Annotated in this window: 52 protein-coding genes and 4 tRNA genes (2 of these 56 only partly in view); 24 read left to right on the top strand and 32 right to left on the bottom strand. The window is 47.5% G+C overall.

Going from position 1 to position 57,671, the window contains the following annotated elements; all coding sequences use genetic code 11:
* The 3 genes from JUB14_RS22040 to JUB14_RS22030 all read right to left on the bottom strand — a co-directional run.
* Positions 1-122 carry the beginning of a sensor histidine kinase gene (locus JUB14_RS22040; protein WP_207508988.1) on the bottom strand. 1,246 nt of this gene lie to the left of the window's left edge, so the window shows 122 of its 1,368 coding nt (coding positions 1-122); it begins with the start codon at positions 120-122; its stop codon lies off the left edge, out of view.
* On the bottom strand, positions 119-796 hold the full coding sequence (locus JUB14_RS22035) for a response regulator (RefSeq protein ID WP_207508987.1): 678 nt from the start codon (positions 794-796) through the stop codon (positions 119-121). The genes JUB14_RS22040 and JUB14_RS22035 overlap by 4 nt, the downstream gene beginning before the upstream one ends.
* A gap of 321 nt (positions 797-1,117) precedes the next feature.
* A complete protein-coding gene (locus JUB14_RS22030) occupies positions 1,118-1,675 on the bottom strand; it encodes a DinB family protein (RefSeq protein WP_207508986.1) in 558 nt (185 codons plus the stop codon).
* A 302-nt stretch (positions 1,676-1,977) separates the two neighbouring features.
* On the opposite strand from JUB14_RS22030, the gene JUB14_RS22025 reads away from it, so the two are divergent.
* Positions 1,978-2,532, top strand: a complete 555-nt coding sequence (locus tag JUB14_RS22025) for a DUF6580 family putative transport protein (RefSeq protein ID WP_207508985.1) — start codon at positions 1,978-1,980, stop codon at positions 2,530-2,532.
* 43 nt (positions 2,533-2,575) lie between these two features.
* Here JUB14_RS22025 and JUB14_RS22020 read toward each other — a convergent pair whose 3' ends face one another.
* From JUB14_RS22020 to JUB14_RS22010, 3 genes are all read right to left on the bottom strand, one after another.
* The gene (locus tag JUB14_RS22020; protein WP_310586184.1) at positions 2,576-3,016 is read right to left on the bottom strand and encodes a PPC domain-containing DNA-binding protein; all 441 of its coding nucleotides are present in this window, start codon (positions 3,014-3,016) and stop codon (positions 2,576-2,578) included.
* 53 nt (positions 3,017-3,069) lie between these two features.
* Complete coding sequence (locus JUB14_RS22015; protein WP_207508984.1) at positions 3,070-3,438, bottom strand: hypothetical protein; 369 nt, start codon at positions 3,436-3,438, stop codon at positions 3,070-3,072.
* A 61-nt stretch (positions 3,439-3,499) separates the two neighbouring features.
* Positions 3,500-4,402, bottom strand: coding sequence for a histone deacetylase family protein (locus JUB14_RS22010; RefSeq protein ID WP_207508983.1), 903 nt, complete (start codon positions 4,400-4,402; stop codon positions 3,500-3,502).
* Between the two features lie 95 nt (positions 4,403-4,497).
* Here JUB14_RS22010 and JUB14_RS22005 point away from each other — a divergent pair, with 95 nt between their 5' ends.
* The 4 genes from JUB14_RS22005 (at position 4,498) to JUB14_RS21990 (ending at position 8,853) form a co-directional block, all read left to right on the top strand.
* The gene (locus tag JUB14_RS22005) at positions 4,498-5,262 is read left to right on the top strand and encodes an SDR family oxidoreductase (protein WP_207508982.1); all 765 of its coding nucleotides are present in this window, start codon (positions 4,498-4,500) and stop codon (positions 5,260-5,262) included.
* A 42-nt stretch (positions 5,263-5,304) separates the two neighbouring features.
* On the top strand, positions 5,305-5,937 hold the full coding sequence (locus tag JUB14_RS22000; RefSeq protein ID WP_229368123.1) for a DUF4136 domain-containing protein: 633 nt from the start codon (positions 5,305-5,307) through the stop codon (positions 5,935-5,937).
* Between the two features lie 23 nt (positions 5,938-5,960).
* A complete protein-coding gene (locus JUB14_RS21995; RefSeq protein WP_207508981.1) occupies positions 5,961-6,620 on the top strand; it encodes a hypothetical protein in 660 nt (219 codons plus the stop codon).
* A gap of 82 nt (positions 6,621-6,702) precedes the next feature.
* Entirely contained in the window at positions 6,703-8,853 is a 2,151-nt protein-coding gene (locus JUB14_RS21990) for a hypothetical protein (protein ID WP_207508980.1), read from the top strand.
* An 82-nt stretch (positions 8,854-8,935) separates the two neighbouring features.
* On the opposite strand, the gene JUB14_RS21985 is transcribed toward JUB14_RS21990, so the two are convergent.
* The 4 genes from JUB14_RS21985 to JUB14_RS21970 all read right to left on the bottom strand — a co-directional run bounded on the left by JUB14_RS21985 (position 8,936) and on the right by JUB14_RS21970 (position 10,859).
* A complete protein-coding gene (locus tag JUB14_RS21985; RefSeq protein ID WP_207508979.1) occupies positions 8,936-9,178 on the bottom strand; it encodes a hypothetical protein in 243 nt (80 codons plus the stop codon).
* Between the two features lie 71 nt (positions 9,179-9,249).
* A complete protein-coding gene (locus JUB14_RS21980; protein ID WP_207508978.1) occupies positions 9,250-9,459 on the bottom strand; it encodes a hypothetical protein in 210 nt (69 codons plus the stop codon).
* A 709-nt stretch (positions 9,460-10,168) separates the two neighbouring features.
* Positions 10,169-10,453, bottom strand: a complete 285-nt coding sequence (locus tag JUB14_RS21975) for a hypothetical protein (protein ID WP_207508977.1) — start codon at positions 10,451-10,453, stop codon at positions 10,169-10,171.
* A gap of 22 nt (positions 10,454-10,475) precedes the next feature.
* Positions 10,476-10,859 carry a hypothetical protein gene (locus JUB14_RS21970; protein ID WP_207508976.1) on the bottom strand — a complete coding sequence of 128 codons (384 nt, stop codon included), beginning with the start codon at positions 10,857-10,859 and terminating at the stop codon, positions 10,476-10,478.
* Between the two features lie 234 nt (positions 10,860-11,093).
* On the opposite strand from JUB14_RS21970, the gene JUB14_RS21965 reads away from it, so the two are divergent.
* A complete protein-coding gene (locus tag JUB14_RS21965; protein ID WP_207508975.1) occupies positions 11,094-13,097 on the top strand; it encodes a glycoside hydrolase family protein in 2,004 nt (667 codons plus the stop codon).
* A gap of 102 nt (positions 13,098-13,199) precedes the next feature.
* On the opposite strand, the gene JUB14_RS21960 is transcribed toward JUB14_RS21965, so the two are convergent.
* On the bottom strand, positions 13,200-13,391 hold the full coding sequence (locus JUB14_RS21960) for a hypothetical protein (protein ID WP_207508974.1): 192 nt from the start codon (positions 13,389-13,391) through the stop codon (positions 13,200-13,202).
* Positions 13,392-13,646: 255 nt separating this feature from the next.
* On the opposite strand from JUB14_RS21960, the gene JUB14_RS21955 reads away from it, so the two are divergent.
* Positions 13,647-14,384, top strand: coding sequence for an SDR family oxidoreductase (locus JUB14_RS21955; protein WP_207508973.1), 738 nt, complete (start codon positions 13,647-13,649; stop codon positions 14,382-14,384).
* 15 nt (positions 14,385-14,399) lie between these two features.
* Here JUB14_RS21955 and JUB14_RS21950 read toward each other — a convergent pair whose 3' ends face one another.
* Both JUB14_RS21950 and JUB14_RS21945 read right to left on the bottom strand, forming a co-directional pair.
* Positions 14,400-14,630 carry a hypothetical protein gene (locus JUB14_RS21950; protein WP_207508972.1) on the bottom strand — a complete coding sequence of 77 codons (231 nt, stop codon included), beginning with the start codon at positions 14,628-14,630 and terminating at the stop codon, positions 14,400-14,402.
* Positions 14,631-14,818: 188 nt separating this feature from the next.
* Positions 14,819-14,890 (bottom strand) — tRNA-Glu (locus JUB14_RS21945).
* 344 nt (positions 14,891-15,234) lie between these two features.
* On the opposite strand from JUB14_RS21945, the gene JUB14_RS21940 reads away from it, so the two are divergent.
* Positions 15,235-15,669, top strand: coding sequence for a response regulator (locus tag JUB14_RS21940; protein WP_207508971.1), 435 nt, complete (start codon positions 15,235-15,237; stop codon positions 15,667-15,669).
* A gap of 73 nt (positions 15,670-15,742) precedes the next feature.
* Here the strand turns inward: JUB14_RS21940 and JUB14_RS21935 are convergent.
* Together JUB14_RS21935 and JUB14_RS21930 are read right to left on the bottom strand one after the other, a co-directional pair.
* Positions 15,743-15,814: transfer RNA gene (locus JUB14_RS21935), tRNA-Glu, on the bottom strand.
* Between the two features lie 325 nt (positions 15,815-16,139).
* Positions 16,140-16,211: transfer RNA gene (locus JUB14_RS21930), tRNA-Glu, on the bottom strand.
* A gap of 267 nt (positions 16,212-16,478) precedes the next feature.
* On the opposite strand from JUB14_RS21930, the gene JUB14_RS21925 reads away from it, so the two are divergent.
* The 4 genes from JUB14_RS21925 to JUB14_RS21910 all read left to right on the top strand — a co-directional run bounded on the left by JUB14_RS21925 (position 16,479) and on the right by JUB14_RS21910 (position 21,625).
* The gene (locus JUB14_RS21925) at positions 16,479-18,992 is read left to right on the top strand and encodes a M14 family zinc carboxypeptidase (protein ID WP_207508970.1); all 2,514 of its coding nucleotides are present in this window, start codon (positions 16,479-16,481) and stop codon (positions 18,990-18,992) included.
* Between the two features lie 191 nt (positions 18,993-19,183).
* Positions 19,184-19,708, top strand: coding sequence for a hypothetical protein (locus tag JUB14_RS21920; RefSeq protein WP_207508969.1), 525 nt, complete (start codon positions 19,184-19,186; stop codon positions 19,706-19,708).
* Positions 19,709-19,812: 104 nt separating this feature from the next.
* Positions 19,813-20,862, top strand: a complete 1,050-nt coding sequence (locus JUB14_RS21915) for a sensor histidine kinase (RefSeq protein ID WP_207508968.1) — start codon at positions 19,813-19,815, stop codon at positions 20,860-20,862.
* The gene (locus JUB14_RS21910; RefSeq protein ID WP_207508967.1) at positions 20,843-21,625 is read left to right on the top strand and encodes a LytR/AlgR family response regulator transcription factor; all 783 of its coding nucleotides are present in this window, start codon (positions 20,843-20,845) and stop codon (positions 21,623-21,625) included. The genes JUB14_RS21915 and JUB14_RS21910 overlap by 20 nt, the downstream gene beginning before the upstream one ends.
* A 9-nt stretch (positions 21,626-21,634) precedes the next feature.
* Here the strand turns inward: JUB14_RS21910 and JUB14_RS21905 are convergent, their stop codons facing one another.
* From JUB14_RS21905 to ligA, 13 genes are all read right to left on the bottom strand, one after another.
* The gene (locus JUB14_RS21905; RefSeq protein ID WP_207508966.1) at positions 21,635-23,320 is read right to left on the bottom strand and encodes a hypothetical protein; all 1,686 of its coding nucleotides are present in this window, start codon (positions 23,318-23,320) and stop codon (positions 21,635-21,637) included.
* Entirely contained in the window at positions 23,317-25,524 is a 2,208-nt protein-coding gene (locus JUB14_RS21900) for a DUF4175 family protein (RefSeq protein WP_207508965.1), read from the bottom strand. The genes JUB14_RS21905 and JUB14_RS21900 overlap by 4 nt, the downstream gene beginning before the upstream one ends.
* Positions 25,521-26,762: a BatA domain-containing protein gene (locus JUB14_RS21895; RefSeq protein WP_207508964.1), complete on the bottom strand. Its 1,242-nt coding sequence runs from the start codon at positions 26,760-26,762 to the stop codon at positions 25,521-25,523. Before JUB14_RS21895 ends, JUB14_RS21900 begins: the two co-directional genes overlap by 4 nt.
* Complete coding sequence (locus JUB14_RS21890; protein ID WP_207508963.1) at positions 26,762-27,628, bottom strand: DUF58 domain-containing protein; 867 nt, start codon at positions 27,626-27,628, stop codon at positions 26,762-26,764. The genes JUB14_RS21895 and JUB14_RS21890 overlap by 1 nt, the downstream gene beginning before the upstream one ends.
* Positions 27,629-27,641: 13 nt before the next feature.
* Positions 27,642-28,616: an AAA family ATPase gene (locus tag JUB14_RS21885; protein ID WP_207508962.1), complete on the bottom strand. Its 975-nt coding sequence runs from the start codon at positions 28,614-28,616 to the stop codon at positions 27,642-27,644.
* Positions 28,617-28,618: 2 nt separating this feature from the next.
* The gene (locus JUB14_RS21880; protein ID WP_207508961.1) at positions 28,619-29,236 is read right to left on the bottom strand and encodes a DUF4159 domain-containing protein; all 618 of its coding nucleotides are present in this window, start codon (positions 29,234-29,236) and stop codon (positions 28,619-28,621) included.
* 148 nt (positions 29,237-29,384) lie between these two features.
* Positions 29,385-30,722, bottom strand: a complete 1,338-nt coding sequence (locus JUB14_RS21875) for a TldD/PmbA family protein (protein ID WP_207508960.1) — start codon at positions 30,720-30,722, stop codon at positions 29,385-29,387.
* Positions 30,723-30,751: 29 nt separating this feature from the next.
* Positions 30,752-32,392: a TldD/PmbA family protein gene (locus JUB14_RS21870; protein ID WP_207508959.1), complete on the bottom strand. Its 1,641-nt coding sequence runs from the start codon at positions 32,390-32,392 to the stop codon at positions 30,752-30,754.
* A 238-nt stretch (positions 32,393-32,630) separates the two neighbouring features.
* The gene (locus tag JUB14_RS21865) at positions 32,631-33,947 is read right to left on the bottom strand and encodes a TldD/PmbA family protein (RefSeq protein ID WP_207508958.1); all 1,317 of its coding nucleotides are present in this window, start codon (positions 33,945-33,947) and stop codon (positions 32,631-32,633) included.
* 20 nt (positions 33,948-33,967) lie between these two features.
* The gene (locus tag JUB14_RS21860) at positions 33,968-35,626 is read right to left on the bottom strand and encodes a TldD/PmbA family protein (RefSeq protein ID WP_207508957.1); all 1,659 of its coding nucleotides are present in this window, start codon (positions 35,624-35,626) and stop codon (positions 33,968-33,970) included.
* A 286-nt stretch (positions 35,627-35,912) separates the two neighbouring features.
* On the bottom strand, positions 35,913-36,437 hold the full coding sequence (locus JUB14_RS21855; RefSeq protein WP_207508956.1) for an ABC transporter permease: 525 nt from the start codon (positions 36,435-36,437) through the stop codon (positions 35,913-35,915).
* Between the two features lie 85 nt (positions 36,438-36,522).
* Positions 36,523-37,413, bottom strand: a complete 891-nt coding sequence (gene dapA / locus JUB14_RS21850; RefSeq protein WP_207508955.1) for a 4-hydroxy-tetrahydrodipicolinate synthase — start codon at positions 37,411-37,413, stop codon at positions 36,523-36,525.
* A 73-nt stretch (positions 37,414-37,486) separates the two neighbouring features.
* On the bottom strand, positions 37,487-39,574 hold the full coding sequence (gene ligA / locus JUB14_RS21845; protein ID WP_207508954.1) for an NAD-dependent DNA ligase LigA: 2,088 nt from the start codon (positions 39,572-39,574) through the stop codon (positions 37,487-37,489).
* 127 nt (positions 39,575-39,701) lie between these two features.
* On the opposite strand from ligA, the gene rpe reads away from it, so the two are divergent.
* From rpe to JUB14_RS21800, 9 genes are all read left to right on the top strand, one after another.
* A complete protein-coding gene (gene rpe / locus JUB14_RS21840; protein WP_207508953.1) occupies positions 39,702-40,355 on the top strand; it encodes a ribulose-phosphate 3-epimerase in 654 nt (217 codons plus the stop codon).
* Between the two features lie 186 nt (positions 40,356-40,541).
* Positions 40,542-41,864: an apiosidase-like domain-containing protein gene (locus tag JUB14_RS21835; RefSeq protein ID WP_207508952.1), complete on the top strand. Its 1,323-nt coding sequence runs from the start codon at positions 40,542-40,544 to the stop codon at positions 41,862-41,864.
* Between the two features lie 100 nt (positions 41,865-41,964).
* On the top strand, positions 41,965-44,043 hold the full coding sequence (locus JUB14_RS21830; protein ID WP_207508951.1) for an OmpA family protein: 2,079 nt from the start codon (positions 41,965-41,967) through the stop codon (positions 44,041-44,043).
* Between the two features lie 89 nt (positions 44,044-44,132).
* Complete coding sequence (locus tag JUB14_RS21825; RefSeq protein ID WP_207508950.1) at positions 44,133-45,875, top strand: glycosyltransferase family 39 protein; 1,743 nt, start codon at positions 44,133-44,135, stop codon at positions 45,873-45,875.
* Positions 45,876-46,363: 488 nt separating this feature from the next.
* Complete coding sequence (locus JUB14_RS21820) at positions 46,364-48,058, top strand: hypothetical protein (protein WP_207508949.1); 1,695 nt, start codon at positions 46,364-46,366, stop codon at positions 48,056-48,058.
* Positions 48,059-48,066: 8 nt separating this feature from the next.
* Complete coding sequence (locus JUB14_RS21815) at positions 48,067-49,191, top strand: acyltransferase family protein (protein WP_207508948.1); 1,125 nt, start codon at positions 48,067-48,069, stop codon at positions 49,189-49,191.
* A gap of 71 nt (positions 49,192-49,262) precedes the next feature.
* A complete protein-coding gene (locus JUB14_RS21810; RefSeq protein WP_207508947.1) occupies positions 49,263-50,012 on the top strand; it encodes a glycosyltransferase family 2 protein in 750 nt (249 codons plus the stop codon).
* 20 nt (positions 50,013-50,032) lie between these two features.
* Positions 50,033-52,702 (top strand): hypothetical protein, encoded by a 2,670-nt coding sequence (locus tag JUB14_RS21805; protein WP_229368121.1) that lies wholly within the window; start codon positions 50,033-50,035, stop codon positions 52,700-52,702.
* A 5-nt stretch (positions 52,703-52,707) separates the two neighbouring features.
* Positions 52,708-53,769, top strand: a complete 1,062-nt coding sequence (locus JUB14_RS21800; protein WP_207508945.1) for a hypothetical protein — start codon at positions 52,708-52,710, stop codon at positions 53,767-53,769.
* A gap of 11 nt (positions 53,770-53,780) precedes the next feature.
* Here the strand turns inward: JUB14_RS21800 and JUB14_RS21795 are convergent, their stop codons facing one another.
* On the bottom strand, positions 53,781-54,500 hold the full coding sequence (locus JUB14_RS21795) for a hypothetical protein (RefSeq protein ID WP_207508944.1): 720 nt from the start codon (positions 54,498-54,500) through the stop codon (positions 53,781-53,783).
* Positions 54,501-54,630: 130 nt separating this feature from the next.
* Complete coding sequence (locus JUB14_RS21790) at positions 54,631-54,942, bottom strand: hypothetical protein (RefSeq protein WP_207508943.1); 312 nt, start codon at positions 54,940-54,942, stop codon at positions 54,631-54,633.
* Positions 54,943-55,179: 237 nt separating this feature from the next.
* Between JUB14_RS21790 and JUB14_RS21785 the strand changes: the two genes are divergently transcribed.
* The 3 genes from JUB14_RS21785 to JUB14_RS21775 all read left to right on the top strand — a co-directional run bounded on the left by JUB14_RS21785 (position 55,180) and on the right by JUB14_RS21775 (position 56,198).
* Entirely contained in the window at positions 55,180-55,413 is a 234-nt protein-coding gene (locus JUB14_RS21785; RefSeq protein WP_207508942.1) for a hypothetical protein, read from the top strand.
* Between the two features lie 83 nt (positions 55,414-55,496).
* Complete coding sequence (locus JUB14_RS21780; protein ID WP_207508941.1) at positions 55,497-55,805, top strand: hypothetical protein; 309 nt, start codon at positions 55,497-55,499, stop codon at positions 55,803-55,805.
* Positions 55,806-55,919: 114 nt separating this feature from the next.
* Positions 55,920-56,198: a hypothetical protein gene (locus JUB14_RS21775; protein WP_207508940.1), complete on the top strand. Its 279-nt coding sequence runs from the start codon at positions 55,920-55,922 to the stop codon at positions 56,196-56,198.
* Between the two features lie 103 nt (positions 56,199-56,301).
* Here JUB14_RS21775 and JUB14_RS21770 read toward each other — a convergent pair.
* Both JUB14_RS21770 and JUB14_RS21765 read right to left on the bottom strand, forming a co-directional pair.
* Positions 56,302-56,376 (bottom strand) — tRNA-Val (locus tag JUB14_RS21770).
* 21 nt (positions 56,377-56,397) lie between these two features.
* Positions 56,398-57,671, bottom strand: partial view of an MFS transporter gene (locus tag JUB14_RS21765; RefSeq protein ID WP_207508939.1) — the 3' portion only. 40 nt of this gene lie beyond the right edge of the window; only the last 1,274 of its 1,314 coding nucleotides appear in the window; its start codon lies off the right edge, out of view — the gene reads right to left on this strand; its stop codon occupies positions 56,398-56,400.

Raw genomic sequence — 57,671 nt, 5'->3', positions numbered from 1 at the left:
TAGGAGTAGAACTGCTCTTCACGGTACTGATCATACTGGATATAAATACCGATACGGGTAATGATCATGATCGAGGCTACCAGCAGGGTAAACAGTAGAGTCAGACGAGCCTTGATATTCATTCTGCCTTGAAAATATACCCCATACCTACGACGGTATGAATGAGCTTGGTAGGAAAATCTTTATCAACTTTTTTGCGGAGAAAATTGATGTAGACATCAATGACATTGGTACCCGTATCAAAATGGATATCCCACACTTTTTCGGCTATATCTACGCGTGATACTACCCTGTTCCGGTTTCGCATCAGATACTCAAGCAAGGCAAACTCCTTAGCGGTGAGGTCTATTTGTCTGCCGCCACGTCGGGCTATTCGTTCGTCCAGATTAAGCTCCAGATCAGCTATTTTCAAGATGTGTGACTGTCCGTCTGGTCCTGCCGAACGCTTAGAAAGTACTTTTATGCGGGCTATAAATTCTCTGAATTCAAATGGCTTTACCAGGTAATCATCTGCTCCGGAGTCAAAACCCTGTAGCTTATCCTCAACCGTCCCCAGAGCCGTAAGCATCAGAATGGGGGTAGCGATACCGCTCTGACGGAGTTGCACGGCCAGATCAAATCCATTGATAATGGGCAGGTTCACATCCATTACGATCACATCGTAGGTGTGGGATGAAGCCAGTGACTTTCCCATTCGCCCATCATAAGCTATCTCTACCTCCCAGGTTTGCTCTTCCAGACCTCTCTGAATAAAACTGGCCAGCTTAGGCTCATCTTCAATTACAAGTACTCTCATAAGTGCTTACAGGAAAGGTATCGGCCAAAGTTTAGATAAGGGTACCCGGATGTACAGGTATAGTGATCTGCAATGCAGCAGTACCAGGTACTCGGAAGGTACACAGGTACATTTGACTATACGCTCAACCACTGCAAATAGCAGTAAGTGGTTATACTTTAGCTGATTGTATAGTATACAAAAAAGCCACCCGATACTTCGAGTGGCTTTCCGACATATATCCACACCATTAAAAGAACAGCCTAGGACGGCTGCACTTATCTTGAATACAAAGTTGAAAAAAATTTATTTACAATAATACAACATGTAGTTAAATTTTGATTAAAAAACGTCAAAATCATCATCAAAATTACTATCTCCGCTAAAATTACCAAAGTCATCATCGGCGGGTACACTTAGGGTAAGCGCCTTCTTAAGCAACGATATCTGACCCGCATGATAGAGGTCGTGCTGGATAAGGCCATGAATCATAGTATAGTAGGTATAATCACGGCCGGGAACAATGTCTTCCAGAAACGAATCATTCTGCTTTTTCTCAATTTCACTGACTAATTCTTCCTGCGAAAGGCTTAGTTCCATCTGAAGGGTTTCCCACTCGATCTCATCCACGATCGGAAACGTCTTCCAGTTCTTTTCTTTGGTTTTGATATCAAAGGCCGCATCCCCCTGCAGCTTACGCACCACAAAGATTCGCCAGGTCGTCATATGAAAAACGATCTCGGCGATCGAATGGGTATTGTGGGTTAGTTTTGCCTCCGCCATCCGGGGCGATACTCCTCGTAGTACCTCCACAACCGACGGGCCGTGCCAGGCCTGCTCGCTTTCGTAGGTATCATTCAGCAGATCTATAATGCGTAGAATTTCTTCTTTTGTATCCATAGCTGTAAAAGTCACTCGGTAATAAATTTGTCAAATATACGTATAGCGTACACTTAATAAAAGTATATACACCTACCTTCTCCTTATTCCATTCAAAGACAGGACACTTATTTCATGATTTTAGTATGAACCCCTTATCACACCAACCTGTTACAAAGTTTTTCAAAACGGGAGTATACGAGACGCTGCAAGCGAAGTTTATTGAGGATTTTTTATGTAGTTTTTGTGCAGGTTAGGCCGGTGGTTTTGCAGCCTTGCCCGCTGTATCGTATATTTACACCACTAAATAGATATAACTGATCATGAAGTTAACAAATATACGTTTTGTAACACTGGCGGTCATTGTACTGGCTGCTGCACTTAGCCGACTACTACCCCACCCATTTAACTTTACTCCTATTGGAGCAATGGCTTTGTTTGGAGGCGCTTACTTTACCCGCAAAGCATGGGCTTTCGTAGTACCTCTCCTGGCTATGCTATTAAGCGACTTCATACTGGGCTTCCATAGCTCGATGTGGGCAGTATACGGAGCATTTATCCTTATCGTAGGCTTAGGTATGTTGATGCTTCGCAAAATAACAGTCGGTAGAATTCTGGCAGCCTCTACCCTTTCGTCCGTACTTTTCTTCCTGATCACAAACTTTGCCGTTTGGATGCATCCCGGCAGCCTCTACCCTAAAGATGCTATGGGACTGATAGCCTGCTATGTGGCAGGTCTGCAGTTTTATCAGCAGGATCTTTTTGGCAACCTGTTTCTTAATACAGTGATGGGTGATCTTTTCTTTACAACTCTTATGGTAGGTGGCTTTGAGTGGCTGAAATCCAAAGCTCCGGTACTGGATACAGTTGAAGCCTGATAAAAAACATATTCGGTCAAAAAAGAAGAGTGACCTGGATGGGTCACTCTTCTTTTTTGTAAACTTTCAATTCATTGTACCCACTCTTGGGACAGGGCTCACGCAGGTACTTCACATCCGGCAGCACTCCTAGTACCAGCTCTGCCGTAGTATAAATAAGATTCCCCTCCAGCAGATGCCCGCCGATGGTACGCCCGGTTGAGTCCGAAACAGAAGCATGAAGGTGTGAGCCATGCACAGCCAAAGTACCTACCAGTGAAACAATCTCGAAGTGTCCCGTATAGCGCTCCCCCTGCTCCTGGTTAGCCATGCGCAAGTGTACATGGGTAAGACTACCTACACCCGTCATGATAAAGCCTGCTTCGATATGATTGGCAGTGATGAAAGCGTCCAGCGATTTTTTCAGGTCATCACCGGGCTCGAGACGTATCGAATATACCTGCATGTTCTTACTAGCAACTGGTGTCTGAGCAAAGGCTTTCACAAAATAGGGGTTTAGCAATACCAGAAGGAAAACCCAATAAGAAGATCGCATAGTCAATGAGGAACAAAAATAGCTTTGGGCTTTATCTTTTTTCGGGGTACTCCTCCCCCTTTCTGGAGCTGCAGATTATGTTCAAAAAATTCGAGGGCTCGCTGGATACTTTTATTACGAATAGCTGTAAAATAGGGTTTGCGTCCTTTGTGATGTACTAATCGGGCATCAAGCTTATAGATGGTACCTTCGGGAAAACAGGTTATAGCTTTACGATCACACCTTACTTTCAGTTCGCACGGCACGCGCTGTCCCTCAATGGTTTTTAAAACGGGACGATGGGTGCGTGGATCAAGGTACATTTTGGCAAATACATCCAGAAATACTCTTTTGTCAAATTCTGGCAAATGATCGACCAGTGAAAGTTGCATGTATAGAGGGGTTATCCATGCAAAATTTAAGCAAAATTCTTAAAATACAAGCATCAGAGCATTAAAAATACATTTTTTGGGCAGCCCGGAAGGTATTACAGTGGCCTTCAACAATATGGGAAACACGGGGAGAATACCCTCCCCCCATGGATACTACAACGGGAATACTATACTTTCTACAAGTACTAAAAACAAACTCGTCACGCTGCCGGCACCCATCCACTGAGACTTTGAGATGCCCCAGCTTATCCGTAGCCAGGATATCTACCCCGGAAATATAAAAGGCATAGTCTGGTTGGTGCTGTTCAATAAGCCCTGGTAAAGTCTGTTTCAAAATGGACAGGTACTCCTCATCGCCGATACCGGTAGGTAGAGATATGTCCAGGTCCGATTCTTCTTTATGGAGCGGGTAGTTATCTTTCCCGTGCATGGAAAACGTAAATACCCTTGGCTCATGCCGGAAAATGGCCGCCGTACCGTTGCCCTGGTGTACATCCAGATCTATAATAAGAATTCGTCGGGCCAGCCCCTGTTTCAACAAGTAGTTGGACGCTATGGCCACATCATTTAATAAACAGAATCCCTCTCCCTTATTGGCAAAGGCATGGTGGGTACCTCCGGCTACATTCATAGCGACTCCGTACTGAGAGGCATACCTACAGCAGTCTACCGTCCCCTGCGCTATGATTATTTCACGCCTTACCAGCTGTTCTGACAGGGGAAAACCAATACGGCGAACCATCTTAGGATCCAGCCGCAGGTGTTTAAGATCTTCCCAGTAGGCTAGGTCATGAATATCAGTAATCCACTTTTCATCCAGTTCGCCGGGGCAAAAAAAGTTATCAGGAGTACAGGTTCCTTCGTAAATAAGCTGCTCATGAATCAGCTCGTACTTTATCATGGGAAAGCGGTGCCCTTCGGGTAAGGAATGACTGTAAATAGGGCAAAAAGCTACTTTAAGCATTGAAATGAGGGTAAATTAAGGACTTGGCACAACCTTTTTGCTGTACGAAAGGTCATGTATACACACTACTTTTCAAAAACTGATAAACTTAACCAATGTTAAAAGACAAAGAGAACAGTCCGGTAGTACTTATTACCGGAGGGGCCCAGGGTATAGGCCGCGTGGTCACTGAGCGTCTCCATCACGAAGGGTACCGGGTTTCTGTTCTGGAGTATGATCTGGAAGCCATTGAGGAATGGCGAAAAAGTATTCTTCCGGATGGCATTCACCTCTACCACGGTAACATAGCCAGCGAAAAAGATGTAAAAGCCTGGATAGCCAAAACAGTCTCAGAGGTAGGCAGTCCCAGTCACCTGATCAATAACGCAGCCATCTCGGCTAACAAACCTATCCAAAAGTTGAAGTTGAGCGAATGGAAGGCAGTTATAGATACTAACCTGACGGGTACCTTTCTTTGCTCTAAATACGCGTCACCTTACCTGCAGCGCCACTCGGGTAGTATTATTAATATGAGTTCAACCCGAGCCTTTATGTCCGAGGCGGATACTGAAGCCTATTCGGCTACCAAGGGTGGTATCTCTTCGCTGACCCATGCACTGGCAGTTAGTTTGGGGCCTGAGGTGAGGGTCAATGCTATTAGTCCCGGCTGGATCGAAGTATCCTCTATTCGTAAGAGCTCCGAAGCCAAGCAGGTACGCCTGACCGATGAGGATCATAATCAGCATCCGGCCGGACGTGTTGGTCGCCCGGAGGATATCGCTAACATGATCATATTCCTGTTGGATGACCGTAACAACTTCGTTACAGGTCAGAACTTCGTGGTAGACGGCGGAATGACCCGTAAAATGATTTACGTCTGATGTTCGTTAGTAATTATATAAACAATATTAACATTTATAGTCATGACCATTAAAACAACCTTACTAGCTATACTTCTGGGTGCTTCCCTGATGGCCTGTACCAAGGACCCCCTTAGTGATCTATCTGTTGAAGATTCGCAGGTATTTATAACAAATCGTAATAAGACTGTCAATTTCGACCAATACAAGACATTCAGTATTGTTGACTCTGTGATAGTACTCGGAAACCGCGGCTCAGGTACCTCCCTGTCTGACGTAGATATCCAGGTACTCAACCGGGTAATTGCAAATATGCAGCAGCTTGGTTACAAGTATGTCAATCCCAAAGAGAATCCTGACCTGGGTATCAATGTGGCTCAAATCCGCAACAGCTACCTGAATGTAGTGTCACAGCCGGTATCACCCTATCTGGGTAACTACTGGGGTGGATTCTACGGTGGAGGGTATGGTGGCTATGGGTACGGTTATCCAAGCTACTACTCGTACTATCAGGTCAACGAAAACTACTGGTACCTTGAAATGATAGACTTCAAGAATCCCGACCGTGCCAATCAGAAACTTAATGTTGTATGGAATGCTGAAATACGTGGCTCCGGGCTGTTCGACACCCAAGGGGTCAGCAGCGTCATTGACTCGGTGTTCAGTCAGTCGGATTACTTAGGTATCAGTAAATAATTATCATAAAACAGAATATTGAAATGAGAAGATATATGTCAATAGTAGCGCTGGTCCTGGTCACCTCTGCACAAGTATTAGCCCAGCAAGGTTCAAATTTGTACGATCTGCCGTCTCCTTACGAACGGTATACCCACTATCTGGCTACGGCCCGGGTTGGTGCGGCTATACCTATAGGAGCATTTGCCGATGAATATATAGATAAAGCTTCCGTGCAGAACTACTCCCTTTCGGTAGAATGGATACTTCGCAATAAATTTTCAGTTGGTGGTGAGGTCGGTCAGAATTACTTTCAGCAACGCCTTCCCCGGCAATTATATCAATTAGGAGAGCAGGAAGTATCAGCAGTTCAGACCCGGACCCTTACCCAATACCCGATACAGGGATTTGTCAACTACCATTTTTCTGGCCCAGGTGCTATGGTTCGTCCTTACGTTCAGTTGAGTGCCGGTGGTAGCTTTGTTGACTATACCCTGTACTGGGGCAACCTGTCTGACCAGCAGCAAAAGTTTTCCTTTACCTACGGAGTTGGTGCAGGTACCAGGGTCTTATTTAAGCGGGATGGCTCCATGGGAGTAGATCTGCGGGTTAAGTACAGTCAAACTCCCTTTTCTTATGACTATGTCACGAGTGGAATACCCGCATTGAATGCCTCCGTTGGTTTGTTCTATCGTTGGTGGTAGTAGATAGATTCCCTATCTTCGAGCTATTACCAGGTGGTAATTGAACTCATAAACTGATTCTAACATTTTGTCGATTTTAAGATTGTCCAGACCAACCCTACTTTGGATATTTACATTGGTAGCGATTGGCGTCATGGGTGCATCATGGGTGTGGTATCGCTATGGCCCCTCTGATGCCAGTCGCTATCAGTATGTTCCTCCTGAGCTACCCGTAGCCCGTACCATCACAACCAGTACTGCGGTTTGTGACCTTGAAGTAAGGCGGTATAAGCAGATCGGTACCGAGCTGCAGTTTGAGCTATTTTCCACTCAGGCGGGCTTAGCCCCGTTTACCGTAGAAATTACCCAACGCGGAAAAACGCTACGCTTCCCTTCCCTACCTAACCGGATGGGTGTATGGCTGACCTTACCCAGTGTAAATCTGGCGGACGGAGCGGCAACCATTAATATTAAGAGCGATGGTAAGCCTGGCTGTCAAACTTCCGCTTCATTCAACTACGATTCCAAATTAGCTGCGAGTGCCCTGAATCCCTCCCGGTGGATCCGACACGGCAGTAAGGATGGCTGGCTGGATGTACGCCCGGAGATTAGGGAGAATAAACTATACCTGAGAGACTTTGCAAACTATAACGATGGCCGTACCAGAGTCTACCTGATTGACAACATTATAGTTAATGATCTTGATAAAGGTATCGAAGTAAAGCCCGGCTACCTGTACTCTGTAGTTACCTGCTGGATTGACGCTCCCTACTCAGAATGGTGGAATGAACTCCGCTTCCGAAGCATCCGTCAGCAAAACGTATGGATAGCTCCCAATGCCATCTCAACTACTACTCCCGAGACGGTAGCTTTGACCAAGGTAGAAATTCCTTCCTGGTTTAGTCCTTCCCGTACGTACAATGTGCAGTTTGATACTAAGTTTCCGGAGTTTGATCCTATACCCGGGAAGTTTGCCATGCAGTACCGTCTTAATGCTGATGTGCCGAGTCAAAATTATCTGAAACGTGGTATAACCCATCTACCCCGCTGGGAAGAGACTACAGTCCCCTACGCAAAACAACACTGGACCGAAGGTCCTAGTTTTTTTCATGACAAGGACCAGGCCTGGTTTGGCAGCCTTACTAAACAACAGGTAGAGGAATATGCAGATCGTATCACGCCACTCAATGTTTATGCCTTTGACTTCGAGTTCTGGAATCAGGTATATACACCAGAGGTAAAGCAACGGCTGATCTGGTTTGCCCAAAGGCTCAAGGAGAAGAATCCTTCCATTAATATATTTGACTACTGGGGAGGATCAGCCTACCATAACCGAAACTTCTGGAGCAGCACGGGTATCAAACCAGGTGAGTTTGTTAAAGACTATAAGAGTCCTTCGGCTAATCATAGCAATTTTGATAAGCTCCCCAACGGTGAGTCACTGGCTGACTACATGAATATCACGCATGTAGATATATACCCTAAGGCATTCTTCTATACCAATGAGGACAAAAACACACCGACCAACTACTTAGTACTGTCAGCGCTTCATACCTCACGCATTAATAAGCTGATCTCATTTCAGAAAAACAATAAGGTGGTATGGTTTGGCTGGAATCGGTATATGCCGCTTTACAAAGATCCCTATAATCCGTGGCATGTACAGACCAGCGATCCCAACGGTGAGTTGGTACTTCAGGAGCTCATAACCATGCCAGCCAGTCAGGCACTTGGCTTCTCTCTGTTTTCACTGATCACAAATGATGGGTACTACCTATGGCACGATATGCAACCCTATGGAAGGGGTACTACCAATTACTCCATTGATCCCGATCGTAATATGGTGGAGTGGTATCCGGCAGATGGTCGTATGGGAGTAGAGACATTTAAAAGAAAGCCTAATACCCCCGAATCACCACGCTACTGGGACTATCCGACGGAGTACTTTGTACTAGGCAATTGGATGGCCAAGCAGGTTGAGGATGTACTCCTTGGTGGTACTATTCAAGACCTGCCTTACAAGTTAGATGGGCAGTGGCACCAGCCCCGCCCTGAGCAGGCGGCCCTGTCCGCAATGCAAAAAGATCCGTTTGTAACATCGGTGGTAAAGGGGAATAAAATAGCTGTACTCGCCATTGATAGCTTCCAGGAACCACACCATAACCGCCAGGTACAGATCAGACTACCTAACGGTAAAGAAACTACGATTCAGCTATACGGCAACTGGCCGTCTCTGTATCGCGGACAGTTATAACCGATCAAGAGGTTACCAACCAAAGAGGGCTCGTCCGATATATCGGATGAGCCTCTTTAGTTGGTAATGGTATATCAAAGGCTTATAAACCTGTCATATCCACAATCCCCTCATCTGTATTATCCTGGGCTGCTCTTTCTAACTGCGATACATCATAGGTTTCTGTGGTGGTTCCCTCGTAGCTTCCTGTTCTTTTTTCCGGATCTACGGCCAGGGGCTCACACGTAGCACGCCCTTCTGAAATTTCTAAAATTCGCAAAGTAGGACCACCGGTTTTTACCCGTACAAAATCTCCTACTTTGATATTATCCGTGTTTTGAGACATAGCTGTTGTTGATTAATAAAAGTATATGGTATGGACAGTTTAGTAATTGCTTCTCCTCAGAAAGTACAATTTTATTCTCCTCCAAAAGCACCAGTGCCTTCCTTCTTTATCAGCATAGGCCTAGCTTCAAATGGATGAGTAGAGTCCTGCACCGGTTTGGCATCTGCAGCTTTGGTGGCTGGGGCTTGCAGGAAACCAACCAGTAAATAAGCAATATAATGATATATAACCAGTACAAACAATAGTGCAAGAGGAATCTTCCACTTTTCACGAAGTATCATAGTTTCTAAGGGTTAGGATTTTAAAAAAATGTTGTTGACAACTCCCCCTTAGGTTTAAAAAACTATGCGAGTCAGGCAGGGCAGGCAGTCATAGCAGTTTGGTAGTAGTATTTGATTACAACTAATGATTATGGAGTCTACCCACATTACTTCACAAAGACGTGCATGTCATACAAGACTCATGAGTAGGTGAAGCTAGCTTTCAAAATCCACAGTTTATACCCCCCACTAGTAGAACGTACTCCCCACTTATATCTCCCACCAGTGCGGAACATTTTCTACAATCGTATTGTGCATATGCAATAATTTTTGCACATTTGTCTCGATTTAAAGTTTATTATGGTGTAAATAATGTATCTCACCCGTACTGGAATCAGTACGGGTGACTTTTGAATGTACCTTGATGTTGAAGCTGTTATAGCTAATAAAAGCCAGAAAAGGATATTGAATGTGAAATAGGTTTTCATACGGATTACAAAAACGCCCTCCTCAACAATTGAGGAGGGCGTTCTCATTTATCAGGTAGGTATAATTATTTTGTAATTAACTCTCGTATACCTATACATACTATCCACACCATTACATATACTCCACTTGCAGAAGGATCTGGTCAGACTATCAGGTCCTTTTGTATTTTGATAATTAAGGAACTCTTCTCCGCCTGCTCATCAGGCAGCATTTAAAAATCACCCACTATTGCTATTTGAAACTAGTTTTTCGTCTGGGCCGCCTGTATCAGTTCGGTATACTGCTTCCATAGGATCTCCCTATTCTCCTCTGATTCAATATCTTCCACTTTGGTAAGTCTTTCCAAAATGGCACCTAACAGAGGCGCCATCTGTACTGAAGCCTTTATCGAATGTAACCCCGACTGCAGGCACTCAAGTACCGTTTCCTGGTCCAGGGGCCTTACCTCATCTAGTATATGGCTGTTATTCAGGAAATCGTTCGGATTGGCAACCTCCTTCACTCGCTCTGCAAAAGTCTTACTCATATGCTATTCCAACCTGTTGGACCTAGTCCATTTTTATAAAAGAGTAACGCCGTCGGCGTATGGTGAACATAACGGGTAATAGCTTTCTTTCCTGTAAATGCTCGTATACATCAAGGATCTGCTTTACAATCATACGGCATTCAAGATCTGACATAGTCAGAATTGAGTGTACCATTTTGTCAAGCATCCTATCCTCAAAGGTACTAAATCTTGCCTCCTGTTGCGTAAGCTTACCAAGTATTAGCTCCCACTCCGGCCTGAGCGATTCCGGAAATATAGTCGGATGAATGCTTATTAATGTGGGGGCTCTACTTAGCAGCATGGCACGGGGTGCTTCCCGGAAACGAGAAATTCCGGTAGCCAAATCAGCAAATTCGGCTAGTTCTACTCTTTTACTATTTTTCATGGCTTATTAATAGGAGTATCACAACCTGGGCACTATAATTGGTATTCATTACCAGTATCCACCGTAGCTTCCTCCTTTTTGTTCATATAATAGACTCAGCCACTAGTTGAAAGGAATAAAAGTTTTTATAGACGGATGTCTGCTTTGATGAATGGTAAGTGCATAGGATAATATGAGAACCAAAATCGGACGAGTAATGCACCAGGGACGTTAGCTTTTACTCTAAAAATCTGCATGGGTACTAAACTTCTACTTTTGCTCACCAGTCTGCTTTTTGGGTACAGTACACTGGCCCAAACGGTAAGTACTCTACCTGATACCTTGTCAAACTGTGACTTGGTGATTAAAGCATATGAACAAAAGGCCCATAATCTTGAACTGGATATACATGCCTCCGAAGGAGGACTCATCCCTTTTGACGTGGAGCTAAGCCAGGGCGAAGTTAGCTGGACCTGGAAAAACCTGCACCACCAATCCCATCGGAGATTCAGTATCCCCAATATAAATACAGCCGGTACAGCTACCCTGAAGCTCATATCAGTAGGAAAACCTGGCTGCTATGCCAGTACCATGGTAGTACTGCAGTCGACCGCACACTTACCTCCTCCTCCCAACTGTACGCTGTACCTGCGCGGCTATCGGCAACCTGATCAAACACTTGAAATAGATTTAGAACAAGGAGTGTCAGCCAAAGCCCGATACGATATTGTACTGGCACAGGGAGATAATGAGTGGACCTGGAATAACGTCAGGTACAGGGGTAATAAACCTATCCGTCTTCCCAAACTGCCCGCCACCGCCGGACCAGCTACTCTACAGATTACTCCCAGAGATAATCCTGGCTGCCAGGTACAGCAGAGGGTAATGATTACGGGTCAAACTACTGAGCAGAAGAATACCGGTTTGAACAACCATACCGGCCGTCTTATCCTGATGAATACTACAGCTTGGGGATTTGACCGTCAGGACGAAACGGGTATCGCTGAGCCCTGGCGAAAGCGGGCGGAGATGTTTAACAGCCTGACCCACCAGGGACAGTCTTTCCAGGCGTTGGATGGACTTAGGCTATTGGTACGCTGGTACGATTATGAACCCAGAGAAGGGCAATTTAATGACAAGGCTCTGCTGGCTGCTCTGAACTGGTGCAAGGCTAATAACATGAAGTTTGCTATCTGCTTCTGGCCGTTCCGCCTGCAGAATGATAATTTCCTTTCTGAGTCTGAATGGACCCGTGGTATGCTGGGTACTCCCTTCTCGTTCGAACATAACCTTTGCCAGCCAGACCTGTACTCCCAGCCGGGTCGCGAAAAGCTACAGCGGGCCATCAGGCACATGAGTCAGGTGTTGGCTCCCTACGCCGATGACCTGGTATACATCAGCATGGCCTATGGTGATACCGAAGAGTATTTCGCACCCGGTATTACACAATCCAATCCGTGGCGCTGGACAGAGTTAACCGGCTATTCGGAGGCTAATAGAACGGCCTGGAAGGAATTTGCACGAGTTAAAGGGCTAGTTGACGTTGCCCCCCCGGTACCTGCAACATCAGATTTTCCCTGGAATACCCGTAACCTTTGGACCCAAACCAGCGAAGGCAGGGCCTGGTACCAGTTCATTACAAAAGGCTTGAGAGAGTTTCACTTCAACTTCAGGGATGCTGTAAAGTCCGGCAGCAACGGCAAGCTCAAAGTAGCAGGCTTCTATGCCGATGCCGGGGGAGAGCAGTCTGCCTGGTACATGAGCTATAACCTGAAGTCCATATTCGAAGGCTGTGATGTCATCTACAGCAGTGAAGGGGAAAGTGTTTCGCTGGACAGGAAGCTGATGGCTACCGATGTCAATTCCGGTACCTTTCCGGGGGCTATAAATAGTATTGAATTTGACCCCCACGATTTATCCGTACAAGGTGGACATGAAGCGGGTCAGCCTCTTAATCCTGATATACTTACTAATTACGGTGGTAGCTTCTTCCGCAGAGGTGGCAATATCCTGCACTTAGCCATGGCATTCAGCTACGGGGATATCGGTCGTAATCATATCCAAGACCTGGCCCCAGGCCTATACTACTTACGAAAAGAATTGATTGAAAAAGCTCCTGAACCACTTCCCTCGGAAGCCATCACTGTGCCGCTAGAGAAGCCCGAAGGTGATCAGTTTTATGATAAGTGGAGAAAAGCTGGTGGAAGCCTTAACAAACAGGTAAAAGTTATTCAGGATGATCTCCCATTCTGGAAGTAAAAAGACTTTGCGGGCAGGCGACACCTACCGACTAATCTTCGATTATATAATTGCCAGGAAGTAAAAGTAGTCAGGCTCTAGGCTTGCTTTGAGAGTACTTAATCAATTATCAGAGAAATGGGTACGGTTCAGACCGGGAAAGTCGATCACGACTATCAATGAGTTGATCTCCTCTTTAAGTGAGATAATCCGACGGTGCAGTTGCTCAATATCCTCCTGTGAGGTACCACTTTCCAGCGCTTTTCTGTACGCTAACTGTAATCCGTGCAGATCGTACCGCTTGTTGTCAAGCATTATCTGTCTTTCTGAAAAAGGCCCCATGTGGATGAATTGATTGAAGTGAACAGTGACAAATATCTCAAAAAGGTCGGCAAAAGAAAAAGCCCTTTCTCTGATTCCTACACAAATTTATTGAACGTAATCCGGCACAATCTGATAGCCAGTACATTGTACCTGCCCCTGCTGTATGACCCCGAAGCAGAAAATCAAACTAGCTCCAATCATTTCGGATAAGTTAGTGGTTTACCCCTAGAACAAACCTTATACATAATGAATCTGGCAGGAAATACTATTTTGATTACAGGAGGGGCTTCGGGTATTGGACTGGCACTAGCTGAACGATTATTAAAAGCAGGTAGTGAGGTCATCATATGTGGCCGCCGGGAGGATAAACTCAATGAGGCTCAGCAAAAGCATCCTGGTTTACACATCCGGGTGTGCGATGTCGCCCAGGAATCTGAACGTATAAGTCTTATAAGCTGGGTTTCGCAGGCATTCCCCAAACTGAATGTGGTCATTAACAATGCAGGTATTCAAAAACGTACACAACTGACCGATACGCAGGAAGAGTGGGCTAAGCACCAGCAGGAGATTGCGATCAATCTGGAAGCGCCTATTCATTTGTCCTTATTGTTTATTCCTCTACTGCGTAAGCAGCCTAATCCGGTAATCATTAACATTACCTCCGGCCTTGCTTTTGCACCGGCGGCCTTTGCTCCTATATACAGTGCTACCAAAGCTGCTCTTCACTCCTTCACCCTTTCCTTACGACATCAGTTACAGCCAACCGGTATTAAAGTAGTAGAGATAGCGCCACCGGCCGTTAATACGGACCTGGGAGGGCCGGGACTACATACCTTTGGAGCACCTCTGGATGATTTTGCCGATGCGGTGATCCAGCGCCTGCAGGCCGGTGAACTCGAGATCGGCTATGGAACTTCTGAAATGGTTCGCAAGGCTTCCCGGGCAGAATTAGATGAGGCTTTTAACAGAATAAATAACAGATAAAGCAGACAGACTCCGTTACTCGAGTCTTAAAAGAAAACCTACCTCCTCAAGTTGCATCAGAATCTCTACATGGCCATACCCCTTTATTTCGGCCCGGTCATACAGCCTTATCCGGCTGGAAAGAGTTTCGAGGTACTTCTCCATCTTTTTCTTCCGGTCGTAGGGAGATGAGTTTTTCAGATTTTCAAGAATCTCTTGTGGGGAGTCTCCCGTAATGATTTTACCTTTTGTGGTCAGGAATTTCATTAAGCTACCGTTTAGTCATGCCAGCATTTATTAACCGCTCCTGCCGACTTTTGTTTAGAGTAAATATGCTAACATTAGGTACTACGGTTACTTTTGAGAAGTAAATATGGGCAAAAGTAACTGAATCAGAGAGAGGTAAAGAAGGCAACAATAAAAACACAAAAGCCCCGCATTGCTGCGGGGCTTCGTGACCCATAGGGGAATCGAACCCCTGTTTCAACCGTGAAAGGGTCGTGTCCTAACCGCTAGACGAATGGGCCGACTGGTCTCCTACTTCGTTTGCCTTGAAGGGCACTCCTTAGTTGGTTTCGTTTCCTTTCCCAGAAACGAGGTGCAAATATGTCGGGTTATTTTTTAATATGCAACAGTTGCCCCCTCACTTTTTACACAATATGTATACTTAGTACTTTTATCAACATCTACTACTCTGATAGCCAAGGCTCATTTATCGTTAAAATAAGTACTAAATATTTTCATTTTTTATCTGAAAGACCATAACGTATTTAGCTTCTAGCAAAAATACACCTGAGCAGTAGATAACGGCCTGCTATTTGCTTATACATTGACTATTACACAACACAACTACCACCAATAAGTCTACCTAATGCTCAATAACGTACTGGTGATTGATGATGATGAGACCTCCATCTTTGTGACCAAGCATCGGATTATTAAATCTGGTTTTGCAAAGAATGTACTATCCTTCACCTACAGTCATCAGGCCATCAGCTATCTGGAGCAACTTCCTTCCCTCACTGATGCGGCACCGGACATGATTTTTCTGGATCTTAATATGCCCTTTATGAACGGCTGGAAATTTCTGGATCTGTTTACTCAGCACTTTTTGCCCCGCTTCCCGACTACAACTGTCTGTATCTTATCCTCTCTTATACCCAGCGAAGAAGTTAAATCAACTATTCCTCCCTACGTCATTGCTTTTATTAATAAGCCTCTTTCAACACCTGATCTGGAAGCCCTTATAAATCACGAAAATCTTGAATCGTACTTCAGAAGTACCAGTAGTAATCTACAAGGATAAATAGACCGGGCTCGAGTAGTTGCAAAGTACATAGCCTAAAAACACAAAAGCCCCGCATTGCTGCGGGGCTTCGTGACCCATAGGGGAATCGAACCCCTGTTTCAACCGTGAAAGGGTCGTGTCCTAACCGCTAGACGAATGGGCCGACTGGTCTCCTACTTCGTTTGCCTTGAAGGGCACTCCTTAGTTGGTTTCGTTCTCTTTTCCCGAAAACGAGGTGCAAATATGCAGGAGCTGTCATTATTATGCAAGTGAACCAGTAAATTTAATTTTTAGCTATATCAAATTCATTACAACCTAACAAGATAAGTACCTTAAAGTAGCATTAAATATAACACCAACTGGTACTGCCAACTTGGCTCCTCCTGCACAATCAGAAATTAATCTGTTTCGTTGAAATACTACGGCAATAGCCTGGTGTGAAGAACTTGCCCTAAAAACACAAAGCCCCGCATTGCTGCGGGGCTTTGTGACCCATAGGGGAATCGAACCCCTGTTTCAACCGTGAAAGGGTCGTGTCCTAACCGCTAGACGAATGGGCCGACTGGTCTCCTACTTCGTTTGCCTTGAAGGGCACTCCTTAGTTGGTTTCGTTTTCGTTTGCCTGAAAACGTGGTGCAAATATGTAGGGTTGATTTTTTAAATGCAAGCCCTATTCTAAAAAATAAATACAACTTTTACCCTTTAACCTCAATCTCAGATATTTGTCATCTAAACTTTTTTTGGGTGGTTATAAAAGCCACCTATCCCACTCTGACCTACTTTTTTGTATTTTTGAAAATTCAAATGTCACTTCATATAATTAACACATGAAACAACCCTTTCTTAGCTTTTTCCTATTATTAACCCTACTGGGTTCAGCCTTCACCGAGGCTGTTGCTCAGAACCCCACCCCGGAGGAATACCTGGGGTATAAGTTAGGCAGTAAGTTTACATTTCACCATCGGGTTGTTGACTACGTACGTACCCTGGCCGAAAAAAACCCAACCCAGGTTAAATTAGTACCCTATGGTACCTCCTATGAAGGTCGTCCCCTACTGGTAGCGTTAGTAGCCACTCCCGAAAATCTAGCCCGCATCGAAACCATCCGTACCGATAACCTCAAGAGCATAGGCCTCCTGGAAGGTAAGGCTACCGGACCGGTACCTGCCATAGCCTGGATGAGCTACAACGTACACGGTAATGAGGCCGTATCGTCCGAAGCGGTGATGCAGGTCATGTACGAACTGTTGAACAAGAGCAACCCTACTACGCAGGGAATACTTAAGAATACGGTTGTTATACTGGACCCCTGTATTAACCCGGATGGTCGTGAGCGGTATGCACAGTGGTACAACCGGGTAATGGCCGTAGGAGCCGATGCTACGCCCTTCTCCTGGGAACACAACGAGCCCTGGCCCGGCGGACGCTACAACCACTACTACTTTGACCTGAACCGCGACTGGGCCTGGCAGCAGCAGAAAGAATCGCAGGAGCGCGTAAAGCTGTACAACCAGTGGATGCCCCACCTGCACGCCGACTTCCATGAAATGGGATCGGGCAGCTCGTACTACTTTCCCCCGGCGGCACGTCCTTTCCATAAGGATATCACCCTGTGGCAGCGCGAGTTCAACAATACGCTGGGCGAATTCAGCCGTAAGTACTTTGACAAAAACAGCTGGCTGTACTTTACCCGTAATAACTACGACCTGTTTTACCCCAGCTACGGCGACACCTGGCCTACCTACAACGGTGCCATTGGTATGACCTACGAGCAGGGCGGCGGCGGCCGTGCCGGCTTAGCGCTGGCTCGTCCCAACGAAGCCGATACTCTGACGCTGACCGACCGTATCGCGCATCACTTTGCTACCAGTATGTCGACTCTCGAGGCCATCTCTTCCCGCGCCGATAAGACCGTTAGTGAATTTGTGAAGTACCACGAGATGGCTCGCACCAACCCGATCGGTGTTTATAAAACTTATGTGGTAAAGACAAAAGGTGACGAAGGCCGGGTGAACGCGCTGCGTGATCTGCTGGATAAGCAGGGAATCAGCTACGGAATGGTAGGAAAAGACTTATCTGTAAAAGGTACTAACCTGGCTACAGTATCGGACGAAAACGTAAAGCTAGAAAGTAAGGATCTTATGATCAGTGCTCACCAGCCTAAGTCGACCCTACTCAAGATCCTGTTTGAAGCACGTCCCGAACTGGAAGACTCTGTAACGTATGATATTACCAGTTGGGGACTTGCCTACGCCTATGGCCTGAGAGCCTACGGTCTGAAAGATCGCCTGACACCAGTGGCGTATACCGCTGACAAAACGACGAACTCGGTACCGGCTACTCCTCCCTACGCCTATCTGGCCCGCTGGAAGTCTTTCGCGGACCTACAGTTCCTTTCAGAACTCATGAAGCAGGATGTACGTTTGCGTACGTCCAATGTACCCTTTGAGATAAATGGTCAACAGTATGAAGCAGGTACCTTGGTTATAACGCGCAAGGGCAATGAAGCTCTGGGTGCAAACTTTGATCGTGTACTGGCCGAGACGGCCAATAAGTATCAGGTGAAGCTTATACCAGCCGCCACGGGTTTTGTGAGCCAGGGATCAGACTTTGGTTCCTATGATGTTCCTGCCATGCGGGCTCCCAAAGTAGTAGCCGTTGCGGGCGATGCCGTATCAGCTATGGCTTTTGGTGAAGTTTGGCATTTCTTTGAGCAACAGATCCACTATCCGCTTACAGTAGTAGAAGGTAGCGAACTGGCCCGCCTTCCTCTTAAGGATATAGATGTACTGATACTGCCTACCGGAAACTACGGTCGTATCCTGAACGACAAGCTACTCAGCGATCTGAAAGACTGGGTACGTCAGGGAGGAAAGCTGATTGCTATGGAAGGTGCTATCAACGCGTTTGTGGACAAGCCAGACTTTAATCTGAAACGCAAGAAGTCAGATGATAAAAAGGATGGGGAGAATCCGCTGCGACAATATGCTAATCGTGAGCGCGAAGCCGTGAGTGACGAAACTCCGGGTAGTATATTCCGGGTAAAACTGGACCCTACGCACCCGCTGTCGTTTGGCTACGGAGACAGCTACTACGGTTTAATACGTAATACCTATAACCTCGACTACCTCACCGACGGCTGGAACGTAGGCTACCTCAACGACAATTCCTATCTGGCAGGCTTTGTAGGACAGAATGCCCGCAAGCAGTTAAAGAATACGCTGATCCTGGGTGCTCAGGAAATGGGTCAGGGCCAGGTAATATTTATGACCGATAACCCACTCTTCCGTGGGTTCTGGTACAACGGTAAGCTGATGTTCGGTAACGCCGTATTCAGATAATAAAGATTAGTACTTACACTGTACCCCTGCCCGCTAGGAGCAGGGGTATTTTTTTGTTGTTACCACTACGTTTGGCAAGGCTGTTCCTACCCTTCAGTATTTTCATCCGACGATTCGCGCACGGCAGTATTTCAATTTAGACCTGTACCTATCAACTTTGTTGCATCACTAATTACAAACAACTATCAGCCATGATCAACAAAGAGAACACGGACCTATTACTGCTTCTGATTACATTGGTAGTCACTCCCATATTCTGCCTCAGGCTGTACCGTCATCCCCAATTCAACCAGAAGAAGAGCTTTATGATGTACCTGTCTTTCCTGGCCATGTACCCCCTGATCAATATGATCGGGCACATTGTAGCTATCAGTACCTTTACGTACTTGAGTATCCAGGATGGAACCTTTATCTATACCTTTCGCACGTATTCTCTCCTGCTCTATGGTGTCATATTCCTGCTGATCAATGGGTACACGCTCTCCGGCATCACCAACCTGAGTCGGGGCAACTGGCAGTACTATACTCCACTAATCAGAATGAATATCATACAAATCATACTGATACTCCCCTCCTTCATCCTGAACCCGCTGGCCCTGCTCCCTTCCATAACGTCCCTCCTGATTATCATTAGTCTGACAGTAGCTAAAAGAAAAAAAGGACTCTCTATAAAACCGGATCAAATATATAAGCAGGCCTCAATTGAATTAGCCTGATTCCTTGTATTTTCGATTAAGATAAAAGCTCCTAAAAAAGTACTTATCATACGGTTTGTATAGAAGAACCGCGGCCAGAAAGACTTAGGACAGAATCACTCCGAATGGAAAAACTAAATGATAACAGGATCCGGCTGATCGGAATGCTGATCCAGAACCTGATCTTCTTCCTGTTTTTTTACCTGCGGCAAATCGTTGAACGGGATCAGCCAGCCCTGAAGGTTATCGGCTGGCAACTCCTATTCGTTACTGTCATCTGGGAAAGTACCCGAATGGCTATCCGTCTTACCCGCAGCCGCTATCCGGGTATCAAACCCATTCGTCAGCGCATGCTGGCCCTGGCGGCCCTTCTGCTCGTGGTTGCTGTACTTGTGGGAAGCTGGCACGTATGGATGGAACGGTGGCTGGGATTCTGGCCGGAAGACAAACAGACTATTTACAACTACCTGTACAGTATTGGCATGACCCTCTTTTTCAGCCAGCTGATTGCTGGAGTGTACGAGGCCTTTTACTATCTGGAACAGTGGAAGAAATCAGTACTACTCTCCGAAGCACTGGAAAAGAGGGCTCTGCAAAGCCGACTGGAATCGCTTAAAAACCAGGTGAGTCCACACTTTCTGTTCAACAGCCTCAATTCGCTGACAGCGCTGGTGGAGGAGAACCCCAAGCAGGCCGTGCGTTTTATCGAAGAGCTGTCAGCTATCTATCGGTACCTTCTTCAGAGCAACGAGCAGGAGCTTACGACACTGGTTCGGGAGCTGGACTTCATTGATGCTTATATGTACCTGCTAAAGACTCGATTTGAAGAAGGGCTCTACCTGACTAAAGAGATAGATCCGGCACTTCATGATTACCTGATCCCGCCCCTTACCCTACAGATCCTGATCGAGAATGCCGTGAAGCATAATATGATATCGGAATCCAGGCCTCTGAACATAAAGCTATATACCGATGAAGCTAATAACCTCATCATTACGAATAATCTGCAGAAGCGAAAAACGGCCGTACAATCGAATAAAACGGGTCTGGTGAATATATCGGCTAAGTATGCCCTGCTGAATCAACCTGATATAGTCATCAATGAAACGGCTACGCACTTTCAGGTGATGATACCCCTAATAACAAACAACCGTCATGAACTTAGTCATCGTTGAGGACGAATCCATAGCCGCCCGTCGTCTACACAAGATGGTACAGGCCCTTGACTCTACCATAAAGGTAGTGGCAGTGCTGGATAGTATCGAGAAGAGTGTCAATTGGTTTCGTCAGCATCCTGCGCCTGACCTGATGCTACTGGACATCGAGCTGGTAGACGGACAAAGCTTTGAGATATTTAATCAGGTGGAGGTAAAGTGCCCGGTTATATTCACCACCGCCTACGACGAGTACGCGATTAAAGCTTTTAGTGTCAACAGCATTGAGTACCTGCTCAAACCCATTCAGGAAAAGGAGTTGGCAAGAGGCCTACAAAAGTTCAGGGAATTAAAGAGCCTCTATGCCGACAAGCAGCCCACTCAGGTGAACATAGAAGCTCTATTGCAGGAGCTGCAGGCCCACAACGCTCCTTCCAGAACCAACTACCGGGACCGGATACTGGTCAAGCAGGGGCAGCGCATGTTTCCTATTACAACCACTGAAGTAGCCTACTTTTTCACCAAGGAAAGGCTGGTGTACGCCTGTACCCGTGAGAATCGGCAGTACCTGGTGGACTTTACCATGGATGAACTGGAGAAATCGCTGGACAGCCGCTACTTCTACCGGGCCAACCGTCAGTTTATTATTGAATTTAAATCAGTGAACCGGCTCAATTCGTACTTTAACGGAAAGCTGAAGGTAGCTCTTACACCTACGCCGGAAGAAGAGGTAATCATTAGCCGTGATAAAGCCGCAGAATTTCGTAGCTGGCTGGGTGAATAAATGTTGGATCTAAGCCCTTTTCGGTTGCAAACGAGGCTCTACCCACAATGCTGTAAAGCAGACTATAAAAAGCAGCAGCCACAGCCAATCCGGCAGCCTGACAACCTTCTGGCGCTGCGGGGTACGTGTAAGTGCTGGCTTACTGTACCTGGAATGTGTGCGTAGGTAGCTGCTTATGAGTTTGATTTGATAAAGACTGCCAAAGCTTTCCCCATCTTCGACGTAGACCTCTGTTGAATCCTGACTACTCACCCACCCTGACTGGTCGGGAAGATAACGTGCCTCGGCAGTGAGAGGATTGATGGCTGAATAATGGAGATGAATAGTGTCGTTTCCTACTAATACAGAAGCAGGTTTTGAGGCAAAGTCATTGAACTGTAAACGACCTCTTATACCCCTGAACAGGGGAGCATCAACCTGAATATTTTCTTTTGTAGCAGGTTGTAGTTCGGCCAGTATAGCCTTCCAAACTTTACTATACGTAAGACTATCACCACTTAGCTGCAAGGGATAAGTTTCAGTTAATAAGCTCACACCTACCTTGCCTGATGTTCTCTGCACAGCTACCGGTACCTGAGTCACCTCATTTTGATTCAGAGCATCCGTAAAGGAGTAGGATAGCGCGGTTAATTCATTCCCTATATTAACGGTCAATTCATTACTGGTTTTCTTCACTTTCCATGAACTCCCTACTGCACGATTGATCCCCTTCAGCTCAATGATCGGGTCTGTCAGGTTTAGGAACAGGACGCTCTTCCCGTCTGCTACCGCCTTTTTCACCTGCGAATGTGTAGCGTGGGCAGCATCGGTAATGATCATATCGGCTTCCTCTTTACCGGGAGTATTGATGCTAAGGCTGCTATTTATGTCTTTGGAGAGGCTAGCCGACACCTGTACCTTATGTCCTTGTTTGCCCAACCAGTTGGCCAAGGTTTTGCTCTCAAAGTCGGGACTGTCCAGTATGAAGTGGATCGTGTTGTACTTAGCAGGTCTGGTGTAGTATCGAAGGGTATCCAGTACCTGACTTCCCAGGGTCAGTAGGGTTTCAGTTCTACCTTCCGAGAAGGCAGGGTATTCCAACTGAAAGCTATTATTCCCCTCCCGTACCTGTACACTATCAAGTATATGATCGGCATAGCGCAGCTTGAGGTACTGCTCTTTGGATGAATGGATATTCCCCCGAACCCGTTGTCTTTCGCCCTTCCTAACCACACCCTTCCAACGCAGGTCATGCAGTTGGTCCGGGGCTATGTAGGGTATCCAGAGGAGGCTACGATCACTCAATTGGCCAAGTATCTCTGTTGAGAATCCCTGCCCTACCAACGTTACCGAGTCAGCTCTATATCCAGAGTTATGATCCTCTTCATCCAGGAACTCTGCCGAGGTCCGGCTCTCAGCAACTTGCAGGCTATCTTTCAGATGCTGTACAAACGCAGCAGGTACTTCTTCTCCCACTAATAGTACCTGCCCCGATTCAGCAGGAATCCTCCATGATGGTTGCAGTACATACCCCACCAGTACCAGCCACAGGAGTATATTCAGCGCCAAACGTACCCACTTTCTGCCGCCTGAGATAGCAGTATGTCGCAGTAGTAGTACTATTTGTAGTACAGGCAAAAGGAACAGGAGGTCCACCAGCGCCCAGTGTAGGAGATCCGAAGAATTGAACTGTTCTATAAAGTTGAATCTGATCATTTGAGGTTATCCCAAAAGGCTTTTTGAAGCTTCTTGTCGCTGGTGTAAGGCTGATCAACGGGAGCTTTCGGGCCAGTAAGTGAATAAAGTTTTGATTGTAAGCTGCGCATCTCCTGATCCGAAAGAGGTTTCCCTCCCGCCAGTTTCTGCAGGCTAGCAAGTACCGACCAGCCACGTAACTCTCCATTCATTACTCCGGCCGATAGTATAGTACCTAATTGCAGTAGTTTCTGTTTTTGGGGCTGCGTAAGCAGATTCTTTCGTATGCCTTTATCCAGAAAACCTAGTACTTCACCTGCCAGCTGAGCCAGTAGCACCTGATCATACACCCGCTCATGTTTGAAATTCGGGTTTATCTTTTTGAATTCACCTGTCAATCGGGTTTCCTTCTCTTTGATGGGAGGCGGATCAAACCCACTTTTCTTTACAAAGGTACGGGCTTTATGCTGGGCCGACTTGAGATACTCCAGCGCTTTGTGTTCAAAGGGAAGAGCCTTCTCCGGTTCGTACAACCGCAGGTGCAATTCAGACTGCCACATTTGTTCCAGCGCCATTTTAAGCAGACTGCGCGTCGACTGCTCGTAGTACGTATTCAACTCTCCGTCATCGTGCGCGTGCACATACTGCTCCATCAGGGCCGCCAATGGATCCTGCTGCTCATCCGCCTGCTTGTCATGATGCTCATGGGCATGCGGCTCCGCGTGCGGCTCGCTATGGTCACCTTCTCCCGAATCATGGGCGTGCCTGAATCCTACCAACAGGTCTCCTTCGGCACCGGCGGGCAGGGCCGCTCCTCCACCGATGTTGTTCTCAAATTCTTCACCCAGGTACTGCCCGTAGCGCAGCCGGAGTACTTTCTGGTCGAAGCCTATTTCGTTGGAGGTACTGTTGAACTGCTGCTTCGTGAGCTTTTTCTTCCGGGCTAGCAGCTTTTCGGTATCAATGATGATCTGGCGCTGGCTCCGGAAGTACTCCGGCATGATGTTCACGGCCATAGTAGCCAACTCCGACTCTTCCAGTCGGGCGGTATCTTTGTACACGATGAAGTAGGTATCCGACTTGGCAAAGTTGGCTTCGGGCTCTTTATTATCAATAGCGGCCCAGTAGTAGTATAGCTCATCACCAGGTGCAAAGTCCAGGGTTTTCAGGTCGATGGTTTTGCTCAATCGGGCCTGCCTGAAGTTAGCAGGCGAAAGCGGAAACTTCACCTCCCGGAACTTTACATTCTCTCCCGATCCCCGCGCTACTGTAGCTACGATGAAGGCCTGCTTTACCCGAAAGTCATCCGAAACCTGAGCGGAGACAGTAACTGTTTTGGGGTCCTTCAGAAAGTGGTACGAGTACATTTCCTTAGATGTTGGCTCAATGCGGGGGCTCAGGTCCGGCTGCGCTTCCAACCGGTACCACTCTGACTGGTACACAAGCGAATCGGCTCCGGTCGGCAGTCGCCAGTACGCCTTGATGGAATACAAGCCAGAGCTAACCAGCCGGTCCCTGTATTCAAAATAGTTCTGTTTTTTAGTAAAAGGTACTTCTTCTCCCCGCCCGTTAGCCAGTCTGACTACGAGCTGTTCCCGACTTTTAAAGCGGAGTTGCCAGGTGAGGGAGGAGCCACTTAGGGCCGAAATGTTCAGGTCGGATGATTCTTTTGGAGGAAGACCTGTGTAAGCTGGCGGCTGTACCCGAACCGTAGCTGACCGGAACTGAGGGGCTTTTTCACCTTGCTTTACTGCTGGAGACTGTGCATCCTCCAGGTATGTGGTCGCTGCCGGAGATTGATCTTTGAGTAGAGGAGCCGCTATACGCAGCGCCACCGCCGCCACCAGCAGGATTATAAAAGGTCTCAAACCTGCAAAGAGTACATTGGGTAGCAGTATTTTCTGGGTCTTCTCTACCAGACGTTCCAGTTGAAGCTGCTCGGCAATGTTTAGCTCCGGCTTATCCAATAAGTGCAGGCTGTACTCCGTATCTCCTACCTTCTGGTGCAGGATCTGCACCGCCAGTGGCTTTTTGTTCTGGTAAATCTTACTCCAAAACCCTCCACCAGCCAGACCTGCCAGCGCAGCCGCTCCAATGGCAATCGGTGAATCTGTAAAGGCGGAAGCAGCCAGACCGAGCGACAGCACCATAAGGATGCAGATCAACAACGCCTGAGCGTAGAGTTGGTACTGAATGGATGCTATACCTCGCTGCAGCTCTTTCATGCGTTTTTCGTTATAGCTATCCAGCGTTCCAACCCCACCAACAGGATGAATAGCAGTAGTAAAGCTTTCTGTATGGGCTCACCGGTAGCGGCAGTCAGCCTTTCATCGCTTTCACTCCTTACAAAAAGGGTCTGTAGCTCCCGCTCACTCAGCGGATTGACCTGCTTCTGAAGACCATATTGACTCACTAGTAGCTCGCCCAGCCACTCAGGTAGCTGCCCATTGGCTACCAGTTCAGAAGTCTTTGGTTGAAGTGCTTCCCCCGTATAAACTACATGAGGAAGGGTATTTATAGGCATTTTCTCGATGTTATATTGCTTACCACCGTTAGAAATCACGTAAATAGACCCGGCAAGGGGTGTAACTGGAGCTCGGTCCGTGAATATCCAGTCATAGTTCTTGCCCGGCTGCAACTCTTTATCTAGTGTTATGGACAGGTTGTATACCTCCATAAGAGCCTCCAAAGCGGCCACCACTATTTGCTGCTGGACCTGATCTGTATAGTCCAGCCTTACAGCAAAGTTTCCCTTATGAACCGGTACGTCCCGAAAGCGTTGGGTAGCAGGTAAGGTAGGTCTGGCAGACAACCGGTTGTCTGCGCTTATAAATAGTTTCTGATCGTTGGACAACTCCACATACTCCTGCACTGGTCGGCGGGAAGTATCGGCTACGGCATGAAGCTGAAACTGGGTAGGTACCTGAATGAACGGGATGGTGGCCAGCTCCTGCTGGTTGAGCAGGTAAAGGTGCAGCTCGGCATTGTTACCTAGCCTTTCGGTCTGCCGGAGTTGGTTAATAGCTGATTGAATCTGTAGCGGATTTAGGTTTGTGGACCCGGGTTGGGCCCTGAGCTCCTGTACTTCATGTACGGGAGCATCTATCCAGTATACCTTCTCCCTTTTCCCCAAGGCCTCTTCCAGCTCGAAGCGGTAGTTATCAGTAACATAGCTATCAGGCTGTACAAGGTGCACACTTTGAGTAGTGGTTGTGCTATTCCAGGTATCCAGTACAGGACTGCTCAGCAAGAAGGTCAGTACAAGCAGGACCAGGCAACGCAGCAGGAGAAGCAGCAGGTTATCCAGCCGTAGACCTTGATGCTGTTGCTGGTTTTTCTCGTGGAGCCACTGGGTAGTTGCCCACGCGATGACCTTACCTTTCTTCTGGTGCCAGAAGTGGATCAGGATAGGAATGGCTACCGCCAGAGCTCCCCACAGCATGACCGGTTGTAAGAGCTCCATCAGAATTTACGTCGGGTCAAAAAATCTTTTAGTACCAGCGCCACCGGATCGGTAAGCCGGGCTCGGATCAGGTGAACGTGCGGCAGGCGAAGTGATTCATCCAACCTGCTCAGGTACTCACTGGCAGCTTGCTGGTATCTTTCCCTTACAGCCTCGGCCTGCAACTCTACCTCCCGTCCTGTTTCCAAGTCGCGGAACCGGTAGAACCCACTTAGCTGGAAGTCGAGCTCCTGATCACCCAGTAGCTGAAAAATAACGATCTCACGCCGTGGACTGGCTATATTCTGGATCAGCCGCAGCCATTCGTCTCCTACCTGCAGGAAGTCCGATACCAGGATGAGGAGTTCTTTCTGCTTTTGCTGAAAATCAGGAAAAGCAGGATTCGTATTGAGCCAGGGGCCCGATGCCTCAGCGTTCTGTAAAGCATAGAGGATTTTCTGGAAGGCTTGCTTGCCGGCAGGTACCAGTGCCTGCAGGTCTCCCTGGTGCAGGGTGTACAGGCTCATCTGATCGCTTTGGCGGTACCCTATGTAAGCCATAGAGGCCATGATGAGCTTCGCATAATGGAGTCGGCTTATGCCGTTCTCCTCATAGTTCATCGAACCTGATAAATCCAGCAGGAAACGGATGTGCAGATTACTCTCCGTAGCCGACTCCCGCACCAGGTGCTTGGCCGTACGGGCATAGAGCTTCCAGTCGATACGCTTGGGATCATCGCCGGGTTCGTAGTGGCGGTACTGCTCAAACTCTGTACCTGAGCCCGAACGTTTGCTGGCATGGATCCCCAACAACAGCTCGTCACTGACCAGTTTGCCGGCCAGTTGAAGGTTGTTGAGTTTGATAAGTTCCGTTGCCAGTAGTGCCATATTCGTTCAACTTTTACTTTAACAACTCCCTTACCACATCATCCGTAGTAATGCCTTCGGCCTCCGCTTTGAAATTCATCGCGATCCGGTGGCGCAGGATCGGATAGGCCAGGGTTTGGATATCTTCCGGTATCACCGAGAAGCGACCCCGTAGTACCGCCCGGGCTTTGGCGCAAAGTACCAGCGCCTGCCCCGCCCGTGGTCCGGCCCCCCAGTTACACCACTGCTTCACATAAGCCGAATCGGTTCCCTCAGGACGGGAAGCCCGGACTAGCCGGTTGATAGTTGTCAGCAAATCATCACTGATATGAACCTGCCGGACCAGCTGCTGAAGGTCCATAATCTCCTGATCGGTAAGAATGGTCTGAAGGTTGGGTACCTTGGTACCGGTGGTACTACGGAGTACATCCAGCTCCTCCTGCTCAGAGGGGTAGCTCAGTTTAATATACAAGAGAAAGCGGTCGAGTTGGGCTTCGGGTAGTGGGTAGGTACCGGCCTGTTCGATGGGATTTTGGGTGGCAATGATCAGGAAGGGCCGGGGCAACGGGTAGTCATTCCCTCCGTAGGTTACCTTGTACTCCTGCATGGCTTCCAGCAGGGCCGCCTGTGTTTTGGGCGGGGTGCGGTTGATCTCGTCGGCCAGTACTATATTGGCAAAGATGGGCCCCTTGTTGAACTTGAAAAACTTCTTTCCGGTGTCGTGATCTTCTTCCAGAATCTCGGTCCCAACTATGTCGCCGGGCATGAGGTCGGGCGTAAACTGAATCCTCTTAAAACTCATATCCAGGGCTTCCGACATGGTCCGAACCATCAAGGTCTTGGCCAGCCCGGGTACTCCTTCCAGCAGACAGTGTCCACCAGCCAGCAGCGAGATAAGTATTTGATTTATAGCCTCCTGCTGCCCTACTATCACCTTACCAATTTCCTTATTTAACAGCGGCAGCTTTTCTATCAGAGATTTATAATGTGTCAGTTCCTGTGTTTCCACGATTATACGGTTAGTGCATAGGTGACAATATTGACACCAAATTTAGTATTGTCTTCGGCCAGAAATCGCTTGTTGCGGAAGTCGTAGTCCCACTCACAGCCATAGTCTTTGTTGCTGTACAGGACTCCGATGCGGCCGTTGATGGTGATGGCTTTGAGGTAGTCATGTACTAGGTCATCCCCCCAGCCATTGAGCTCGAAGGAAGTAGTAGGCGGCCCTTCTTCAAACTTAAAAAAGCAGGTGTACAGGGGGTGGGTATTGGGAATTTTCTGCAGGGCTTTGGCGCCAAAGGTCCGGGCCATCTCCTGCTCAAACGATTTGGCAAAAAGGCCATCAATATCGTGGTTGCAATCGTCCACAAACACGAAACCCCCGTTATGTACGTAGCTGCGGAAGTGGTCCCGCTCCTGGCTGGAAAACTCCACCAGTTTATGTCCGCTCAGGTAGCAGAACGGACTCCTAAAGATATCATTACTGCTGAGCTGTACTACACGCTCCTTCTGGTCAACCGGGATGGTGGTATACTGTACCAGCGAATGCATCAGATTGGATGGCATCCGCTGGTCAGTGTCCCAGTTTCCGGAATTATATTGAATACGGGTAAAGAAAAACGGCTTCAAAACAGATTACTATTTATGAATAAGAACTACTCCATAGGGCAACGCTGGATGGGTATCCGCTCATATTCATTTACTGGTATTTATAGCAACTTTAACTAGTTAACTACCTGATATTCTTACAACAATACTTCTACCATTAAAGCACCAACTACACCGCATCTGACAGTGAGGTAAAGGTAAACTCCCGGATCTTCATGGGCGGGATCAGGTAGTTGGTCTCGGATTCGGTGCTTACCACCCGCTCCGGCTTACCCAGGGCTTCCAGGTTGTTGAGCATAATGATGGGGCTTTCGTTGAAGCGGAAGTTCTTCACCGGATGCTTGATCTTGCCGTTCTCAATGTAGAACGTACCATCACGAGTAAGGCCGGTCAGGAGCAGCGTCTGCGGATCTACCGAACGGATGTACCAGAGCTTAGTAACCAGTATACCCCGCTGGGTGGATTTGATCATATCTTCCAGAGACTGATTTCCGCCCGCCATAATCACGTTGTTCGGATTAGGTACGGCTTTCACCCCTTGCTTCTGCGCCCAGAAACGAGAATAAGCCAGGTTCTTTACTACCCCGTTCTCAATCCAATTTACCTTCTCCTGCGCACGGCCATCATCCGACCAGGGAGAAGCCGGTAATTCGGGATGGGTAGGGTCTGAATAGATGTTCACGCGTTCGTCAACAATCTTCTCCCCCAGCTTGGTCTTACCGCCCGTCTTGCTCAGGAAGGAGCGTCCTTCGTCGGCGCTACGGGCATCCATGCTATAGAAGATATTCTCCAGTAGTACCGCGGCCGCGGTAGGTTCCAGTATAACGGTGTATTTACCCGGCTCCAGTGCTCTGGCTCCGGCTGAGCCTCGCGACTTCGCGATGGCAATGCGGGTAGCGGCGGCGGTGTCCAGTTTGGAGAAGTCGCTGTATCCGCGGGCTACGTACCCTGAGCCGGTACCATCTTCGGTACGTACGGTCAAAGAGTAGTTGACATTGGTGCTGGGGTAGTACGCAAAAAGTCCCTTGGAGTTCATCATGGCTGAGTACCCCCGATTATCCTGCAGGAATCCCGCCGCGGTTAGCTTGGCATCCCGAGTTAACTGCAGGCTTTTGGCTACCGCTTCGGCGCGGGTAGCCGGAGTAATGTTAGCGGTTGAATCAAAGAAACCGTTTGACTTCAGGTACTGCTGTGGACCCAGTACTCCTACGTATTCAGGATTTTCGGGAGCCAGACGCGCCAGCTCTTCCGACCGGCGTACCACCTTCTCGATGGAAGCATCGTCAAATTCATCAATGCTGGCTACCCCTACTTTTTTGCCAAAGGCCGATTGTACCGACAGGTTCTGATTAATCAAAGATCCGCTGGTCGATACTTCGTTGCGGGCGTAGCGCAGGTTGCCCCGCTGCTCACCCAGTAGGTTCACCACACATTCGTCGGCTTTGGAGTAGCTGAGTGCTTTTTGCAGGAGGGCCTTAGCTTCCGATTCTGATAGTATTATGGACATGTCTTATGCTTAGCGTTGATGAGTAGTGGTTAGATCTTACGAGCGGTATTAATAACGTTAACACCGTTAAAACGGGCGGTAGAGCTACCGTGCGAGACGGCACTCACCTGCATAGGCTGACCTTTTCCATCGAAGAAGGAGCCTCCCAGACGGTAATCCCGCTCGTCACATACCTGCACACACGAATTCCAGAATTCCTGCGTATTGGACTGGTAGGATACATCTTTGAGCATACCGGCTATCTTGCCCTCCTTGATCTCGTAGTACAATTGGCCACCAAACTGAAAGTTGTACCGCTGCTGATCGATGGAAAATGAACCGTCGCCAATGATGTAGATGCCCTTCTCGACCCCCTTGATCATCTCTTCTACGGATAGTTGGTCTTTGCCCGGAGCCAGCGACACGTTGGCCATCCGTTGGAACTGCACCGAACCCCAGCTATCGGCGTAGCAACAGCCCTGCGACTCGTTCTCACCGATAATATGTACCTGATCACGGATGGCCTGGTAGTTGACCAGTGTACCATCCTTCACCAGATCCCAGCGCTTGGTCTTGACACCTTCGTCGTCCCAGCCTACGGCTCCCAGCGAACCTTCCTGCGTTTTATCAGCAAACAGATTGACCTGTTTGCTGCCGTAGTTAAAGTCTTTGGTTTTCCACTTATCCAGGGTAGCGAAAGAGGTACCGGCAAAGTTGGCCTCATAGCCCAGTACCCGGTCCAGCTCTAGCGGGTGGCCAACCGACTCGTGGATCGTGAGCCACAGGTGCGAGGGGTCGAGGATCAGATCGTACTTCCCGGCCTCAACTGACTTGGCAGTTAGCTTCTGCTTAGTCTGCTGGGCAGCGGCTATGACATCTTCCAGCATATCGTACCCTTTGTTGTAGCGGGTCGTGATACCGGTTACCTTATCTTTGGGGTTCGACTGCAGGTACTCATAACCCATCCCCATGGGAGCACTCAGTGACTGACGGGTCTCAAACTTACCCGACTTCTGATCAATGGACGTAACGTTGAATACCGGCCAGATGCGGTGAACATCCTGATCAATGTAGGAGCCATCTGATGAAGCGAAGTACTTCTGCTCGTTGACCATGAAGAGCACCGAGTTCACGAAGTTGGCTCCGTTTTTCATAGCGGCGGCATTCACCCCCAGCAGCAAGTCTACCTTCTCCTGAATGGGTACTTCAAAGGCATTGCGTTGGATGGGAGCTTTCCAGCTTACTTCGCCATAGCCTTTCTGAGGTGCCAGTTGTACCGGCTCTTTCATGAGCTTGGCGTTGGCCTTGGCAATAGCTACCGCTTCCTCAGCCGCACGAGCCGTCTGGGCTTCACTCTTGGCATCTACTACGGCGGCAAAGCCCCAGCAGCCATCGGCAATTACGCGTACCCCTACTCCGTACGACTCGGTGTTGACAATGTTCTGTACTTTGTCTTCGCGGGTCATCACGTACTGGTTCAGGTAGCGCCCGATGCGTACGTCGGTATAGCTGGCTCCTTTGGCTTTGGCGGCATTCAGGGCAGCGTCGGCCAGGCGTTTCTTCATGGCTACGTCCACACCAGAGGTAAGTAGTTCCTCCGGAGCAACGGGGCGACCGGATACGGGAATGTTGGGTAGCATAAAAGCTCCGGCTCCCATACCGGTAAGTTGGATAAAATCTCTGCGATTCAAGGGTAGTTCCTCCTGGTTAAGTGTATAATGAAGTACAAAGCAACTTTAACTTAGTTTAGGCAAGTATCTGTATATAAACTGGTTATACCTTTACCTCCAACTAACAAGTTTAAGCAAAGAGTTTGAAAGCTGCTATGACAAAAGGATATGTGGAATTTTAGAGTTGTGAACGGTTATGGCTTTTAAGGTCGTGAGACAGCAAGAACATAGAACCGGCTGTCTCACTATCCTTCCTTGACTATACCGCGTCAGAAAGTGAGGTAAAGGTAAAGTCACGGATCTTCAGGGGAGGTACCATACTACCGTTCACACGTATGGGTTTGCCCATAGCTTCGAGGTTGTTCAGCATGATGACCGGACTTTCGTTGAAGCGGAAGTTCTTGACCGGATACTTTATTTTACCATTCTCGATGTAGAACGTACCATCGCGGGTAAGTCCGGTGTATAGTAGCGTCTGAGGGTCAACGGCCCGGATGTACCACAGGCGCGTCACCAGTATCCCCTTCTCAGTATTCCGGATCATATCAGCGAGTGACTCCGTGCCGCCGGCCATGATAATGCCTGAAGGTGAGGGAACGGCCTTTACGTCTTTTTCCTGTGCCCAGAAGCGGGAGTAGAACATGTTTTTGACTACCCCGTTTTCAACCCACATTACTTTTTCCTGCGGACGTCCGTCACCCGCGAATGGTGCGTCCGGATTGTCGACGCTGGTGGGGTCGGAGTAAATATTCACCCGCTCATCAAAGAGCTTTTCACCCAGTCGGGTACCTCCTCCTCTTTTACTGAGGAAGCTCCGACCTTCGTCCGCATTGCGGGCATCCATACTCCGCATCATATTCTGCAGAAGATCAATGGAAGCTGCCGGCTCGAGTATGACTGTGTACTTACCGGGTTCCAGCGCGCGGGCGGTACTTGAGGCCAGCGCTTTCTGCATGGCGACTTCGGTGGCAGACCGGGTATTGAGCTGAGCCGCGTCGTTGACATCCCGTTTAGCATAGCCTGAGCCTAGTCCATCGTTGGTTCTAACGGTGATAGAAAAATCAACGGAGGTAGCTTTGTTGTATCCAAACAGGCCTTTGCTGTTCCCAATGGCCGAAAATCCGGTTGTATCCTCCATATAGCCCGCTGCAGTGAGGTTTTTCTTGCTGCAGGGGTCGATGCTGTCAAAAGCGGCCTGCGCTCTGAATGCGGGATCAATCTTAGCCGTGCTCTCAAAGTAGGTAGGCGTATCGATGTACTTCTGCGGACCGAGCATGGGTATGTACTCCGGGTTCTCCGGAGCCAGACGGGCTATCTCTTCGGCTCTTCTAACGGTCTTCTCCAGTGAGGCATCATCGAACTCGTTGATGGTGGCCGTCCCCGAACGCTTCCCATATACCGCGGTGACGGAAAGCGACAGGTTATTGGTTTCGCCACTGGTCGATACGGAGTTGCGCGCATAACGGATATTGCCGGTACGGCTCCCGTTCAGGTTCACGCTCATTTCGTCGGCTTTAGAGAAAGCCAGTACTTTATCTATTATTTTCTTAGCTTCTTCTTTGGATAAGGTAGCCATGATAGTAACTAGTCGAGGAGTTAAATTTTTCTTCCGGTGTTGATGACGTTTACGCCGTTAAAACGGGTCGTAGAGCTACCGTGCGACACCGCACTAACCTGCGAGGGTTGTCCCTTTCCGTCAAAGAATGAGCCGAAGGTACGGTAGTCGTCCTTATCGCAAAGCTGCGCACAGGAGTTCCAGAATTCCTGGGTGTTGGATTGGTAAGCTACGTCATCCAGCATGCCTACGATTTCACCGTTTTTGATCTCGTAAAATAGCTGTCCGCCAAACTGGAAGTTGTACCGCTGCTGATCAATGGAATACGAGCCTCGTCCGATGATATAGATACCCTTGTCTACGCCTTTGATCATTTCCGCTACATTCCGCTTTTCGGTACCGGGTCGTAGCGATACGTTCGGCATGCGCTGAAACTGGATGGAGCTCCAGTCATCGGCGTAGCAGCAGCCGTGCGATTCCTTCTCACCAATGATAGCCGCCTGATCACGGATTGCCTGGTAGTTGACCAGTATACCGTCCTTAATCAGATCCCACTCCTTGGTAGGTACTCCCTCGTCGTCGTAGCCTACGGCGCCAAGAGTATGCTCCTGTGTTTTATCGGCGACAATATTGACAAGCTTGCTGCCGTAGTTGAAGTCCTTGGTCTTCCACTTGTCCAATGTAGCAAAGCTGGTACCAGCGTAGTTGGCCTCGTAGCCTAGTACCCGGTCCAGTTCCAGCGGGTGACCTACTGACTCGTGGATCGTTAGTCCAAGGTGATTGGGATCCAGTACCAGGTCGTACTTGCCGGGTTGTACTGATTTGGCCGTGAGCTTCTCCCGCGCTTGCTTGGCCGCCAGTATCGCATCTTCCACCATATCATATGACTTCCGGTAGCCTACCAGTCCGTTGGGGCCGGGTATCTTTTCGGAAGCCAGTCCATCCAGATACTCGTAACCCATACCCATGGGTGAACTCAAAGCGTCACGGGTTTTGAACTTACCGGCCTGCTTGTCTATGGCCGTTACGGTAAAGGTTGGCCAGATGCGGTGTACATCCTGGTCGATGTAGGAGCCGTCGGTAGAAGCAAAGTACTTCTGCTCGTTGATAAAGAATAAATTAGAGGTTACGAAGCCAGCGCCGTTCTTCATGGCTTCGCTGTTTACCTTCATCAGCAGGTCTATCTTCTCCTGCACGGGTATCTGGAAGGCATTTTTAGTCAATGGTGTTTTCCAGCTTACTTCCCCTACTCCTTTTTGCGGAGCCAGCTGTACCGGTTCCTTCTGGATTTTGGAATTGGCTTTGGCAATGGCTACTGCAGTCTCGGTACATTTGGCAATACCTTCGGGAGTCACGTCGCTGGTAGCCGAAAAGCCCCAGGTATCATTGGCAATCACCCGGATGCCCACACCGTAGGATTCGGCATTGACAATATTTTGTACTTTGTTCTCTCTCGTAAACAGGTACTGCTGCAAGTAGCGCCCGATGCGCACGTCGGCATAGGTGGCTCCTTTTGATTTGGCCGTATTCAGGGCAATGTCCGCCATCTTTTTCTTGACGGCTACATCAGCTCCCGGTTCCAGCAGCCTCTCGGCCACTACCGACTGGCCCAACACGGGTACACCTGCCTCCAGTGCAGAGGGTACCATGAAGGCCCCAAATCCCAGACCCGACAGTTGTATAAAATCTCTTCTATTCATGTACTAATGATACTTTTGGTAGTTAGTTTGGCTTAAGGAAGTTGATATGAAATACGAGTACTTAGCTTTCACATTTGAATGAGCTGTAGTACAAAGTCAAAATAGTAGAAAAAGCACGTACTACTGCTCTTCAACGTGCTTTTCTATCGCAGAACAAGCTGTGAAGCTACTGATTATTCTTAAAGTAGCAAAAGTTATTATACTAATTCTTAGGATACGAAAAAGGGCCCACCCTAGTGCGCCCTTTGTTCCAAATATATTTTAATTAAAGTGTCAGAATAGCTGATTATTCATAAGCCAACTCCGAAAAGCGCTGGATCCGGCACTTGAAACGGGGACGCTCTCCCTTAGGTACGATCACGATCAGGGTATTGGTTACGCTCTCTCCGTTACGCAGCAGGTATCCTGCCGGTACGTTCACATTGCGGTACACGGTCTTGCCTTCGGCGTTCTTCTCGGGCTGACGATACGGTACCGTAAAGGGGCGAGCTTTCAGGTTAGCTCCTTTGGAGGTAAGCCGTTTGCCGGTAGCATTCAAACACTCAAAACGTGCAATAGCCGAAGGATCTCCCTCGAACAGCGTCGACAGATCATTACGCTGGAGGTAGATCAGCTGGCAACCGCTGTTGTTACGGGCAAAGATACTTACCTCGTAGCGGGAGTAGTCACTCTCATCGCGCTCGTTGGTGATGGCATAGGAGTACTCGATTCCGTTATCAACGGTAGCTTTGTCTTCGGCCACGTCCAGAAATGCCTGTCCGAAGGAAGCGGTACTTACTAAAAGGCATAGCAAGGGTAGTAGTGCTTTCATAAGCAATCGTGTTTATGGTTAGAAAAAGTAATAATTTCAAATGACCAGATCATTGACCTGGACCAAACACACCCAGACTATTCAACTACAGGAAACCTTCCCGCTTCATAGCCTTTTCGAGCGCCACCCCCAGATCATCCGTCGCCTTCACCAGGGGCAGGCGCACTTCTGAACTACATATGCCTCTGATCTCCAGACACTTCTTAATCCCTACCGGATTGGCCTCTATGTAAAGTAAATGATCAAAGTCCAGGAAGGAGTACTGTAGGGCCGCTGCCTCCGGGAACCGACCTTCCAGCGCATGCCAGGTCAGGTCTCTGAACTCACGCGGGAACGCATTGGCGATTACGGATATTACACCGTGCCAGCCCACACTGATCATTGGTGTCACAAGGTTATCATCACCGGAGAGCAACAGGAAATCTTTGGGTGCCTTCCAGGCTATATCCATATACTGCTCCATCGATGAGCAGGCATCCTTAAGACCGATAATATTAGGATGTTTGGCCAGCTCAAGTACCGTATCAGTCTTCATGTTTACGACTGTACGACCTGGTACATTGTACAGTAGCACCGGTACGGGTGAAGCGTCGGCAATGGCTTTAAAGTGAGCAATGATACCTGCCTGCGAAGGCTTGTTGTAGTACGGGCATACCGACAGGATCGCATCTATACCATCAAAATCGGTGTTTTTAATGGTCTCCAGTACAGTCTGGGTGTTATTGCCACCGCAGCCGTATATGATAGGTAACCCTTTTGAATTATTTTTTTTGGTAAATTCAAGCAGCGCCTTCTTTTCGTCCGTATTTGTAGTAGCCGTTTCACCGGTGGTTCCCTGTACTACCAGGTAGTCTACTCCTTCTTCCGATACAAAATCTATAAGCTTTTTTAATCCGTCGAAATCTATGGTATGATCACTATTGAATGGAGTAACCAGAGCTACTCCTACTCCTTTGAAACGTTCGTCCAACGCCATGTCAGATTGTAATTAAATTGGTATAAGGTTCAAAATGGAATGCAAAGGTAAAGACCTTGCCGAATATTCTCTTTTAGATTTCCAACATTCGCAGGAATTCTTCTTCAGACAGAATGGTGACTCCCAGTTTACGGGCTTTCTCCAGCTTGGAGGGCCCCATATTGTCCCCGGCCAAAAGGAAATTTAGTTTACCTGAAACACCGCTTAGCACTTTACCACCGTTAGCTTCTATCTTCTGTTTCAGATCATCCCGCTCAAAGTGCTGGAAAACTCCCGAAATGACAAAAGTTTTTCCTTCCAGTAAATTACTCTCCACCTCCACGGGTTGGTCGTCCGTCTGCATGGTCAGCCCCGCCATTCGAAGCCTTTTAATAAACTCCCGGTTGTCTTCAACCGCAAAGTATTCCACCACGGTACTGGCTATGCGGTCTCCGATTTCGGGTACTGACAGCAGTTGCTCATAAGTGGCATTTTCAAGAGCCTCCATAGTCCGGAAGTAGTTGGCCAGCTTTTCGGCCACGGTAGCCCCTACATACCGGATTCCCAGGGCAAACACCAGGTTCTTGAATGGCGCTGACCTGGAGCTGTCTATTCCTTTCAGGATATTTTCAACCGTCTTTTCCCGGAAGCTTATCTTTTTGGTCTTGCCGGTTTCTTCGTTTTCAATGACTTTCTCCAACCCTAGCAAACTATCGTATCTCAAGTCGTAGAGGTCGGCGGGAGTATGTAACAGATCTTTATCAAACAGAAGCTCAATTTTACCCTCGCCCAGGCTCTCGATATTCATAGCCTTACGGTGGATGAAGTGCTCGATCTTGCCTTTCAGTTGCGGTGGGCATATCTTATCATTGGGACAGTAGTGAGCCGCCTCACCTTCCCTCCGGATAAGCTCCGTGCCACACTCCGGGCAATGCGTAGGGAAATGAATAGGCTCAGTACTGAACAGCCCCCGCTTGGTGGTATCTACTCCGGTAATCTTTGGGATGATCTCCCCACTCTTTTCTACAAACACGGTATCTCCAATGTGCAGGTCCAGTCGCTCAAGTTCGTTGGCGTTGTGTAGAGTCGCCCGCTTGACGTAGGTGCCTGACAGGTGTACGCCCCGTACCTTGTCATAGGGTTTGTCACGCTCGGCCTCCGAAGAAAGGTTAGCTACCGGTGTAACAGCGCCCGTACGACCTACCTGAAAGGCCACACTCCGTAGTACGGCCGGTTTGTTCTCAGCTTTGTACTTGAAGGCAATGGCCCAGCGGGGGCTTTTGGCGGTGCTCCCCAGTTCGCGGTGCTGGGCGTACGAATTCAGCTTTATTACTATACCGTCCGTAGCGAGCGGTAGCTGAAAGCGCTTTTCCTCCCACTCATGGATATAGTGAAGTACTTCTTCAATGCTCTGGCACTTCTGCCAACCCGGTGATACATTAAAGCCCCACGCTTTCAGCCCCAGCAGACTATCTTCGTGGGTTTCGAATATACCCTCGTCGCTCAGGAAGGAGTAGATATAACAATCGAGAGCCCGGCGGGCTGTTTCGCTGGAATCCTGTAATTTGAAAGAACCCGAGGCGGCATTGCGCGGATTGGCAAAAAGCTGCTCACCGGAGGATTCCAGATCAGCATTCAGCTTCTCAAACGAGCTGTACGGCATAAAGCCTTCGCCACGTATCTCAAACAAGGGAGGTACCTGATCCGACTTGATGCGCAGCGGCAGGGAGCGGATGGTCTTTATATTATGCGTAATATCGTCGCCACGGGTACCATCACCTCGCGTGACACCCCGCTGCAGTACCCCATTTTCGTAGGTAAAGCTCAGCGATATACCATCGAACTTCAATTCACAAATATATTCATACGACTCGCCGTTGAGGCCGCGACGTACCCGATCATCAAAGTTGCGCAATTCCTGCTCACTGTAAGTATTGTCGAGTGACTGCATCGGAAAGCGGTGGTACACCGTAGGGAATACCTTACTGATGGTACCTCCCACGCGCTGGGTAGGTGAGTCATCCCGCTTCAGTTCGGGGTGCGCTTTTTCCAGAAGGATCAGGTTATGGAGCAACTCATCAAACTCCTGGTCGGATATCTCGGAGACACTATCCTGATAGTACCGGTGATTGTAATAATTCAGCTTTTCGACTAATTCGCTAATTTGCTGGTCAGGAGTCATAGTAGTAAAGGCTATTGAATATCAAATGCTTACCGTACCCGAGTAAGGCTTATAGACTAAAAAAGTGCCTTATTCGTTCGATAATTGACTAATTTCGTCCAAAAATACAGATATTATTCATCTACCCATGTCATTAATATCCCCTTCCATACTGGCCGCCGACTTCGGCAATCTGCAGCGAGATATTGAGATGATTAACCGGAGCGAGGCTGAATATATCCATGTAGATATCATGGATGGTGTGTTCGTTCCAAATATCTCATTCGGTATTCCCGTATGTGAGGCAGCCAACCAACATGCTCAGAAACCACTGGATGTACACCTGATGATCGTGGAGCCGGACCGCTACCTGGAAGCATTCCGCAAAGCCGGAGCTCACATCATTACCGTCCACTATGAAGCCTGCACTCACCTGCACCGTACCATCCAGCACATCAGAGAACTGGGTGCCCTTCCGGGCGTAGCTCTTAATCCGCATACGCCCGTAGAGCTGCTTTCGGACATCCTGCCGGACCTGTCGCTGGTGTTGATCATGTCGGTCAATCCGGGATTTGGGGGGCAGAAATTCATTGAAAATACGTACCGCAAGATCGAGAAACTGGACCGGATGCGAAAAGAAATGGGTCTGGACTTCATGATCGAAGTAGACGGTGGTGTAAATACCCAAAATGCTCCTAAATTAACTCAGGCCGGTACGGATGTACTGGTAGCCGGTAGTTTTGTATTCAGTGCCAATGATCCGCTGGCTACAATTGCCGAACTGAAACGGGCAGCACAATAGCCTGATCGGCTCTGTGCTCCCTGTTACATACCCTTACTCTTAATTTCTAAAAGCTATGAAAATGAATTATTTTGCTTACCCCTACCTTCCAGTACTAGTGGACGGTAAAAATCAACGCCTGCACTCGTTCCTAATCTATTTACATTACCCCCTACTACCTAACCTGAACAAGTCCATAGATACCCTATGAAAGAGAAAACAAGATCTCTGATAGCCGGGCTTTTGTTAGTGTTTGTTGTATGTAGTAGTGTAGTAGGAGTAAACACAGAAGCTCCCCCGTCTTACCAGTTTCCTCTGAAAGTGGCTGCCAGCCAGACGTACCTGATCGATAAGACCAATCGGACTTTCCTGCTGATGGGTGATATATGTCTGCCAATACTCAGCAAACTTACCTTTGACGAAACCATCACTTACCTGGATACTCGTAAGAGCCAATCCTTTAATACTGTCCTACTCAACCTACTGCCCGATCAGACAGACGGTACCATCAAAAATAGAAAAACCCCTTTCCTGGCCGGTAATCATTCAAAACCTAATCCGGCTTACTTTGACTACGTTAATAAGATTGTACAGGCCGCTCACAACCGGAATATCCTGGTAGGGCTGGTAGTAAACTGGCCGGAAGGGGACTCACAATCTACCACCAATGAGCAGGCAGCCTACCAGAAGCTTGGGGAGTACCTGGGCAAGCGCTTTGCCACCTCCACCAATGTCTTCTGGATTGTGGATGAGAGCAGTCAGAACCGGAGCAACCGTGAATTTGCACTGGCTGTCAAGAAAGCGGCACCCAAGCACCTCATTGCGGCAATGATACCCGCCTATACAGATGGTACCGGTGTAGTAACCGCTGATCAAAATTGGCTTGATTTTGGCATACTAAATTCGTATTTCGCAGGACAGACTGCGTCAGAAGCCAGCCCCCAGGTACCTTATAGCTATTTAGCTGCCCGGCACGAAAGTCTCAAACCAAACAGGAAGCCTTTCGTAATGGCCGAACTCAAAGTCGATACTTCGGCTGTATCACCAACGGTACTTTCGCGTCAGCAGGCTTACTGGTCGCTGCTGGAAGGTGGCATGGGGTACTGTTACCGGAGCCAGGTTAGTGAGTTTCCTAAGAACTGGAAAAATAAGTTGAAAGAGGAAGGTATCCTGAACATGACCAGAATCTCAACGATTGTAAAAGGCTTTCCCTGGTACCTGATGAAGGCCGATACGAGTCTTTCCTTTTTGGTCAATGGTCAAACAGTATGGGGAGACTCGAGTTACATTACATGCAACTACCTGCCCAATCGTCGTATGGCGGTCATGTACATCCCAGCCGCAAGGGAACTGGAAGTAGACCTGACCAAACTGGAAGGTGACTATTTCAGAGAAGTATGGTACAGCCCCCGTACCGGAAAAAGATGGTTGGGTGGGCGGTATCCTTCCGGTACTAATCAAAAGGTAACCCCACCCGCCGATCAACCCGAATGGGACTGGATACTGATCATCGGAAATTCACCTAATTAGATCCTGTAGGTATAGGCAGTTTGTACAGTACCTGATTATGATTTCGTTTTAAATTTAAATACAAGTTCAGAATACAGCTTTTTGTAACGTTTCAATGGGAATGAATGGACATATACAGCGATTTACAAAGCTTCTTATTCTGTTAGTAGCGCTTCAGTGCCAGGTGGCGGTAGCTCAGCAAGTCATGTGGGCGAGTAAAGTACTTGGGTATTCGTCAGAGTACCGGCCGGGTTCGTACGGGCAGGAGTACCGAGCCTCTCAGATATTAGGCGCCCCTAATAAGTTACCTGATGTAGGCGATAGCCCCTGTGCCTGGACTCCCTCCCTACCCAATGGCGCCGCCGAAGAATGGATTAAAGTAGGATTTGCAAAAGCCATTCCGCTGCGACAGATAGCTATCGCCGAAAACTTTAATCAGGGAGCCATCAGTAAGGTATATGCCTTTGATGCCTCCGGTAAGGAAGTACTTGTATACGAATATGTACCCGCCCCTCAAACTAAGGAAGGTGGTCGTAATGCTTCGTCTGCCCAGGTCAAAGAGGTAGGCGGGATGTTCAACATCTTTCCCAAAGACAGCCTATTCTCGGCTATTGCCATCAAGGTTGTACTGCAGCCCAACCGGGTAAGCGGCTATAATCAGATTGATGCCATTGGTATCTCCGATGATATTACTCCCATTAAAGCCTCCATAAGCGTTTCACCCGAGGCTCCTAAGGACCTGGTCAAGGAGAACCTCGGAAAAACCATCAATAGCAAAGGACAGGAGGTAGCGCCGGTGATCTCTCCCGATGGGAAGACGCTCTATTTTACCCGAAGTAAATTTCCAGCTAATATGGGGTCGGCTGATAAGCAGGATGTGTGGGTGTCTACACTAGATAATGCGAATAACTGGGGCGAGGCTGTAAATATCAGCGCTCCTATCAATAACGCTGGCGACAATGCTATAACTGGTATATCGCCGGATGGAAAAATACTTTACCTCATCAATGTGTACCGCCCCGATGGTACTATGGTAACAGGACTATCCAAATCTTTCCGAACCCGCGATGGCTGGAGCTTTCCGAGAGAATGTCGTATACTGAATCACTACAACGATCATAAAAAGAACTTCACTGAATTTGCCTTTTCGCCTAAGGGGAACGTCATGCTGCTATCCGTGCAGCGGCGCGATACAGAAGGCAACAAGGATCTGTACGTCTCATTCCTCCGGCCCGATGATACCTGGACGGAGCCTAAGAACATGGGTAATGTGCTAAACACGGCCGATTACGAGGGTTCTCCGTTTATTGCGTCTGATAACAAGTCGCTGTACTTCACCTCGGCCGGACATAGTGGCTATGGGAACGGCGATATTTTTGTTTCGCGTCGGTTGGATGATACCTGGACCAACTGGTCCGAACCCGAGAACCTGGGTCCATCAATCAATACTCCCCAGTGGGACGGGTACTTTACCATTCCGGCGGCGGGTGATTACGCCTATTTTAGTTCGATGGAAAACTCTCTTGGGGAAGAAGATATTTTTCGCATCAGGCTTTATCCCGAAATCAAACCCGAGCCGGTTGCCATTATTTCAGGAAATGTAATGGATGCAGAAACCAACGCTCTGGTAAGTTCTCAACTGGTCACAGATATAAAAAGCACCAACGAAGAGATCAGTAAAATCACTTTCGAACCCGAAACGGGAGAATTTAAACTAATACTACCCCTTAAGGAAACTTACCGGATCACGGCCAGTCGGGAAGGCTTTTTTCCGGTAACGGAAGAAATCGACCTTTCCCGCGAAACCAACTTCCGGAATATCCGAAAGAACCTTGCATTGATTCCGATTAAGGAAGGACAGCGTATCCGTCTGAACCAGATCATGTTTGCTCAAAGTAGTGCCGATGTAGTCAACTCATCTTACCCCGAGCTGGACCGGATCGTTTCGATGATGAATAAATATCCAACTATGGAAATCCTGCTGGAAGGACATACTGACAATCAGGGTGATTGGCAGAAGAACGTAAAGCTATCGGAAGACAGGGTTATTGAGGTGAAAAAGTACCTAATCAAGAAAGGAATCGTACATGATCGTATCCAGACCAAGGCCTGGGGTCCAGCCAAGCCTATCGCCAGTAACCTGATCGAACAAACCCGTCAGTGGAATCGTCGGGTGGAGTTCACCATTCTGAAAATATAGTGTTGATGGGAAAATAAACGGAAGTTTTACCGATTGACTGCTACCTTTACCTCACGAGTGTATCCATTTTTAAGAAGAAACCATACTTGATGAAAAGTTACCTTGCCTTGTGCCTGATCGTGGCCTTGGGTCTGCTACTACGCGTGTATAATCTGGGGGACTATGCCCCTTATGTTGATGAAAAGTTTACGTTACTGAATGCCCAGGGAGTCTCTGTTGGCGGAGCCAATCAACCCGAAATACTCAACAATACCTACTTTACCCCCCAAGACTTCTGGAAACCCAAAAAGCTTGAAGACTTCTTTGGTGCCGTAGCCCGCTCCGACTTTGGCACCCACATCGTATACAATCTGCTTCTCCATCAGTGGATCAAAATCTTTGGACTATCTGACTTTTATGTTCGGCTGCTGAGCGCTCTTATCAATACGCTGACCATTGTTCTGCTCTTTAGCATGGTCAGGCATTTCCTGCGATCTAATACTATTGCCCTGTTTTCAGCCCTATTACTGGCCGTGGAGCCTCTCAATGTTGCTCAGAGCCATATGGCCCGCAGCTATACGCTTTCGTTCTTCCTGGTAGTAGCAGCCTCGTATATTTTTTTGCTACTACTCAAGGAGCAAAGGAATAACCGCAAGATCCTGTACCTGGTAGCATACACGCTTCTGGCATCCATGTCGCTGCTCAACCACTACCTCAACTTCCTGATCCTGGTTTCACACGCGGTGATCTGCTTGCTGTATGAGCGGCGTGCCCGCAACTGGGTATTGATGAGTATCGCCGGAGTGGTAAGTGGTGGAGTACTGCTATGGTGGCTGAACTTTGGAGGCGGACAATACTCCCTCAAATTCCTGAAGGACAAAAACGAACTACACTACAAGATAGCCCACATGCCCCAGGATCAGAACCCTCTGCGCGGCATAGTGGACCCCATCAACTTCAAGAGCGTATCGACCAAGGTAGTAGATATCTTTTACGATATGAATACACTTTCCAATGGTCTGTATAATTCAGTCATGGGTATCCGAAATTTCTTTATTACACTATTGCTTTTTGGCCTGATCCTATTCATAGCTAACCGGATCAAGAACGCACGGCTCATTCATGCGCTTGCAGCCATTGTCCCAACGGTGGTACTATTTTTCCTATACACCAGCTCCAAGTTGGATCTATTTCTGGTCCTGTTTTCGTACTACATCCTGCTTCTTTTTATCCGGTGGTTATATGATCGTTACCATAGTCTCGAGAGCAGTACCCTGAAGCTGGTGATGCTGGCCGTACTGATGTACCTTTTACCTATGGGCTATATCATATTTGATGCACTTAAATCAGGGCATACCACAAGCCTTTCACAGCGGTACATAGGTATGAGTATTCCGTTTGTTATTATTATCTATGCCATCGGACTTAGAGAAGCTTTTCGAAAAGGTATGCTGGTACAGTTGCTTACCGTAAGTTTCCTGTTTCTTCAGGGATACCATCTGTTACGTACCAATGTGAATATAGTTCGTGACACCTCTCCCAAGTATACGTACTTCGGCAAGCCTCGCATAGCTAATCCGTACCATACGACCGCTGACCGAATCGTTAAAGAATATAGTGAAGGAGATACAGTACTTATACCATCGCAGAATAGTAGCCTGTATTCCGGTGTTGTGGGGGAAGAGCGAACCAAGGGTATTACTGATGCACAATATATTAATCTCTACTTGCCTAAAGACGCCAGGATCATACAGCGTATTGATCTGAATGAACCGGATAAGGTATATATCAAACATGTGGATGGTACCCGCACCCTGATCTTTGATTTTGAAGGGCTAACGTACCGATACTGATCCGGCTACCAACCTATATATGCTACCGGTCGGTAACAGGGTGGGTAGTTCGTAAGGTATTTCAATAAATTCTTATTTCCTTTGCGTAGATTCCTTAAAAAGTCTAATTTGATGAAAAGGGGAAGACGCTGAAAGATTTTAGCAACAACTTCCCCTCTTTTGGAGTTGAGCTATACGGAATCCTTATTCCAACTACTACCACAATAGTAAACTACCAAATGATGTCCACAGTAGCGAATACACTACCATACTCACTGAAAGTAATCAAGCTGAACGTACTGCCCACACCTGCCTTCGCATACAACCAGCAAGTCGTAAACTATCTGCGTTAATCTGCCTAAATCCATCCATAAGTTTAAGCTATGATACAAGCAGACGCTTTCCGGGTTCACGGGATTACAACTTGTTATAGTACAACAATGAACCTACTACTCAAGACAGGTTATTTTTCACTACCGCCTCTATTCTAACGATCACTGATATAAAGTATGCCTCGAAAGGCTTTACATATTTTTATTTTTATAGCCATCCTGGTCCCCATTTTCATTTACTTCTGGGTATTTGACTTTTATGCCATCAATATACCCAAGTGGGATGATCATACTCTTAAAGAATTTTTATTAAACTATACCCAGGCTACTACCTGGAGCGAACGTTGGGCGGCCCTGGCCAAGCAGCATAACGAACACCGTATACTACTGACCCGATTGGTAGCCCTGATCGACTACCAGATTTTTGGCGCACTCAACTACGTGCACCTGATGCTGGTAGGGAACATTATGCTGCTGGGCGTAATCCTGCTATGCTGGCTGATCCTCCGGGCCAATAAAAAGCCTTTTTACACGCTACTGCCTATCCCATTTATATGGCTGACGCTGGCCTCATGGGAGAATATGTACTGGGGGATGGCTTCTATTCAGAACTTCGGGGTAGTAGTACTGGTACTCTGGGCCTTATACCTGAGTATATTACCACAGTTTGGGTATTTTATACTCTCCCTGTTTATAGTCGCGATAGCGGTAGTTACCAGCGGAAATGGTCTGTTGATACTTCCCATTGGAGCAGTGATCCTATTCCTGGCCAAGAAAGGCAGCCGCTTTGGTATCTGGCTGGTGATGAGCGGCCTTTATATTTACCTGTATTTCAGCACCTATTCTACTCCGGATTCCAATACCACCCACCGGGCAGGCCTGCTGGATCTGTTCAAGGGGTACATGGCGTTTCTGGGATCTTTTGCGGAGGCGTTTCCGGTACAGGATCACCTGCAGGTCTGTATCATTATGGGGGTGGTGCTGTTTCTGGTAGCCGTTTCCATTATCTCTACCAATCTTTTCCGGATAGTATTGAGTCATTACGAGTACCAGGCTGCCCGCACAACCGATCTTTTTTGTCTGGGAACGCTCCTGTTTATCTTGGGTACTGCCGCCATTGTAGTATACTCACGGGCTGACCTGGGGGTAGGCCCCCTCATCACGAGCCGGTACAAGATCTATTCGTTCCTGCTACTGATCATCGGATACCTATACGTAGTTATTCCCATCCGGGGTAGTTTTCTTTCGCCTTACGTATCCGGTATTGTTTTCTTTACGGTATTGTATAATATATTCAGCTACCATTATCACCTGGTAGATGCATTTAACCTGAGAAAGCAACTCACTACGATGCAATTCAATAATACATACGTTACCAAAAATCTGAAGCCGGACAAAGACACCTCCTTTGTAGCAAATCTGGTGGCAGATACGCCGATGTTTTATGAAAAGTGGCTCCGTCTGCTACCCGTAGCGACACGTCAGTCATTCGCCGGTACTACGCGTGGCATTGTAGAATTGTACAATCAAACCTCCGTTCAGACTCTGGACAATGCTGTCCAGGTACGGAATGAAAAGTATTCGAGCCAGCTGCTGCAGGATAGCGGCGTGTATATCCTTCTCAGCTCCAAAGACCGGTATTACCTTTTCCCTGCCTATAGAACCCGCAATGCCAACCGAAAACAGCTATTCCTGAAGCAGCAGTACTTTGCTCCCGGCTTTGGTGTTGATATTCCCTATTATGAAATAGTCCCCGACCGATATGCCGTGGGGCTGGTGCGTAAGCATGGTGATCAGATAGGTATATACTTTGGCAAAGATTCCATAACAACAAAAGCAGTTGAACAAGAAATTATCCGAAAGAATTGGTAAGTCCTGATATGCGTACAGTTTCAAATGGTTATCTTATTCAATTAGACGGACTTCGATTCGTAGCAGTAGCCCTTGTATTGGTAGATCACTGGCTGGCTGCCATCAACAAGATTCCCCTAGGCCCCTTAGGAGTTACGCTCTTTTTTGTACTGAGTGGTTTTCTGATCACCCGCATCCTGATGGTGAGTAAGGAAAAAACAGCGGGCAAGGAAGGTGGTCTGGGAGCCTACCTGAAGAAGTTCTACATACGGCGTACACTCCGGATCTTCCCGGTTTATTACCTGTCGATCTTTGTCCTGTATGTGCTTAATGTTCCTCCGGTTCGGGAAACACTCTGGTGGTGCGTTCTGTATGCAACCAACATTTACATAGCCGTCAACCAGCGGTGGCTGGGAGTGATTGACCATTTCTGGTCGTTGGCAGTGGAAGAGCAGTTTTATATTTTCTTCCCGTTTGTAATCTTCTTCATGCCCCGCAAGTGGCTGGTCCCCTTCCTTGGGCTTATGACGGTTTTAAGCGTGGCACTCCGAGCCTACTTCTACTACCGCGGGTACGAATGGGTCGTTAATTATGTTTCCATGCCTACCTGTCTGGACTCATTTGCCATGGGTGGCTTTATGGCCTGGCTGCAGCTGACGCACTTTGAAAAGTTCAAAAAGCTGTTTAGCAAAACAATCTGGATCTGGTTGGGTTTGGCTTCATGGATATTGGTAGTAACCTGGTCCAAAACCAACGTTGATATCAACGATCCGCGTACGGTTCATAATGTAGCTAATGATGTATGGGAGCGCTTTTTCGGATCAATCTTTTGCTTTTTCCTGATTGGGAAAGCGGTGCTTGGTTTTGAAGGGGGAATGAAGTGGTTTCTGGAAAATCCGGTAAGCAACTACCTCGGTAAAATAAGCTATGGCTTGTATGTGTACCATAACTTTGTGTACAACCACTTCCATAGTTCCCCCAATCACCCTACGGTCAGGTTACTGAATAAAATATATCAGTACCTGCCGGCGCTAACCGGCAATATGGTATTCGAACTTGTATTATTCTTTATATTGACCACCTTAGTAGCGTCACTATCCTGGTTTATTATAGAAAAGCCTATAAATAACCTTAAGGATCGTTATGCATACTAAAATATGGATATAATAGGTGCTGATACGCGCTATTTACTTAATTTTGAACAACTCAAACAAACTTCACATTAATGGCTTATTTACTGAGCATTGTAATGCCCGCCTACAACGAACAGGATTGTATCGAAAAAGTGGTGCAAAATTGGACTGACTTCCTCAGAAAGAAATTTCCCAATGATAAAACTACCCTGATCGTAATCAATGATGGCTCCAAAGACAAAACTGGAGAGCTGCTTGATAAGATAAAGGTTAATAATCCAAATCTAACCGTCGTACACCAGAAGAACGGAGGTCATGGCAATGCCGTTGTAAATGGATACCGCAAATCCCTTGAACTAGATTCAGAATTTGTATTCCAGACCGATAGCGATGATCAGTTTGTAACGGAGGACTTTGACAAACTGTGGGATAAGCGTAACCAGTCTGACTTCATTCTGGGTTACCGTGAAATACGTCACGATGCTCCGGTACGACTCTTCATCACCAAAGTACTTCGTGGTACTATCTCGACAGTGTATGGTACGTATATCTTGGATAGTAACATTCCCTTCCGACTCATCCGGGGTTCGTTCCTGCGCAAGCTCATGGCTCAACTTCCCGATCCTGAGCCTTTTGCTCCTAATATATTCCTGGCAGTGATGGCCAAGAAAGCCGGACAAGAAGTGTATAATATACCCATTACACACAAGGATCGTGCGACGGGTACCGTTTCCATCGTAAAGTGGAATCTCTGGAAGGTATGTATCCGCTCTTTCAATGAGCTGCTACGCTTCCGTATGGATCTAAATGATAAAGTAAAATCGATTCGGTCAACTAACTGATTACTGTGCGGAGGAAATATATGTTTGCCTTACTGATCATCCTTTTGCTTGCCCTGGCAGGCTACTTTTGGTTCAGAGGGTGGGGCCGCTCCGAAGCAGCCTGGACGTTAATTCCTTCTAACACGCTGGCGGTTATCAGCAGTGATAAGTTGCAGGACTCGGTATTTGTAGCGACGGATGCTCAGATCAACCTGAAAAACCTGCCTATCATTGACGCTGCCAGCGAAAATCTGGGGGTACTCAACTGGTTTACAACCGATGCGTCCCAGGTTGCCGCATTACTTCATGATAAAACCATTACCTACTCCTACCACCCTCGTTCGGGGGCCGGAGCAGGTATAATCATGTACATTCCAATCGTCAACGAACAGGAGAGACAATGGTTGGCATCGCCAAGGCGATCAGATATCCGGGTACTTCATCATACTTTTCAGGATCAGGAAATCACGGATATCAACGATACCCAGTCACGAAACCTGTTCTCTTACCTGATCAAGGATGATTACCTGATCATCAGCCGGTACGGAGATCTGATTGAGGATGTCATCCGTAAGTCATCCTCCCAGTTGCAGGCCTTTCTGCTGCAGAGCCAGTTTGAGCACGCCAATGACGCTGACTATGGATTTAGTCTGTACGTAAAGAAAGGAGCCTGGCAGAATCTGCTACTCAAGTCGGTCTACCCGGCCAACCTGATTGAGTTTGCAAAGTTGTTTCCCGGTCTGCAGGACTACCACCTGATCCAGTCGGGCAAAAACAAAACCATTTCTTTTCAGTCCATGGGTTGTGATCCTGAAGACAACTACCTGACAGCATGGATTGCGGATCAGGAGGGTATGCCTTTCAGTAACCATGGGCATATTTCACAGCAGACTTCCTACCTATATCGTATAGCCAGTAACGACAAGGCAGCTTTCAAAGAAAAGTACCTCAACTGGACCCAGAGCAACGCATCAGAGGCTCGCTTAAAGCTTAACTACTACATTGGTAGTGAGAGTAATCAGTTGACCGAGAATACCGGTTCTGAACTGATCCTTTGCCAGCTGGAAGAAAGCAACAGTATCAGCGATGGAAAAATACTGCTGGTCGAACTCTCCAACTATGATAAGATTCGCCCCCTGCTGTCCCGGCTCGCCCGACTCTCTACGCCCGAAGCCAATGTATCGGTAGATCAGTTTCAGGGATATGACCTGTTTTCGGTAGCTGTTACGGAACTTCCGGCAGGTCTGTACGGCCCGCTTTTTACTGGTTTTGCCCGTACCTACATTACTTATGTAGCCCCTTACCTGGTCATGAGTAACAACAGCCAGGCGCTCCGCAACTACATTGTGGATTATGAGAATCATCTTACCTGGAAGCAATCACCTGACTATGACAGCCTGCTCACCGACAAGTCGGATGTTGCTCAGCTATCGCTGGTCGTCAATGTACGGAAGGCGGAATCAGCCGTATCAAGTGCTGCTCCCGGACTGCACAGCGACCTCTCCCTCAAGATGGAGAGTCTGGTGTACGAATGCCGCTTCGACGGGGCAAAAGCCTATCCACGTCTGGCCCTGATTCCTAAAAAACAACGTACCTCCAGCAAAGTACTGAATCGGACATTTTTGAATACAGATATTCAGTGGCCACAGCTATTCGATCAGGAACTGGCTACTCTTCAGAATCCCGAGGACGGCAGCCCGGAGATCCTGCTCACGGACAAGACAAATACCCTTTTCAAGATCGATGATATCAAAGAAGGAAAAGTAAAACCACTGATCCGATTGGACGGCCCGCTGGCGACTACCTCTTACAAGGTTGACTTCCTGAATATCGGAAGGCAGCAACGCATTGTAGCTACTCCGCAGCGGGTATATGTACTTGATGAAGACGAACAGGGTATCGTTACGCCCTTGTCCACAACACTCATTGATGGACAGTCTATCAATTCGCTATACCGGGTAGATGGTGGGACTGATGGTAGCAGCAGGTTTGTACTGAAAACACCTGCATCGGACCTTTTTGTGTGGGATCGGGTAGGTACTTCACCCAGGCGAATAAATCGGTTTGTCAGTCTTGAAGATATACAGAGTCCGGTGGTAGCTTTGAACCAGCTAGGTAACAAGTACTTTATTGTAACCCAGCGAAACGGTAAGATCTACCTGTTCAAAGAGAATGGTATGGTGAAGCAGGGCTTCCCGGCCGACATCCTGACCCGAACCGAAAGCTCGTTTGCCTGGACTCAAAACCCCGTAACTAATCAGCCTGAGCTGGTAGGGGTAAGCTCGCTGGGTGAGTTGATCTACATTGATATGTCGGGCAAAATCATCTCCCGTAAGCAGCTGCTTCGTCCGGAGTCATCTACCCGCTTTAAATTGGTTTATGATAAAAACTCGCTGGACTGGCTGATTATCCGTGCCTCGGATACCCGTATGGCTATACTTAATAAAGAGGGTGAAGAGTTATTTGAGATAAAGAACCTACAACGTGGCTCAGCCATTCAGTACCACTTTTTTGGGTCGGATAACCGATTTATTTCAGTTCGTTCCGGTAGTTTTACCTCTTTATTTGATCTATCGGGCCGTCGCCTGGGCGATAAACCTATTCCATCAGATCAGCCGGTGGGTATTACCTATCAACCTGCTTTTTATAAATTGTTCGTATTCAGCCGCTCGGGCAGTAAAATTCAGACCTGGTCTATTAAGCTTAGATAAACAGCATGAAATTCCTTCGCTATTTATTTCTTACGATATTTAGTCTAATCTGGCTGGCTGGTTGCAGCCGTACCATCATGCAGCAGTTGGCCAAGGTAGAAATACTTCCTGACGACTACCGCTATGGTGACCTTTACCGGCTCTCCAACCTGCCGCAGTTCAGGGATGATCGTCAGTCTTGTCAGGAGTACACTCCCCCTACTAAGCCATCCGGCAAGAAGATTCACCTGTACCTTATCGGGGATAGTTTTACCGAAGCGCAGCGGGTCGGTGCGCAGGACTTTCCGGTAGATCAATACCAATACGTGCACTGGGAAAATGTACTTCATATAAAGCTGGATACAACAGCCACTAATATACTATTGCTGGAATCGGTAGAACGGCACTTCCGTGAACACCTAGCCACAGCCTCTATTACCAATCTGGTACCTGACAGCGCCACCTACCAGGCTGATCCACACGCTCCGCGCATCATGGCTGAAGTAGATAACCTTTTCTCTTCTTCACTAACCGAAGATCGTCTGGAACTATTGCTTTTCCAATACGATCCCATACTAGCCTTCAAAGAACTCAAAGCCAGCTTCAATTACCGTTTCTTTGACCGGGCTAATGATAAAGTCACGGTTTCTGAAGATGGTAATCACGTTGTTTACTACCTGGATACGGATACGACCAGCATTACTTCATCCTATGCACATATCCGTAATAGTCAGGTAGATACCCTGGTCCAGAATATTACAGAAAATACCCGTCGCTTTAAAGAGATGGGCTTTGATCATGTAGTACTTTCGATTATTCCTAACAAGAGCTCTGTACTGATCCCTTACTTTTACAACTACAACCAACTGATCGAGCGGATTTACAACCATCCGGCCTTACCGATTCCCTACGTAGATGTGCTGGAAGATTTCAGGAAGATCAAAGACCAATCGTATCTGATAGGCGATTCACACTGGACCTGCCAGGGGCAGTACCTGTGGCTTGATAAAGTAAATAACCTGATACTGGAACTGGCTAACAATCCATCAGGCAAAACAAAGCCCCTCTCCCAGACAAGTACTATATAAGCATATTCAGACTACTCAACCGGCACGGTGGTCGCAAGTACGATACCCTGGATATTTTGAGTAAGCTGACGCATCCGGTAGATACGCTCTTTGGGGTCATCCTCCCGCTGGTCCACGGGACAGGGTACTTCCTGTGCCAGGCTTTCTACGCTATACCCCAGCCGGTGGGCCAGACAGAACAAAAATGGCCGCCAGCCCCAGCCTATTTCTTTTTCCAGCGAGGACAGGTAAGGTATAAGCTTTCTATTAAAAAGGAAAGGACCGTATGTATAGTCAAAAAGCCTGGATATAACTTCGGCACAGCATCGGTTGATGGTGGTTTCGGTATGCTGTTGAAACGCTGGAAAGGTGGCAAAAGCGTCTTGTGACCGGCTGGCAAGCACTACCCCTACCTGATCTGAGTCGGGTGCTTCAAGAATAAACTCTTTCAGAGAGCTACGAAAAAACTCCGCCTTGTCGGGTTCGGTATACAGCACAAAGCGAACCGACTCATCCATTGCCTGCAGGCTTTGCCTAACCTGCGGCCATACACCTGCCTCATTTGCCTTGAAAACTGAAAACTTTGGAAATCCTGACAAATACTCAATGAACTCTTTTCCGGAGCCTCCGTCTGTAATGTAGACAGGCACATCCAGTTCGGCCAGATGCTGCATAGCTTCCCGCATCAGTTGCTCTTCCTGAGCATCCCGTACCCAAGTCAGGGTAGCAACCACAATGTGATCTTTATTCATAAAGGAATGGCATGAGTTGACTTTATGCCAGCCAACTTAAAAGAAAATTATGGATTTGAAAAGAGAAGTGCAAGCGGAGCAGTAGAGCAGGCTCCAACTTAGTAAAGGGTAAATAGCTATGAAGTACCGATTAATTATCTTCAGTAGGAATGAGGTGAGATAGAGAAGCAGAAATTTCAATGCAGTTCTGGTGGTGATCGCATGAGCATTGGGAGCCTGAGTTCTTTTCAGCCCTATCACTAACTTCTCCCCTGTTCTCTACCCACACCACTTCAAAAACAGGCTCTTCATAAACTGGCTCGTCAAGGAGTTGGGCCACCTGTAATATCTCATCCAGGACTTTATCAAGAGTAGTTTTGGGCCTACTTACGATCAGGTTGTGATTGATTTCACATCTACCGACGATCTTCCCCCCTATGCGCTCTAATTCCAGTTGATACATTCTATACATACTTATCTAGATACCTGTCATTATAACTTGCAAAAAGGTTACTTGTTTGAGTATTAATACTATTAACTCTAAAAAAGAATCTTTTATAGCTTCCTGGTTCTCAATTATAGTACTTATTCACGGATTGTAGAATACCGGTCAATAAAACTCCTGATTTATAGTATAAAAAAGCTTTTAACACTGGCAGACGTTTAGGGGTTTATTAATTATTACAAAGTAGTGATAGTTATGAAAATCAGTAAAACCTATGACTGGCGGGGCGAAGACTTCAGGTACGATGCAACATGTGAACACTGTGGATATATGATTACCAATAAAGAAGGGAAGGACGACTTCCACCTTTACAATCAGGTAATCCCATCAATGGTGTGTCCTAACTGTAACCGTAGCTCGAGTTTACAGCCAACTGACGAACCGCTCCCACCCATCGCGCCGGAGCATGATCCTAACATCACGATTTAAGTAGGGTACTGCCGATCATAAACGCTGGAGTACCTGCTTACAATTTTAAAATTTCTTTTGAACATAAAACCAACCCGTACCTTATGACACAGTTAGTTCATCACAAATACCAGGATAATGTTGTTAACCTCGCTCAGGTAGATTATATCAATCTATCCAGAACTACCGACGGAGGCTGTACTATCAACTTTATCAAACTTGTAGTTGTTGGCGATCACATCAATCATGTACCTATCTCTTCATGGAATTTTAGTGAAGCTGTTGAAGGGGAGAAGATTATCTATGATCTGGTTAAGACCTATGGTGTAGCGTATCCGTCTTCCATTGATACATTCATAGAAAAGCTACAAACACCTGACCCACTGAAAGGACATATTCAAAAAGATCATTAATCTAAATCTGTTTAATGACCTATCTAATAAAATAGCACACTACGCCTGCCTACTTATTGATTGACTAGGGGCAACATTGATATCAAGAAGAAACAAAAAAGACAATACCATACCATGACAAAATTAATTAAGCTCAACGATACAACACCAGTGGTCAATCTTGATCAGGTCGAATCCATAACCCTCTATGTAAGCCCACATGATGGCTCGCACAGTATACTATTTAACAAGACACTCACAGCCAATACAACCTTCGACCACTTTCCGATTGCAACCTGGAAGTTCATTAGCGAAGATGAGTGTAACTATGTGTATGGATGGCTGTTACAAGAGTACGGGAAACAAGTACCCGAGTACCATGGAGGCACCGGAAGAGGACACAGTATAATGTAAAATGCTGAGGAATACGTGGTGACCCTTTAAGCTGCACAAACCATGCATTTTAGAAACAAGAACGGCTCCCTTCGTATGAAGAGAGCCGTTCTTGTTTGCTTTGTAGGACGTAGCGGGCTCGAACCGCTGACCTCCGCCCTGTCAAGGCGGCGCTCTGAACCAACTGAGCTAACATCCTGCTTTCGGGTTGGCAAATATACTAATTTCCGGTACTGTCCAAACGGAAGCGATATACTTTTTGTGACGGAATACGGGATAGCAGTACCAGACCTACCACAAAGAACAGCAACAGAGCGAGTACACTGTTACGCATGCTACCGGTCACCTGCTCTACCAGACCGTATACCAGCGTACCCAGCACTATGGAAGCCTTTTCGGTTACGTCATAAAAGCTAAAATAGGAAGCCGTATCCTGCGTATCAACGGGTAGTAGCTTGGAGTAGGTAGCCCGTGACAGTGACTGTATACCCCCCATAACCATACCTACCACAGCAGCCAGTACAAAAAACTCTGTCTCCAGAGTAACGTAGTAAGCGCCTGTACAGATACCTATCCAAACAGCTACACCGATCATCAAAGCGTAAATGTTACCGAGCTTGCTGGATAGATAAGCAAACAGGTACGAACCGGCAATGGCTACGAGCTGGATTAGCAGTATGGTTATGATCAGGCTCTGATCGGGGAGTTTCAGTTCATTGGCTCCGAATATAGTCGCAACGTACATAACGGTCTGTACCCCCATGTTGAATACAAAAAAAGCCAGCAGGTAGCGGGTCAGGTTGGTCTGGCTCCGAACTTGGCCAAATACCTTTTTCAACTCCCTGAACCCGTTGAATATCCAGCTACCTTCTGTGGACTTGTTATGTGTATTGTTAGGAAGGTAACGGAATGGGATCTGCGCAAATAGCACCCACCATATACCAACGGTCAGAAAGGAGATCCGCGCCGGCAGTGAAGGATCGGTGATCCCGTACATAGCTGGAAAGAGCACCATGGATAGGTTAAATACCATCAGCAGTACACTACCAATATAGCCCAGCGAGTATCCACGCGCACTGTACCGGTCGAAGTTCTCTTCGGTAGCAATCTCGGGCAGGAACGAGTTGTAGAATACGATACTCCCACTCCACCCTATCAGGCTCAGCATAAAGGCCAGTACCGATATGGTTAGTGTATCGCGGGTAAAGAAGTACAGGAAGGCACAGCTGGCGGCTCCAGTGTAGCAGAATAGCTTCATGAACAGCTTTTTGCGTCCGGCATAATCAGCCATAGCGGTGCAGAATGGAATCAGCAGGGCCACCAGGAGAAACGACATGGAAACTGAATACGAAAAAAGCACGGAGCTTTTGATGGTAATCCCTAGAAAGTCGATGATATCGCCCCCCTGTTCGTTCTTTGCGGTAGCGTTGAAATAAATGGGGAATATACTGGAGACGATCACAAGCGAATGAACGGAATTGGCCCAGTCGTACA

Source organism: Telluribacter humicola, assembly GCF_017355935.1.
GTDB lineage: Bacteria > Bacteroidota > Bacteroidia > Cytophagales > Spirosomataceae > Telluribacter > Telluribacter humicola.
Note: the sequence above shows the minus strand (reverse complement) of the source record. Positions and strands in the feature narration are given on the sequence as shown.

What these genes read in the sequence shown, in the direction of transcription:
- JUB14_RS22035 (WP_207508987.1), bottom strand. Translation starts at nt 796, where the DNA reads ATGAGAGTACTTGTAATTGAAGATGAGCCTAAGCTGGCCAGTTTTATT.
- JUB14_RS22030 (WP_207508986.1), bottom strand. Translation starts at nt 1,675, where the DNA reads ATGGATACAAAAGAAGAAATTCTACGCATTATAGATCTGCTGAATGAT.
- JUB14_RS22025 (WP_207508985.1), top strand. Translation starts at nt 1,978, where the DNA reads ATGAAGTTAACAAATATACGTTTTGTAACACTGGCGGTCATTGTACTG.
- JUB14_RS22015 (WP_207508984.1), bottom strand. Translation starts at nt 3,438, where the DNA reads ATGCAACTTTCACTGGTCGATCATTTGCCAGAATTTGACAAAAGAGTA.
- JUB14_RS22010 (WP_207508983.1), bottom strand. Translation starts at nt 4,402, where the DNA reads ATGCTTAAAGTAGCTTTTTGCCCTATTTACAGTCATTCCTTACCCGAA.
- JUB14_RS22005 (WP_207508982.1), top strand. Translation starts at nt 4,498, where the DNA reads ATGTTAAAAGACAAAGAGAACAGTCCGGTAGTACTTATTACCGGAGGG.
- JUB14_RS22000 (WP_229368123.1), top strand. Translation starts at nt 5,305, where the DNA reads ATGACCATTAAAACAACCTTACTAGCTATACTTCTGGGTGCTTCCCTG.
- JUB14_RS21995 (WP_207508981.1), top strand. Translation starts at nt 5,961, where the DNA reads ATGAGAAGATATATGTCAATAGTAGCGCTGGTCCTGGTCACCTCTGCA.
- JUB14_RS21985 (WP_207508979.1), bottom strand. Translation starts at nt 9,178, where the DNA reads ATGTCTCAAAACACGGATAATATCAAAGTAGGAGATTTTGTACGGGTA.
- JUB14_RS21980 (WP_207508978.1), bottom strand. Translation starts at nt 9,459, where the DNA reads ATGATACTTCGTGAAAAGTGGAAGATTCCTCTTGCACTATTGTTTGTA.
- JUB14_RS21975 (WP_207508977.1), bottom strand. Translation starts at nt 10,453, where the DNA reads ATGAGTAAGACTTTTGCAGAGCGAGTGAAGGAGGTTGCCAATCCGAAC.
- JUB14_RS21970 (WP_207508976.1), bottom strand. Translation starts at nt 10,859, where the DNA reads ATGAAAAATAGTAAAAGAGTAGAACTAGCCGAATTTGCTGATTTGGCT.
- JUB14_RS21965 (WP_207508975.1), top strand. Translation starts at nt 11,094, where the DNA reads ATGGGTACTAAACTTCTACTTTTGCTCACCAGTCTGCTTTTTGGGTAC.
- JUB14_RS21960 (WP_207508974.1), bottom strand. Translation starts at nt 13,391, where the DNA reads ATGCTTGACAACAAGCGGTACGATCTGCACGGATTACAGTTAGCGTAC.
- JUB14_RS21955 (WP_207508973.1), top strand. Translation starts at nt 13,647, where the DNA reads ATGAATCTGGCAGGAAATACTATTTTGATTACAGGAGGGGCTTCGGGT.
- JUB14_RS21950 (WP_207508972.1), bottom strand. Translation starts at nt 14,630, where the DNA reads ATGAAATTCCTGACCACAAAAGGTAAAATCATTACGGGAGACTCCCCA.
- JUB14_RS21940 (WP_207508971.1), top strand. Translation starts at nt 15,235, where the DNA reads ATGCTCAATAACGTACTGGTGATTGATGATGATGAGACCTCCATCTTT.
- JUB14_RS21925 (WP_207508970.1), top strand. Translation starts at nt 16,479, where the DNA reads ATGAAACAACCCTTTCTTAGCTTTTTCCTATTATTAACCCTACTGGGT.
- JUB14_RS21920 (WP_207508969.1), top strand. Translation starts at nt 19,184, where the DNA reads ATGATCAACAAAGAGAACACGGACCTATTACTGCTTCTGATTACATTG.
- JUB14_RS21915 (WP_207508968.1), top strand. Translation starts at nt 19,813, where the DNA reads ATGGAAAAACTAAATGATAACAGGATCCGGCTGATCGGAATGCTGATC.
- JUB14_RS21910 (WP_207508967.1), top strand. Translation starts at nt 20,843, where the DNA reads ATGAACTTAGTCATCGTTGAGGACGAATCCATAGCCGCCCGTCGTCTA.
- JUB14_RS21905 (WP_207508966.1), bottom strand. Translation starts at nt 23,320, where the DNA reads ATGATCAGATTCAACTTTATAGAACAGTTCAATTCTTCGGATCTCCTA.
- JUB14_RS21900 (WP_207508965.1), bottom strand. Translation starts at nt 25,524, where the DNA reads ATGAAAGAGCTGCAGCGAGGTATAGCATCCATTCAGTACCAACTCTAC.
- JUB14_RS21895 (WP_207508964.1), bottom strand. Translation starts at nt 26,762, where the DNA reads ATGGAGCTCTTACAACCGGTCATGCTGTGGGGAGCTCTGGCGGTAGCC.
- JUB14_RS21890 (WP_207508963.1), bottom strand. Translation starts at nt 27,628, where the DNA reads ATGGCACTACTGGCAACGGAACTTATCAAACTCAACAACCTTCAACTG.
- JUB14_RS21875 (WP_207508960.1), bottom strand. Translation starts at nt 30,722, where the DNA reads ATGTCCATAATACTATCAGAATCGGAAGCTAAGGCCCTCCTGCAAAAA.
- JUB14_RS21865 (WP_207508958.1), bottom strand. Translation starts at nt 33,947, where the DNA reads ATGGCTACCTTATCCAAAGAAGAAGCTAAGAAAATAATAGATAAAGTA.
- JUB14_RS21860 (WP_207508957.1), bottom strand. Translation starts at nt 35,626, where the DNA reads ATGAATAGAAGAGATTTTATACAACTGTCGGGTCTGGGATTTGGGGCC.
- JUB14_RS21855 (WP_207508956.1), bottom strand. Translation starts at nt 36,437, where the DNA reads ATGAAAGCACTACTACCCTTGCTATGCCTTTTAGTAAGTACCGCTTCC.
- dapA (WP_207508955.1), bottom strand. Translation starts at nt 37,413, where the DNA reads ATGGCGTTGGACGAACGTTTCAAAGGAGTAGGAGTAGCTCTGGTTACT.
- ligA (WP_207508954.1), bottom strand. Translation starts at nt 39,574, where the DNA reads ATGACTCCTGACCAGCAAATTAGCGAATTAGTCGAAAAGCTGAATTAT.
- rpe (WP_207508953.1), top strand. Translation starts at nt 39,702, where the DNA reads ATGTCATTAATATCCCCTTCCATACTGGCCGCCGACTTCGGCAATCTG.
- JUB14_RS21835 (WP_207508952.1), top strand. Translation starts at nt 40,542, where the DNA reads ATGAAAGAGAAAACAAGATCTCTGATAGCCGGGCTTTTGTTAGTGTTT.
- JUB14_RS21830 (WP_207508951.1), top strand. Translation starts at nt 41,965, where the DNA reads ATGAATGGACATATACAGCGATTTACAAAGCTTCTTATTCTGTTAGTA.
- JUB14_RS21825 (WP_207508950.1), top strand. Translation starts at nt 44,133, where the DNA reads ATGAAAAGTTACCTTGCCTTGTGCCTGATCGTGGCCTTGGGTCTGCTA.
- JUB14_RS21820 (WP_207508949.1), top strand. Translation starts at nt 46,364, where the DNA reads ATGCCTCGAAAGGCTTTACATATTTTTATTTTTATAGCCATCCTGGTC.
- JUB14_RS21815 (WP_207508948.1), top strand. Translation starts at nt 48,067, where the DNA reads ATGCGTACAGTTTCAAATGGTTATCTTATTCAATTAGACGGACTTCGA.
- JUB14_RS21810 (WP_207508947.1), top strand. Translation starts at nt 49,263, where the DNA reads ATGGCTTATTTACTGAGCATTGTAATGCCCGCCTACAACGAACAGGAT.
- JUB14_RS21805 (WP_229368121.1), top strand. Translation starts at nt 50,033, where the DNA reads ATGTTTGCCTTACTGATCATCCTTTTGCTTGCCCTGGCAGGCTACTTT.
- JUB14_RS21800 (WP_207508945.1), top strand. Translation starts at nt 52,708, where the DNA reads ATGAAATTCCTTCGCTATTTATTTCTTACGATATTTAGTCTAATCTGG.
- JUB14_RS21795 (WP_207508944.1), bottom strand. Translation starts at nt 54,500, where the DNA reads ATGAATAAAGATCACATTGTGGTTGCTACCCTGACTTGGGTACGGGAT.
- JUB14_RS21790 (WP_207508943.1), bottom strand. Translation starts at nt 54,942, where the DNA reads ATGTATCAACTGGAATTAGAGCGCATAGGGGGGAAGATCGTCGGTAGA.
- JUB14_RS21785 (WP_207508942.1), top strand. Translation starts at nt 55,180, where the DNA reads ATGAAAATCAGTAAAACCTATGACTGGCGGGGCGAAGACTTCAGGTAC.
- JUB14_RS21780 (WP_207508941.1), top strand. Translation starts at nt 55,497, where the DNA reads ATGACACAGTTAGTTCATCACAAATACCAGGATAATGTTGTTAACCTC.
- JUB14_RS21775 (WP_207508940.1), top strand. Translation starts at nt 55,920, where the DNA reads ATGACAAAATTAATTAAGCTCAACGATACAACACCAGTGGTCAATCTT.